A 57,671-nucleotide genomic window follows, 5' to 3' on the forward strand; every position below is an offset into this window, starting at 1 on the left:
CATAATAAAAGGCAAAAACTTTACGCTGCCATGCCCCCCGCTCTTTCATGTGGGCATTTAACTCGGGAAGGATGGCCTGTATTTGTCTCCGATAATCCCCGGTAGGCAGAGAGAACTGATCCATCAAATAGCAGATCCTTAAATAGGACGTTGAGTCCTGATTGAATTCAGTGAGAGGGATATACTTTAGGTTATGATATTCGGGCCGAGCTGTGACGGCCACCAGGTCTTTGACACGATGGAGAATGTTGGTTCGATCTTCAGGATTTGAAGTATATTCATAGAGGGTCAGATAGGCATCCAGGATCTCAGCTAATTTCTTTTTGCCTTTAATACCCTGTTGTCGAAGTTTTATAGGATCTACTTCCAGGGCATCGAGCCATTTACGCGCCTGGGCTCTGGCGTTTTCGTATGTTCTGCGTAAAGTGGGATTTATCCATGAAGGGGAAGAGGCAACATCAACGGTTTTCGTAGCAAGGGTATCTAATCCCTCCGCACCGGCAGGATTAGCCTGTAAATAACCGATGAAAATAACCACCAGAATCCAACGATAAAAACTAAAGCGGTAGAAAACCATCATTTCCGGTCATTTTAATGGATCTGCTCTTCGGAAGATGAGGTAGAAGTTGGGGTAGAAGGTTTTGAAAGGGGCTTTGGTTCGGATTCCTCTGTCTCCAAAGTATGAAGGGCTTTTTTAAAATTATGAATCGCCCGACCTAAGGAGCCCCCTAACTCAGGTAGTTTACCCGGACCGAAAATAATAAGGGCTATGAGCAAAATAACCATCAATTCCGGAGTTCCAATACCAAACATACTATCTCCTTTCTTGATTTTTGAGTAATTTACCAGGCGGTAAGCCGGATAAAGAAGAAATAAATTCTCTTTTATTTTAAGTACAAATTATGTGCCAGGAAACCGTTTGCTGCTTTTCTATTCTGAAAAGAAGGTTACACTGGTATTCTTATGATATCTTATTAAGCCTTCTTGAAATCTTTTTGTCATTAAACCATGACAGATTAACATAAGAATAAGACAGTTGCTATTTTTTATCCCGCAGGTTAAATCCCAGGGAAACATCTTCTTTTTAGAAAAGATCATGTTTCCATGACAATCTAAAACCGGCCTTCTATCTGGAGAATAATTCAAAAAGTTCCGGTTCTTTTGGATCAGCTTTTTAAGCATAGGTTCTTTTATTTTAGAAATTGGCATTATCTTTGTACTTGAATAAAGATATATTCAACAAGGCATGGTTCAGGTCTCCTGGAGTTAATTTTGGATTCATAATAATAAGAACCATGCCTGAAACCCTCCTTTTATCTTATCTACTCTTACAGTTATAGATTCATCAGGATCCCCAAAGGGGGAAGCTTTCATGGGCAAGTTTTTTTCTAACCTAACCTCCTTCCCACGTCAGGAAGGGGGAACTCAGGGACCTGGGCGGTCCTCAAATTTTCCCGGTCAGAAAGGGAGTTAAGGAACCGGGTGAATAAAAAAGATACCCCTGAAGGGTTGAAGATCAAGACCCGGTATAAGATTTCCCCTTGCGTTTGGAAATTCATCAAGATAACATGATAAACAAAGGCAGAAAACCGGAAGCCTGGTATAGGGTCGGCTCTTGGGCTTATAATTTTATTGCTGGTCATAAGACTATCATAAGACTAAAATAAAAAAGGATTTATTTTTACCGATGTTTACCCGTATCTTCGAAAGGTTAAAATCTCGAATTCAGTTAAAGTTAATAGTAGGTACATCGATTCTCCTTATTCTGGTAATGGGAATATCCAGTTATGGAATCTTGATCGTTCAGCAAAGGATTTTAAAGAAGGAATTGGAAGAAGAAGGTAAAAGGTTTGCGATAACCCTGGGAGAACATATTGTAAATGCTTTAGATCCTCCAGATATAAACTATTTAAGGCAGGTGCTTCGACCTATTCTTTATGAAGATAACGTGCGTCGGGTTTCTGTTTACAATGCGGAAGGGATGATTCTTTCTGATGGGACTGAAGAGACCTCCTCTCAAAACCCGAAGCTTCCCAATTTACCTGCGGGTAAAACCTTATCGGTTCCTCAGCAAGTCGCGTTCCGATATACAAGGGATGTACTTGAGATTACCAACCCGTTATTTTCGAAGAATCGATATGTGGGGAGTATTCAAATTGAAATGTCCCTTAAAGAGGTGAGAACCCTTACCCGGCGTCTAACCCAGGCTTTAATCATTATCTCCACAATTACCTTAGGAGTTACCTTAATCCTTACAGCCTGGTGGTCTGCGAAGATTTCACGGCCCCTTATTCAGTTGGTAGACAAAGCGGCAAGATTTTCCCAGGGACATTTAGAAGAGCGTATAGAAGTGGAGGGAACCGATGAAATCAGTTTATTGGCCTCTACTTTTAATGTTATGGCAGAAAACCTGAGTAAAATCCTGGAGGAAAAGGAAATCGCTTTACAAAATGCACGGGCTTTTAACCAGGAATTAAAAAAGGCTCAGACACGATTGATTAAAGCCGAGCGACTCAGTGCCATAGGTTTACTTACTTCGGGAATTTCCCATGAAATTAATAATCCCCTTGGAATTATTCTGACCACTGTGGGATGTATTCTGGAAGAGTTAAGTCCGGAAAGCCCCTTTTATGAAGATTTAAAAATCGTAGAAGGAGAAGCCCTACGATGTAAGAAAATTTTGCGGGATTTATTAAATTTTGCTTCTAAAAGAAAAACGGTTCGAGAGCAGGTGGATTTGAACAAGGTCATCGATGAGATTATTACCCTGGCAAGTTATGAAAAAAGGGTTAAATCCATCCAGATCCAGAAAAATTTTCATCCCGACCTTCCTCCCATATTTATTGATATTGCCCAGATCAAACAAGTTTGTCTCAATCTTATTCTGAACGCAGCCGACGCCATGCAGGGAGAAGGGCACTTAGTCATCTCGACCGGACTTGTGGAAGAGAATGGAAAAAAACACGTATTGATTCAATTTCAGGACTCGGGATGTGGAATTCCTGAGGAAGATCTTTTGAGAATCTTCGAACCTTTCTTTACCACGAAGGATGTAGGAGAAGGTTCCGGATTAGGGCTTTCGGTAAGTTATCAACTGGTAGAAAATCATGGGGGTCGAATTGAGGTGACCAGCGAAGTCGGTAAAGGCACCACTTTTTATGTCTATTTACCTTTAGAGAATTCTTTTACAGAGAATTCCCCTACCTGATGAGAGGAGGATAAGGAAATTGAGAAGCCTATTCTCCCCAAAATGCGACCCCAGGAGGGCAAAGCTTTAGCGAACCGACCGCCGAGTCATGGTAGGTTCTTTCCCTGGATCATAGTAACCGAGGGGGCCCTCTGGGATAAGGAGGGGATCGAGATCTCTCTCCATCCTCCCGCATCGAAGAAGATAAACCGTCTTTCCAGCTTGATGAATATCCGCTCTGCCGGAAGCAGAACCGAAAGTGGGAGTAAAATTTTTCCTTTCCAGCAAGTACCCTCAAAAAGAGCAGATGTAACGACAGTCCCAGAGATAACATCACGCACATCAACCTTTGCAGACTTCACAGGAAGTTTTACAGATAAACAGGTAGTACCTTTACCCGGGGGATCCCCCAGGAAGTAAAGAAGGGATCTCCCTGACAGGCTTGGAAGTATCCGGATAACCATATCTAATTGCAAAGTTGAGTCCGAAGGAATAACCTGGCGTATAGGATGTCGGTCGTAGAGCGAGATCGGTTCTGGAACAGGCAGAAACTTTTCTGAATCCTTGACAAACGCAAGTAATTTGCCACGGCTCAACTTAAGCTGGCTTTGATGACAGAGAATTGCTTCGCGTTTATGGAGTTGCTGTTCCTGGCTCAGCGGAAGATAAATAAAATCCGTAGGAGTCCACCTCCGTTGTGGGGGATGCACCAGGTAACTGAGTTGGGTAAGGGGGGATTGATGCCGGCCTAGATAGGCCAGGGCAAGGCGAACCAGGACTGCAAGTGCGTTGTGATCGGGATGGATATCGAGGATGGATGGAATAATCAGAAGGGTCGGGTTCCAGTTAGCAATTTCTGAAGCAATTTTTATCAGAATCTCTTGACTTCCGGTAAGTAAGAGTTTTGTGAGTCCCTGATCGGGATATCCCAGGAAGACCGTGCAGGTAGATGGAATACCCAGGCACTTCAAAGCTGCCAGTGCCTCATCACGGCGTTTCGCTCCCCATCGGACCTGGTCAGTAATTCCAATCCGCCAGCGGTGCTCGATAACGCGCTGAGGCCAGGGGTTATTATCTCCGTTGGTGGCAAAGATCACACGGACGGGTGCACCAACGGCTGTTGCTTGTTGGAGGAGTCCACCGGTGGCCAACGTTTCATCATCCGGGTGGGGTGCAAAAATCATAACCCGACACTTATCGGTAAGGTTTAAGGACATTATCATAATAATAAAAACCCCGTTCTACAATCTATATCCATCCAACTGCCATATCTGGAGATTGGGTAGAACCCTATACGCATCCAGCTAAGAAGGGGAAAAGCCTTAGTTTTGGTCTGGACGCCTCCTGGCCCCCCTCAGGGGGGGATTTAGCAGGTTGCCTGCTAAATCCCCCCTTGGAGAGGGTTAGACATACATGCTAGAGTAAGAAGGTTAGCCCCAGCGGGGGTGACCCGTTTAACTTGAAAAAAAATTCTGAATTTCTGAATCTCCCGACGCAAGTCGGGGGCTACCAACCGTTCGCCCCTGACGGGGCTTTTCAGCTTATTCTGGCCCGCATAGGGGTTAGGAGGGGGTGTCGATCCCAGGTTTAATCCTTCACTTAATGCAGATGGGGTAGAATCCCTGATAGCCGGCAGCCAGAAAGCAGGCATTCGGATAAACTACTCCATCCAACAGGCCTGTTACAGGGTTAGAAATTCCTTAATAGACTGGGTGATATAGAGAATTTCATCTTCCGTTAGCTCCGGAAACATCGGCAGCGAGATAATCTCTTGAACCACACTTTCTGTTTTTGGTAAAGCAGGAGGTCGACCGGAAAAGGTCTTCATGACCGGTTGGAGGTGACAGGGGATAGGGTAGTGGATACCGGTATGAATTCCCTTTTCTTGTAAGAATTGAATCAGTCGATCTCTTTGATTGGAATGTCCTGGAGAGGGAATTCGAATGACATACAGATGATAAACCGCATAGGCCCAATCCTGTTCGGAGGGGAGAAGAAGGGCTTTCCGTGGGCTCAGGGTTGAATCTGAGTTTGTTGAAGAATTAACTTCTTCCATCCCTTCCAGTACCTCCTTCAAACACTTTGAATAAAAGTCTGCCAGGACTCTTCGTCTTTGGTTAAACCCCTCCAGTTTTTGAAGTTGTAATCTGCCGACCGCAGCCTGTATCTCATTAAATCGGAGGTTATGGCCCAGAATTTCATGCCGATACTTTCCCACAAGCCCATGGTTCCGGAGCAATCGGATCTTCTCTGCAAGCTCCGGGTCGGAGGTAGTTACCATACCCCCATCTCCGTAAACTGTCATATTTTTAGATGGATAGAATGAAAAACATCCTGCTTTTCCCCAGGATCCAACCTTTTTTCCTTTATAGGTAGCACCGTGTGCCTGGCAGCAGTCTTCCAGGACAAACAGATGATATTTTTCGGCCACCCTTTGAATAGGATCCAGATGGGCCGGGTGTCCATACAGGTGAACCGGGATGATTCCTACCGTACGGGGCGTTATTTTCTCCTCGAGGAGGGAGGGATTTAGAGTATAAGTTTCGTCAATATCGACAAAGATAGGGGTTGCACCCAGAAGAAGGATAGGCTCTACAGTAGGAAAAGCAGTATGAGAGGGGACAATTACTTCATCCCCTGCTTTAACCCCTAAGGCTTGTAAAGTCAGAAGAATTGCAGCCGTACCCGAAGAGGTCACAATAGCCTCGGAAGTCCCTATAAATTCGGCAAATTCCTTTTCGAATAACTGGCATTGTTCCCCTAAGATATACCAGCCCTGTTCGGCGATCTCCAGGATTTTCTGCTTGATTTCCGCATCGATATAAGCTTTAGATAAGGGAATTGTTCGCATGTTACTCTTCTTAACTCTTTCCAGGCGAACATATTAAATTATCTATCTTATCGAAAAAAGATAACCTCATAAATCCTTGACTGCAAGCAGCACCTTTAGTAACTGTTCTGCCCTTACCCCCAACCCTCTCCCCCAAGGCTCCGGGAGAGGGGGAATGGACCCGGAGATCCACCTGTTTCCCCTCTTCCACACCGGAGGAGAGGGGCTGGGGGTGGGAGCCAGAACCCAGAAAAATCACCTCCCTCCAAAACCCGATACCGGAACATCTCCACTCTGTCCCCACACTAACACCAGTAACACCCTCCTATAACCCCCAACCGAACTCAAGATCCACCACTCCCCACTCCCCGGCCGGTATATCCCAAGATCTACCTTTCCATCTCCATCATAATCCCCGGGTACTGGGATATCCCCTTCTATCCCCCATACCCGCTCCACCACCCTTCCTCCTGCCCCCCTTATCTGCCATCTCCCACTGCTAGAACTCCATACTGCTAGATCCACTCTCCCATCTCCATCATAATCCCCTACCACAGGGATATCTCCTACTCCTCCAAACCCCTGAACCTGCATAGGTCCCTGGCTGGAAGTCAATATCCACCACTCCCCACTCCCAGGTCGAAACACTCCAAGATCCATCCTGCCATCTCCATCATAATCTCCTGGCACCGGAATATCCCCCCCCTGCCCCCACTTCAACATCATCTCCCCTCCTCCTGATAGACTTATCCACCACTCCCCACTAACCCCCCTCCAGAGTCCATAATCCGCCCTTTGATCTCCATTGTAATCTCCTGGCACCGGTAAGTCCCCTGCCTGTCCCCAGCTATGCACATACTCCATTCCTCCCAACAAACTTAACATTACATGCCACTGCCCCGTAGCGGGTCGATAAAAGGCTAAATCACTGATTCCATCTCCATCATAATCCCCAGGGGTGGGAATATCCCCTTGAACTCCAAACGCTATGACGTTGGAAGCTCCTAAAATGTACCATTGACCCGTATCCGCTCTCCACACTGCTAGATCGGTTCGACCATCTCCATCATAGTCGGCCGAATCTCCTCGGGGGGCTATCAGTCTGGGAGAGAAGATCCCCACATAGGGGGTGTCGGTGGTGACGATGATGGTGTGGGTGAGGGCTCCCCCATCACTCCAACCAATCCCCACATACTCAAATCCTAAGGCATCCCTTTGGGGGGAGGGGAGACTCAGGGTGTGGGAGGAACCCAAAGGCCAGGTAAAGCTCTGGGAGGTGATGTAGGGTTGTCCATCTACGATGAAGGTAAGGCCAGGAAGGTTGGTCTGGAGGGTGATAGTTAGAAGCGTGGGAGGGGTAGCCGGGGTGGTAAAGGTCTGGTCAACTCCCAGGGAAGTACCTCCACTGTTTTGAGCTACCAGTCGGAAGTGATAGGTGGTGTTGGGAAGAAGGTTACTCAAGGATTCACTGAGGGAAACCAAAGTGGTGCCATTTCCCAGGGATTGGGGAGGGGTTTGGTTGTCATAGGCCGAGGTGGTTCCCCATTCAAACCAGGCGGTGGTAAGTGAGCCGTTGGGATTGACCGATCCGTTCAAGACAACGGTGGTCTGGGTAATCGATGAAGCTGACCCGGTCAGGGCTATAGAAGCTGCTTGCTCTATGACAAATACTCCCCCTCCATCAGTTCCGGCATAGAGGATATTGGGATTGACCGGGTCTAGGGCCAGGGCATTGACTAAGGTGTTGGTCAGGCCGGTGTTGATGGCGGTCCAGCTTGTTCCTCCATCGGTGCTTTTAAATACCCCATCTCCAGAAGTTCCTGCATAGACGATGTTGGGATTGGTCGGGTTTATGGTCAGGGAAAGGATATAAGAATTGGTCAGGCCGGTGTTGATGGGAGTCCAGCTACTCCCACCATTGGTGCTTTTAAATACCCCACCTCCATTAGTTCCTGCATAGAGGATATTGGGATTGACAGGGTCTATGACCAGAGCATAGATAAAGGAGTTGGTCAGGCCGGTGTTGATGGGAGTCCAACTCCCCCCTTCATTGGTACTCTTAAATACTCCTCCCCCATCAGTTCCTGTATAGAGGGTGGTGGGAGTGAGGGGATCTATAGCCAAGGTAAGGATTCTGAGATCGGTCAGGCCGGTGTTGATGGCGGTCCAGCTTGTTCCTCCATCGGTGCTTTTAAGTACCCCACTCTTATATATTCCTGCATAAAGGGTATCAGGAGTTTCAGGGTTTATCGCCAGGGCATAAACGGATTTGGTGTTCGAGGTGATCCCGCTGTTACTGGCCATCCAGTTGCCCCCTCCATCTGTACTTTTAAATACACCATCTACAAGTATTCCTGCATAGAGGGTATCAGGAGTTCCGGGGTTTATCGCCAGGGTATTAACTCTTTGACCGGTTAAGTTGGTGCTGCTGTCGGTCCAGTTACTCCCCCCATTTGTGCTTTTAAATACTTTTCCTCCACTGGTCCCTGCATAGAGGGTGGTAGAAGTGATAGGGTTTATAGCCAGAGCAGGGATAGAAGTATTGGTCAGGCCGGTGTTGATGGCGGTCCAGCTTGTTCCTCCATCGGTGCTTTTATAGACTCCTTTCCCATTAGTCCCGGCATAAAGAGTGGTGGAAGTTCCAGAGTCTATCACCAGGGTAAAGACACTGATGTTGCTTAAGCTGGTAGAATTCCAACCACTCCCTCCATTAGTGCTCTTATAGACTCCCTTATCAGTCCCTGCATAGAGGATATTGGGATTGACCGGGTCTATAGCTAAGGCAAAGACTTTGTTACCTATTAGACTGCTACTACTCCAGTTAGTTCCTCCATTTGTACTCTTTACCACTCCACCTCCATTAGTCCCTGCATAGAGGGTGGTGGAACTGTTCGGGTTTATGACCAGGGAACGGATAGAGGCATTAGGTATACCGTTGTTGCTGGCAAACCAATCACTCCCCCCGTTAGTACTCTTAAATACCCCACTTCCAGCAGTACCTACATAGAGGGTGGTGGAACTGTTCGGGTCTATGACCAGGACATGGATAAAGGAATTGGACAAGTTGGTACTACTGGAAGTCCAATTAGTCCCTCCAGTGGTGCTCTTATAGACCCCATCTCCATAGGTTCCTGCATAAAGGGTGTTGGAGTCGTTTGGGTCTATAGCCAGGGAATTGACTATGGCAGTGGTCAGGCTGGTGACACTCCAACTTCCCCCACCATCTGTGCTCTTATAGACTCCCGTATCAGTCCCTGCATAGAGAGTATTGGGATCGGCCGGGTCTATAACCAAGGCATTGACCGTGATGTTATTTAGGCCGTTGTTGCTGACAGTCCAGTTAATCCCTCCGTCGGTGCTCTTATAGACCCCACCTCCAAATGTTCCTGCATAGACGATGTTGGGATTGTCCGGGTCTATGGCTAAAGAAAAAATGATCCCACCCTCAGGCCCAATACTGGTCCAATTGTTCACCCCGGCCAGGGCGACCCCTGTCATTCCCATGAACCCTAAGATTCCTATCACAACCCCTGCCCAAATCCTCAAACTCCTCCCACAGACAAAAAAGGTTTCTCCTAGTGTCAATTTTTGTCCCTGTCTCTTCATCTCCGTCTCCTTGGTTTCTCTCAGGCCTGCAAGCGTCCTAACTCCCTCGATACCCCAGACCTGATTTACAAAAAATAGAGCAACCACAGGGGGCTGCCCATTCTTTATGAACCTAAGGCATGAACCCCTTGCAAAAAAGAGGGATCGTAGAGGCGCACGGTCGTATACCCCTATGGAGTCTTTGAATCAGCGTATTGTAGTAACCCAACCCCATTTCCCATCTGTTGGTTTAATGCCTGGTGAGGACGTAAGGTTGTACGTTCCTACCTGAGATGGGTGATAGGCGTATGTCGGTGCCTGGACTTCCTGACCCTGGGTTTGGTTTTGGGATAATCTTTTTTTGAACAAGGTTTTGCGGTTTAAGGGAGTAAGCAAGAGATATGCCAGGTGGGGGTAATACCCCATCTTATAGAAATGTTACCTCATGGACAGCCCTGGTAGTTGACCTGGCGGCTCCTGTGGTCCTATTTAAGGTTTCATCCAAGTCGTCCTCTCTACACCTTAGGCAGTATCTCTATGGTGAAGGAATATAAATTCTCCTACCATCCCATTCTCTTCTATGATTATTCTTGACAATTCCGTTATTTTTTGTAGCCTTATCAAAATAGTAATCCTATACTGCAACAGGTAGGTTATAAAAAGTTAGAATAATTAACCCTTCAGAAGGAAAAAAGATGAAACCAAGTGCCCTGCGAATCAAAGTTTACGTATTGGGAATTTTACTTTTGATAGGTATGATCATGATTTTTGACGCCGACATCCAAAAGACCCTGCAGGATCATCGCTCTACCACAACAGATGGACTGTCCAAAATGGTGAAACCCTTGGGAGATGGAAGAATTGTGGTACCTGTGTTCATCGGTGTGTCGATAGCAGGGGGAGTTTTGCAGGTTCCTTCTCTGGTAAATTTGGGATTAACGACCTTAGGAGCCTTATCCTTGGATGGTATTCTTACAGGAACCCTTCAAGCCGCTCTTGGAAGACAGCGTCCTTTTAAGGGAAAAGGACCCAATAGTTATGATCCCTTTAGTGAAGGAGGCTCATTTCCCTCCGGTCATACTTCGGTCGTTTTTAATGTAGCTACGATTCTTTCTACCCAGTATAAAAGTTACGGCATTATTCCTGTCCTTTCATATTCTTTGGCCGGTCTGGTAGGTTTTTCCAGAATTAACGATAACAAGCATTTTGCCTCAGATGTTTTGGCAGGGGCCCTCGTCGGTATCGTCACAGCCCAATTAGCCCTGCGAATAAGAAAAAATATCAAACAAATCCTGGGTAAAATAAAAGCTTTCTATCGGGCATTTTCGCCTGAGTAGTTCTCTCTGCCGGAGCACACCGGAGCACATTTAAAGCTTTCTAGCTTTCTTCTGGAGGTTTTAAGTTACGAAAATTGTGATAAAGGGTCAGATCATAAATGATTTTGAGACTACCGGCCAGGAAAAAAGGCAAATTCAACCATGAAGCACCGAGTAAAGCTCCTGTGATCACCGGTCCAATTGAGCTGGCGGCAGTTCTGGCTATACTGGTTACTCCTGCAGCAGCCGATCGTTCGTCGGGATCCACTACTGCCATGGTATAGGACTGACGCGTAGGTACGTCCATCTGTGAGATACTAAAGCGTAATAGCAAAACAATGATAGCCGAAGTCAAATCGGGCATCAGGGGTACCAGAATCAGTAGAATATTGGAGGGGATATGGGTAAATACCATGGTATTAATCAATCCAAAACGAGAGGCTATGCGGGCAGCTACCAAGGCGGATAGTCCGGCAAAGATATTGGCACCAAAAAAAATACTTCCCAGGATAGCCGGTTCAACGCCGAAACGGATATGAAACCAATAGGCAATGAGGCTCTGTACGACCAAACTACCTGCAAAGGAATCCAGCATAAAGAGAAGAGATAATTTTAGGACTACCTTGCGGGACCGATGTAAACCGAAGTGATAGGCTGTTGCTTTCTCCCCCGAACCTTGAAGTTGCGTTTGTTCTACCTCAACACCCGGCGATAATTTGGCGAATAATAACCCCAGGGCTATGCCCAGCAAGGCATAACCCATCACAACGGCTCGATAACTGTTGAGGGGGGTAGTACCCCGGTGTTGTAGAATCTCTACTAACAGGCCTGCATTGAAGGAACCCAGGGCCGTTGCGAAGGAACCGATCAAATTATACCAGGCGAAGATCTGGGTGCGATACTTGTTGGGTACTGTTTGTGGAAGGGCTGCCTGTTCAATGGATAAAAAAGGCCCCACTTCACTCCCGCTGGGACTGATTGTTCCGATGATGGCTGCCAGGGTTAACAGAATCATATTCCTGGTTAATGCGAAGACCAAACCCGCAAAGATCATTAAACCTGCGCCCAGAATGAGCATGCGTCTTCGTCCAATACGATCTGCCACCGCCGCCATCCAGAGAGAAATGATGGCATCCCCGACCAGGGTAAGGGTCAAGAGTAAACCAATTTGTTGGTCGGTTAAACCCAGTTGGGTCAGATAAAGGGCCAATATGACAGATAGGAACCCATAAGCAAATAATCGTACGGTGCGGGTACCAAACAGCAAACGGCCATCGGTCGTAAGTGCCTTTAAACTTTGGAATTCGATGAGGTTCTGAAACATACGAAAATTCCCTTTTAAATCCGGTACTGTTAAGATAACATAAGGAGTATAGCTTATCCATATACGATGGTTTTTCTTCCCTTATTTAAAATAAACTTTAAATTCGGTAAATGAATCCCCCCGGGGGGATAATTTCCAGAGCTAGAGTTAAGGCTCGTAGAGAGTATCTCTTTGAGGTATGCATTTAATTCGCCGTGTGCTTAAAAAATTCCGGGAAAGTTTAGGAATCCGGATCAGATTTTTCTTCCTACTGGTAGGGTTATTTCCCCTTATGCTGGTTTTGGTAACCTTTTTGTCTATCGCAGAGAAAGCCTTAAAAGAGGCAACTTACAGCAATTTGCAAGCCCTGGCAGAAAACAAAGCCAAGGAAATTACTCCCCTCATTTCTCGTGCCCAGGCAGGTATCCGGGTTTTATCCAATAGCCTGGTCCTTGCGTCTCTTACGGCGAGTCAGCCGGAGAAAATTGAGGAAATGTACCGTATACAAAGATCTTATAAGCTCTATAAACAGATTGCCCTGGCTAATACAGAGGGACTGGTGGTTGCATCCACAGGATCCAACCGCATAGAAAGTTGGTCCAATCAAGACTGGTTTCGTGAAGTCAGGAGTCGAAAAATTCCGGCCTCAGGCCTTTATTTTTTTAATCCTTCTCAAGCAACCCTTGTTTTTGCAGCTCCGGTTTTGGATTCAGGAGGGGGAGTGTTATATGTTGTGGCAGGTTATGTAGGACTGGAACAGATATGGGAAATAACAGATAAGTTCAAGGTCGGAAAATTCGGTTATATGACCTTAGTCGACCCTATGGGGAGAGTGCTGGCCCATCCCAATAAAGAGATGATTTTGAAACTTTTTAATTCTCAGAAACTTGTAGCAAAAATATTGCAAGGCGATATTTCATCCGGTTCTTATACCCTTTCGGATGGGACCGAAATCATAGCGGCTCATACGCTTTTACCCGCTGAAGCAGATTATTTCCCACCCAAGTGGTATATGATAGCTGTTGAGCCTGAAAGCGAAGCTTTAGCTCCGGTAGAAGCGGTGCAGCGCTGGATCTGGATCACACTAGGGGTAGGATGTGCACTGGCTGTAATTTTGGGTGAGAAAGCGGCTCAAAGTATCCTGGAACCCCTTAAAATCCTGATCGCAGGTGCCCAAAAAATGGCCAGGGGAAACGTAAGAAGCCGGATAAAAATAAAATCTCAAGATGAATTGGGAGTCTTAGGACAAACTCTTAATCAAATAGCTGAAACTCTAGAAGAGCAGATTCAGGTTCTGCGACGACCTACCGATACCAGAACTTTAGAATTAGAGATAAAAGCGGTGGATCGAGCTCAGAAATTGGCAACGGTCAGCAATATTTCTCAGCTTATCAGCTCCACCCTAAATATGGAAGAAGTTCTCCAACTGGCCGTAGCTATCGTAGGCCGTTCCCTCAACGCCAGCCAGTGTTCCCTGTTATTGATCGAAAAGGATGGTCTACACCTTCGCTCCAAATATCAATATCATTCAAACTCTTCCCAAACCGAACTCATTGACGTTCGCATTTCTCTGGATCGCTATCCAGAACTTAAAAAAGCAATCAGAACTCAAAGACCTGTGGTAGTTAATGACGTGCAGATGGATCCACTTATGTACGAATTACGTGATACCTTAACCCGCTTAGGTATACGATCTATTCTCGTTTTACCCCTGATGATCGAGGGAAAACTCCTGGGATTACTGGTTCTGCGTTGGCGGGAGAAAGCCACACTCCTTAAATTAGAAGAAATTCGACTGGGAGAAATCATAGCCAGCCAGATCTCTATAACCCTCAAAAATGCCGAGTTGTTTGCCGAAGAGCGTAGACTGGAACAGATGAAAAATGAATTTGCAAGGATTGGAATTCGTAATATCTTAGAAATTTATAAAATGGAGGAGGGGACTTTAAAATTACAAGAAAAAACAATCCCTTTGGGTTGGCTTATAGAAACTGCTGTTAAACAATTTGAGATACTGGCCAGGCAAGAGTCCATCGATTTGATCATGGAAAGTCCAGAAAATTCTGTTTCGATTCAGGTAGATGATCAGCTTTTCCTACAGGTTCTGATCAATATTCTTCACAATGGGATCAAGTATACTCCCCGGGGTGGAAAGATTACGTTAGGAGTTGAAAAACAAGAAGAAGGTGAGGTCTGTATTAAAATTCAGGATACAGGGATAGGAATACCCAAGGAGTATTTGAGCAGAATTTTTGATAAATTTGTCCAGGTAGAAAGTCAGAAGAAGGAAGGGGACGTCTCGATAGGTCTTGGGCTTTATTTTTGTAAATTAACTATGGAAGCTCATGGAGGCCGGATATGGGCAGAAAGTCAAGAAGGAAAGGGGAGTATCTTTTACCTGACAATCCCTCCGGATCGTGTCATGGAAGGATAAGTTTTTGAGCTGTTTCACCCAACGGATAGGAAGGACACAAAGAAAAGGTTCTCAGGGGTGTTACCTCAATCTAACTTTGAGGTCCTGGTGTTCTGCGTATCTTTGGGTATGTTTCCGGCTATGTCTTTCATCTTACATGAAAGGGGAATGGCCCTTGTGTTAGTCCTTATGGTGAGTGCCATTTTATTTACAGCCCTTCTGACCGGCTATGCGATGATGGAAAGTGCATTTAAAACAGCCGCTATAGAACTAAGCCGGGATCAGGTAACCAGTGTAACCCTGGCCGGGGTGGAAGATGCTCTGACCTGGTTTAGGTCTACGGCTTATGGGAAGCCTCCGGTCAAAACCGTTTTTGATCCCCTTAATGCCGGTCAGATGAGGGGAACCACCCAGGTTCTCTTTCCCGAGACCCAGGATTCTTCCATAGGCATCGTACGGGATTTTCCTATAGGTTTAAATAACCGTTTATTCGGACACTATGAGGTTAAGAACACGCTGGTTCGAGACATTACGAGCCAGCGACTCCCAGGGTCTGGCGCAAGTGGTTTAATCTGGCATATCCAGGTAGATGGGGCCATTTATAAACGAGAGGATGCCTCAGTTCCTTATAACCAAAGCCCGAATCAAGTTTTGCGAACTTTAACCATGGGGGCAGAGATTCGCCGTATGGCATTAAGCCCCCCCCAGGCTACCCTAACGACTTATCTGGCAAGCAACGTCTGGATCCACAGCCAGGGTGAGGTCCGTAATGATAGCGGGACGGCGATTCTCTATCGGGATAATACCGGAAATATTACCAACGATGGACTGTTAGTCGGAGGTCAGGGGGTTATCCTTTCGGATCCCCTGTTTGACAGTGCGGTGAGTCCCCTCACGGTGTTTGGAATGACCCTGGCTGAGTTTAAAGCTTTTGTCCAGAATAATTCCAGCGGAATTTACATCAATAACAGTGCCGATTTTAATTCAAAACTGGTACCTTATCCCAGTAACTCTGCCGCACCACCTATCGTCTATATAGAAGGAAGTTCAGGATTTTCTACGGCAACGATTAATCTTTACGATACCACTACCAATTTACCTATCAATGCTTATGGTGTGTTGGTTGCCGATGGGATAGATTTAACTATTTTAGGAGGCCCGTTGGGATGTGGGACCAATAATTGTGGTCAGTTCACAGGTTTTATTTATGCAAGTGGGGCCCTGTCGGTGGATAACGGGGCGGTTATTTCTGGGGCCATAGTATCTACCCTGAAAAGTCAGGGAATTGGGGGATCTAAAGCCATTCAAATCGGGAGTAACAACGTAGGAGCCATCACACGACTGGTTTACAATGGACCTTATATTTTTTCAGTCCTTAACCAGGCCATGGGCAATTACTCTATATCCTTGGCACCTTATATCCTGAGATAAAGGGGTATGGGGGTGTGGGAGTATGGGGGTGTGGAAGTGTGGGAGTATGGGAGTATGGGGGTGTGGAAGTGTGGGAGTGTGGGAGGCGGACTATATCCAATTTGAATTAAGGGTATGAATCGATTAAAAGAAGCGTCAGGTTTAAGTTTAATAGAACTTGTGGTAGCTACTGCCATCATGGGCATTCTGGTGGTCGGAGCTATTACCTATCATACCGCTGCCTATCGATCTACCACGCTTAATCAAGACCGTGCTTTTTGTACCCAGAAAGCGATTCAACTGGTCAATGAACTCAGAGAGAAAACTGCAGGCACAGATATCAGCTTATCCCTGTTACCTTTCGACCAGGTGATAGAGGATCTGTCTGGAATAGTTCTAGGACAAACTTTTTCTCCAACCCTGAGTCTTCAAGTCAGTCAAGATTTAACCCTATTTCCTGATTCCCCGGCGGCTCCCATCAGTGGTAATATTAAAATAGGAAACCACTGGAAATTTCAAAGGCAGATCGATGTAAGGAGATTTTCCTATACCCAACCTGCCAACACCGAGGAACCCTTGCTGGTAACCGTCCGATGCTTTTATACCGATGTCTCCGATCCCAATAAGGGGGGGCTTCCCCTGGCCGAGATAACCACCGTTATGCGAGGTCTGGTCCAGACTACTCCTACCAATCAGGTTTTCGACCTCTATGTTCTTGCCATCGAAAATATCCCAGGCTGGTGGGTGACCCAGTCTGCTCTTCGCCCTATTATTACCGATTCCATAAGCAAACTGCAGGCGACGAATCCGGGTCTTGGCTATCGCGTTCATTGGATTACTCGAAACGCCTTCGGTCGGGACAAAAGTTATACCCCTTTTATTAATACCAACCCGGATATTACAACAGGGGTATATGATGCCGTTGATTCGGTTTATTATTATCCCGGTCTCTTGCAAACCACGAATAGTAGCTCCTTCTGGTTATTTGATCCGACCTTTTTAAACAAGGGTAAAATTAATCCCGGACTGACAACGAATGGTATAGGCATGCCCATGACCGGGGCCAGTCCGCCGGGGGCCAGTATAACCATTCCTGCAAATACCAATCAAAACTTCCCCGGTAATCCCGTGAATAACACAACTACCCGGCAAATTCTCAAAAGCGCCGGAATGCTCTATGATCCCACAGATCCAGAACCCGATGATCCCACCATGGCCGTTCGTTATGCATTGGCTGATTACTATAACCATGCCGTGCGTTATCCCGATGAATTGACCGAATACTGTATGCGCAAATTCGGAAGTTTACCCAGTCGAAATACGATCACTAAGCTGTGGGAGTGTATTCCCGGTCATCCCCCCCCTAATCTCCCGGCTAACTTTGTTCAACAGTATGCAGAGCCTTCTCTGGAACCCAGTCTCCGTATTTTATTGGAACAACTTTACCAAAACCCTGCTGCCTATCAAAACTCTTTGATTCTTAATGCCCACGGCCAGGTACTTCCCATACCTCCCATGAGGAACTATTCGGACCCTGCCAAATACCCACCGGATTTCCCAGGTGTTCGGGTTGTTACACATCCAGAACAGCTGGAGTATCAAAATGGAAGTAACATTAAGTTACGGGTTTACTCTTTCTTATCTTATATAAATCCTACCTGGACCACATCGAATTGCTATAATAACCTGAACCCTACGTATGGACCAACGGCCATTCTGAGTAGGGACTGTAATCCTTTGAATATAAGTCCAGATCCCTCTAATCTGGATAATGAAGTCCCCCTTGTAATTCGAATTACCGGAAAAGACCTTACCGGTTATTCCCTGAGTAATATATCCGTACAGCGGATTATGGGGGATCCAACGACAGGGTATTCTATGGACTTAGCTCCTACCTCAAAGCCCGCCAGCCCTGATCATAACAAAATGTGGTATAGTCCCTCCTACTTCCTGAATCCTTTAGGAGGAAATGATATCATTCTTCTGCTCTACAATACCCCTTTGCGTCAGGGACTGGCCCCTGATAATACAGGTCTTCCCGATGCAAGACGCCAGGATCTCTATGGGGTGGAATATGTTCCGGCGCCTGTTGGAAACGATTTTAGTAGCAACCTTACCTCGATCAGCAATACAGATTTTAAAAACACGGCCCGTTGGATCATCACTTTAGACAATACTTCGGGGAGATTAAATGACACGCAACTGACCATTGAAACCCGAATCGGGTTATATCGAAACGCCGGGGAGCAAGATCCAGAGTATATCAAACGCCTTCTGGGCCCGGGTTATGATCCAGCCAATCCCTATGTATATATGCCGGATACCCCTCAAACCATTGATAACATCTACCTCTGGGGAAGTATTTATAAGTTTGTTACAGCCCGTGGAATTCCCAGTAATGTTTCCAGGACTTATACATGGATTTCAGATCTTACCTGTAATTCAGCCGGGGCCGATCCCTATCCCTGTATAAATCCTGCCGGTGATGGCTCCCCCTCCCAGCCTTATCGGGCCGGTCCATCGGGAATGCAGGGTCGAGATTTTCCGACTACCCCGCTTCCCAATACCGGGAATCCTTATCGAGCTCCTTTTACCGAGAGGTTTCAGTTCATGGGAGACCCCCTTCACAATCCCTATTTGGATGTCAAGTTGGATCAGCGTTACAACTGGTACTTTCGGAGTATAAGCAACAGTAATGGCCTCAGTGGTTTTATCAATACAGCCAGCGGATGGGATGGCCGAATACCTGTTGATTACCCCAGATTCTCTCAAGTTTATCGAATGGGAGTCCTCAAGAGTCGTTCTATCTATAGCAACATCACGGGAAGACCTTCTTACTATCTAAATCCCGGCGGGGTGATGGGGGCAGATGATGACTGGCCTTCGGCATATCCTCTTATAGAAAAAAATTGGATTCGCATCCCGAAAACCGGATTTGTGGATCGACCCGGAGATGGAAATGATACCTCCAATAATCCAAGCTATATTAATTTAAATGAAATGGTAGGTGGGCAGGGAGGTCGCACCCGAACGGTCCGGCAATTTGATGCAAATCCCCCGACCGGCGCAGCCTGGTATGCTAAAACCTGGTTAGGAGAACTTTATCCAGATCTTCTTTCCGATGGATCTAATTATTATACCCTTAATGATATAGGCTGGAGAGATCGGGGAAATCTCCCTACCAGTAATAGTCCTGTTATTTTCAAAATGGACACAGAAAAGCAAACTTATCTGGGCTATAATGCTTCCCTGGCTACCCAGGATAACGGCCCTCCCAGTTTCTTCAACAACGATACCAGGTACAATCATATTTCCTCAGGGAGTTCCTTTTATCAAACCTGTCAAGGTTTGAACCTGGCCAGTGCTTTTAATTTTAGTTTAAATAACAGGATATTCACAGATCGTCCTTTCAAACCCGATCAGAACCTAGGAAATCCTCCAGAATCGGGTATAACGCCTTATAATACCAGTTTGATGCAAACAAAAATTTCCTTATTCAGTCCCTTTTATTACCAGGATGGGAGTACCGACTGCAATACCATCAACTTCCCCAATCAGTTGGGAAGTGCCTTACTTCAGGTTCAGTTAAACCCCGATACCAGTGTTCAACCCGATGCCGATGATCAGTTTGGATACTTCCTCATGAACGGTTTGGCCCCCAGCGGGGATCCAGACCCAAACCTGGCCGCCAATCCCAATGATTTCTTAGCCAAATTCAATGTCATTGCGCTCACATATGGGTTCATGCTGGCCGGTCAGCCTATACATCCCCTTACCAAAACCTTTCTCCCCCTAAGCCCTCAGAATATCCCCTATGGGAGTATCCCTCAACTTCCCAGGGTTGAAGTTATACGCCCGGATCCAACCGATGTCCAGGCCTTATCAAATCCCAGCACTTTAACCATCGCCTGGAGAATTACCTGGCGACGCTGGGATGGTCAACCCTATACCCCGGACTACGATCCGTCCAGTTTTTATCAAACCACTCCGCTTTATTATATCCCCATGTACTCGGCTGATGGGGTAGAGTGGCGCTATATTATCGGAGATAACGATGTGGTTCCTATTCCCGCCGATAAATGGCCAGACCGCACGGCTTTACCCAAACAAGACGGCGGAACCTACGATCCTATTGTAGACCCTCTTAACAAGATGCATTACCTCTGTCGAGGAGCAGGAACCCCGGATTGTCCGGGAACGATCACCAGCCCCTTAACCCTTGAACAGTATGTCTGGAATGTAACCGCCCTCAATCCTCCTTTAAATCTGGGTGCCTCGAATAACCCTCCCGGACAGGTTTATACCCTCCGGGTTGTGGTTTATCGGAAAAACATCTATAATCACTTTGCCTATCATGACCTACAAATCAGGATCACCCCTTGATAAAAACCGGAACATACTGAGATCCGTATCCGGGATAACGCTGGTTGAAATCCTGGTGGTTGTTGCCCTTATGGGGATTCTTAGCCTCATTCTGTATGATCTTAACATCAGTATCTTGACCTCTAACCTTTTCATTGAAGTCAAAAATGACTTATCCAGCCAGGGTCAGCAGGCCCTTAACCAGATAAAAAATCGATTGATCTCCTCGCGACTCCTGCTGACCGATAAATATAATAAAAGTACCAATACCTGGACCGGGATAGGAAGCTATTATATTAGCCTGCTACAACTCTCCACCCCCTATCCACCCCTCCCTACTATTACCCCCCTCAATCTCAATCCGAGTGGGGATTATTGTAATGTTATTCCCCGAATCGAAAGCCGGACGATTAGTAATCAAACCCGATTGATCACCTCGTTAATACCTTTCGATCCTAACCAACCAGACACCGGGTTAAGTGCAACTAGTATAGGAAATTCCATTTTGTTTGCAGAAACCCTATCCCCTCGTAGAATTCGGCATGTTGCTGTGAACAACACCGTTGAAAATTTTCTCGTAGATACCTACCGCCTCAATTTTTATTACCTTTATCAGAAAAATGGAATTGAGATAGCCAGCAGAAATTACTCTATTGGCTTAATCCAGTGGGAAAGTGAGCCGTTTGCCGATTATGCTCAACTCCGTCAGATCATCGCCTATCTCATCCAACAAGGTGCAGGAACCGCCAATACCCTAACCGATATGTTAGATCAATTAAAAAATCCTTCTATCTCTCCTTTCCAGGAAGAGAAAGGAAAACCCCCTTTAAGCTATGCCTGGGATGTAACCAATGCCACCCTCCTTGATACAACCAACCCTTCCACCATCGCCGCTTCTATCCGCGAAAACTTTTACCATCTGATCTATAACACCACCTTTACACCCACCAATAATACTTCCAAGGCCTTGACATCGGTTGGATCAGACTTTATCATTCCCCAACGGCAGGTTGTGAACCTTCTACCCGGCTTAGAAACAGGAGCTACCCAGGGACGGACTCCTTACTCGATTGCTTTCAATAATAACTCCAGTGGAGGTCTCTCAAACCCTATACCCAAAAATATCCCTCATCTGGTTCCAATCCGTTTCAATCCCTATGATACGACCAGTAGCTTTCCTCACCCCAAATTTATGGGCGGCTTCGAGGTCGGTATTATTCCCAACACGACGGTGGGATATCAGGTCAATTTAAGGTTGGTTCTGATGGCCGATTCTACCATTCTCCGTCGTATGTCTTCTCAAGAAACCATCGTTTTAGTTGCAACAAGAAACTAATCTCCCTTCCCCCAGGAATTTGACCTCACCTACAAGCGATCATGACCTTTCCGGTTTACTGCAAACGTGGAAATCAAAGGCGATACTCGTGAAAAATCGGTACAGATACGGGTTTGACAATATTGTTGACAAGAGCATTCGGTTGTTATTATAATCCCTTTCCTATGAAAGAAAGCTCCAGAACCCAGGTCAAGATTTTCTTTTTACTGATAGGCCTGTTGCCTCTCTTGTCGGCTTCTCTTTTGTTTTTGTCTATTACAAAAAACACCCTCAAAGAGACCACCCACCGTTCTTTACAAATCCTTGCAGAAAGCGTCGCAAAGGATATCTCACAAATTCTGTTGTGGGGCTCCACCGATATCCAGCATCTTGCCTATAGCCCTCTCCCCGGAAACGCAAGCCTCTCGCCGCCAACAGAAATACCTGGTAAGCAGGGGCTCTATAAATTCTATGATCAACTCCTCTTGATTAATCCGGAAGGAAAGGTCATCCCCCCTACCCTGTCTTCTGATTTAGAAAATTATGCCGATCAGAGTTGGTTTCGTAAAGTTAAAGAAGAAAAAGTCTTTACCGTAGTCCTCCATTTTCTTGAGCCTCCACAGGCAGTGCTTATCTTTGCCGCTCCTGTGTTGGATTCAGAAAATAATATTCGCTATATTTTAGAGGGTCAGATCGGCTTACAACGCATCTGGGAAATCACAGATAAGGCCCGAATCGGGCACTCCGGTTATACCATGTTGATCGATAAAACAGGAAGGATATTGGCCCATCCGGATAAAAAGATAATCTTAAAGTTCCTGGATTCTCCGGAATTTCTTAAAAAAGTACTGCAAAATGACTTTAAGATTACCTCTTATACCCTGCAAGGAGCTGAAGTTTTAGCCGCTTCTTCTTTATTAACTTCTGAGGCACGGGATATTTTTCCCGACTGGTATGTGGTGGCCGTTCAATCGGAAAGCGAAGCTTTTGCTGTCATAAAGGCCGTTGAAAGTTGGACCTGGATTATGCTGGGTACCGGGTTATTTTTCGTGGTCATGCAGGCCCTGGAAAGTTATGCCAAAAATCTCAAACGACCGGTCCAGGATCGAATTCTAGAACTGGAAGCCGAACGAGAAAAGGCAAAAAATCAAGCCCAAAAACTGGCTACCCTCAATGATATTGCCCAGATGATTAGCTCGACCCTGGACCTGGAGGAAGTCCTCCGACTGGCCGTGACTACCGCAGGAGAAATCTTAGAAGCCGATCAAGGTGTATTGATGCTTATCGAAAAAGGGGGTGGATACATCCGCTCTAAATATGAATATCATCAAAGTAAATCTCAAACCGAACTGATCAATATTCAGATCTCTTTGGAACTTTACCCTGAACTTAAAAAAGCTCTTCAGACCCAAAAGCCTGTCATAGTTACCGATGTTCGGAAGGATCCTCTCATGCATGAAGTCAGCCATCTCTTGGCTAAATCGGAAGTTCGGTCTGTGATGGTTTTCCCTTTGATTCTTGAAGAAAAGATACTCGGACTCCTGGTCCTCCGCTGGCATGAAAGGATTCGTGTTTTTAAAAGAGAGGACATTTATCTTGGAGAAACTATTGCCAATCAAATTGCCATTGCCCTGAACAATGCCCAGTTATTTATCGAGGGACGAAAGCAAGAACAGATGAAAAGTGAGGTTATCAGCATGGCAGTCCATGACCTCAAAACGCCTCTGGCTGCTATTATAGGTTTTTCAGAACTTCTGATGCGTATCCTTTCCAAGGAAAATCGAATCCAGGAAGAAAGGTACCTTCGTAACATTCTTTATTATGCCAATTTCCTGCTGGGAATGATCCAGGATACCCTGGGAGTCCACAAAATGGAGGAAGGAACCCTTAAGTTGCAAGAGAAAATAGTACCGCTTCTTCTGTTGATTCGATCGGTCGTTGGTCAATTCGAGGTACTGGCAGAACAGGAAGGGATTACGCTGGTGACCCAGATTCCCGATCATCTCCCCTCTATATGGGTAGATGATCAAATTTTTATCCGGGTTATGGCAAATGTCCTCCATAACGGGATTAAACATACCCCTCGAGGCGGAAAAATCGTTCTTCAAGCTGAGAAGCAAGAAAACGGAGAAATTTACATAAAGATTCAGGATACCGGAATGGGAATACCGGCTACCTACCTGGATAAGATTTTCGATAAGTATGTCCAGGTGGAGAGTCGAAAAACCGGATCAGAAATCTCCGTAGGACTTGGACTTTACTTTTGTAAGCTGGCCATGGAAGCCCATGGCGGTCGCATATGGGCAGAAAGCCAAGAAGGAAAAGGGAGTACCTTTTATCTGACGATTCCATCCAACCGGGTCATTTCTTAACCCCAAAAGAGGGAGGGAAGAACGAGGGAGGAGAAGAATAGGCGAGCAGAGGGAATACCTGCTCTCCTACTTTTCCTGAATCGCTTTTAACCCATGTATTCCGTTTTGATTGTCGATGATGATGCAGCCCTACGGCTGATTTTATCTGATTTTCTCTCTCAAGAAGATTACAAGATCTTGCTGGCGAAGGACGGTAGGGAAGCCCTGGATCTCATGAAAAAGCAACAGGTGGATATTCTGCTGCTGGATATCAATATGCCCGGGATGACGGGTATGGAAGTTCTGGAGAAAGTTAAAGAACTGGGAGAAAATCCTTTGGTTATTATGTTATCAGCCCTTCAAGAAGTTAAGTTAGCCGTAAAGGCGGTGAAACTGGGTGCTTATGACTATCTATCTAAGCCTGTCAATTTGGAGGAACTTAAGCTTGTTATAGAAAAAGGTCTTCAACATAGACAGTTGGAAAGAAAAGCAGAACATCTAGAACAGAAGATCCAGGAATCCTGGAGCACAGAAGGACTCCTTGGAACCAGCCCTGCCATGAAAAGGGTTTTCCAGTTTATAGACAAGGTTGCAAGAACCGATACCACAGTTCTTATTCAAGGAGAGAGCGGGACCGGTAAGGAGCTGGTTGCGTACGCCATTCATCAACGCAGCTTGAGAAAAGACAAGCCTTTTATAACCATTGATTGCGGTGCTATTCCAGAAGAGTTGGTGGAAAGCGAATTATTTGGACATGAAAAGGGGGCCTTTACAGGGGCCCTTCAAAAGAAGGAAGGAAAATTCGAACTGGCCAAGGGTGGAACCCTGTTTTTGGATGAAATAGGAAACCTACCCCTTCCAGGACAGGCTAAGCTCCTCCGGGCATTGGAACAAAAACAAATAACCCGAGTGGGTGGTATCTCAATGATACCCGTGGATGTGCGGATTATAGCGGCTACCAATGTTGTACTGAGCCAGGCAACCCGGGAGGGAAAATTTCGGGAAGATTTATTTTATCGACTGAATGTTTTTATTTTAGAACTTCCTCCCCTACGAGAGAGAAAAGAGGATATTCCTTTGCTGGTAGAGAATTTTCTCCATCGCTTTGCCCAACAGCAAAGAAAGAATATTCGAGAAATTTCCCCGGAGGCCATGGGGTTACTTCTAAATTACCACTGGCCCGGCAACGTCCGGGAACTGCGCAATGTACTGGAGCGGGCCATTATCCTGGCAGAAGATTCCATAAGACCTGAACACCTGCCCAACTTTCCCGGATCAATCCCTTCCCCTTCCCTGTCTTCCCTCTCAACTCTGCCTTTTTCCGAGGCCAAGGATAAAGTTCTCTCAGATCTGGAAAAGGAATACATTCTGCAGGCCTTAGTGAAAAGTGGTGGAAATAAAGCCAAGGCTGCCCGTGCCCTCAATATCAATTACAGAACGCTTTACGAAAAAATGAAGAAGTATGGTATCAACGTTTAAATTTCGTGGCCTTTCCGGAAAGAAGATCCTCTTTGTTACTATGGCCTTAAGGCCATACTTTTAGGATGAAAAATTCATATTTTCCTTCTCCTATCTACTTCCCTTAATCCCATGAAATCCATATAAGCATCAAAAACTCAAATACTTATAAAACATCTCCTTCCCTTTACCTTCCCTGGTATTGGTTTTGAATTTCAAGGACCTGACAGAGATGGGTGGGAATACCGTTCCAGGTTAGACCGTTGGCTGGTCTGATCCCTTCCTGACAGGAAAGGAAGAGCCGTTTCCTTCACTCCCTCGCTCTTTCAAGGGTATTTTTGGGATACCCCTTCTAACTTCCCTTCCCTGTGAGGGAAGGGGAGGGTCGGGATATAGGCAATCCCCAAGTTCCCCCTTCCTGACGCGGGAAGAGGGTTAGGTTAGTAAAAAGATATCCTTGAAAGACCCCCTCGCTCCCCCTCTCCTGAAGCTTCAGGAGAGGGGAAAGGGGAGTGAGGTGGCGAGACACCCGTGCTCCCAGCTAATAGAAAGTTAAGTTAGAAAGGCAAATCAACCGGATTCGGTATTCATTTAGATAAATTAACAACCCCTTTCAATTTTGTGAGGAATCGTTATGGTCATTAACAATGAGCTTCAACATTTTCAAAATGAGAAAGGAATAGCCCTTGTGGTCGTCATAGCGGTCAGTGCTATTCTGCTTATGGCCCTGGGTGCTGGTTATGCTATCATGACCAGTGCTTTAAGTACGGCTGATTCAGAAGTTAGCCGGGATCAAGTTATGAATGTGGCCCTGGCGGGAATCGAGGAAGCACTGGCCTGGTTTAGATCTATGGCCAATGGAAAACAGGCTGTCAAGGCCACATTCGATCCCATGCAATCAGGTACCCGGGGTACGGTACCGGTTACGGTTCCTGAAACTCAGGATACTAGTTGTGTAGGTGGTTCCTCAAGTTATAACACAAATTGCGTGGGAATTATGAGAGACTTCAAAATCGGCTTAATGAATAACCTGTATGGACACTATGAACTCAGGAGAACCGGTAACGCCGTTCAAGATATTACCAATCTTCGAATTCCAGGTAACACCAATGCAGCTAATCCCCCTGCGGGCGTTGTGTGGCGGCTCGAGGTAAATGCCTACACTTATCAACGCAATTCAACCGGTCCCCTTAATCCCAATAACCCGGGGCAAAATAAAATCGTGGAGCAGGTGGTTATGGATGCCGAGATTCGGCGGATGGTATTGACCCCCCCTCCGGCAACGGTCAGTACCTTCCGAGGAAGCAATATTCAGGTTCTCCAGATGGGTCAGATATGCAATACCTCTTCTAATACGGCGGCTTATATCTCCCAGAATCCTGGAAACTCAACTACTCCCGCCACCATGAACTGTCCTATTCCGGGTTCCAATCAAATACTGACCGCCTCATCCACACAATTCAACCAGACGGTAGATCCCTACAGTTTGTTTGGTATGAGTTTATCTGATCTCAAAACCTTCGTTCAGAATAGTCCTAATGGAATCTATATTAACGGAAGTGCCAACCTAAACAAAATCACCCCTTTCCCTGTTAATTCTACCAATCCCCCTCTGGTTTATATAGAGAATGTAACCAATGCTGACATCTGTCTTTATAACAGCACTACCAATCAACGCATCGATGCTTTTGGAGTAATCATAGTCGATGGGGGGAATGTTAATATTTGTGGGGCTGACGGTAAACCTTGCAGTAGTGGAGGAGGGGGGAGTAGTCCGGTTTGTGGTACCGGTTGTGTAACGGATCAATGCGGCAGTTTTACCGGCTTTATCTATATGAAGGGGACGCTTAATATAGACGGGGGAGCTGTGATTAACGGGGCCGTTGTTGCAGCCCCAGATAGCTTTGGTTCTGTGGCCGCCGTGATTGGAGATTCCAGTGGAACGGTAATTACCAAACTTAATTTCAACGGCAATTTTATCACCGGGGTTCTTAACCAAACCATGAGTAACTACGCCATATCGAGAGCGCCCCATATTAAACGGTAAAGGAGGCTTTTATATGTTTCGTTTAAATAAAAAATTAATTGGATTATCCCGAGAATCCGGTCTCAGCTTGATAGAATTGGTGGTAGCTGTGGCCATTCTGGGCGTCCTGGTAATCGGAGCCATCACTTATCACACCGCAGCTTATAAATCTACTACCTTGAATCAAGACCGTGCCTTTTGTATTCAGAAATCTATTCAACTCATCAATGAACTTAGGGAGAGAACGGCAGGGACCGATACCGCGGCTTCATTAGCCCCTTATGATCAGGTTATCGAAGATGCCAACGGGAATATCCTCAACAGCTTTTATTCTCCTGTTCTTAGTCTTCAACTCGAACAAAATCTGGCCGTAGCTCCCAATGCCCCGGCCGATCCTTTAAGTGGTAATATAAATACAGGAAATGGTTGGAAATTCCAAAGACAGATCGATGTGAGAAGGTTTGATTATACCCAACCTATCTCTTCAGAAGAACCGATGATGGTGACCGTCAGATGCTTTTATACCGATGCTTCCAATCCCTCTCAGGGAGGACTTCCTTTAGCCGAGACGACCAGTGTTATGCGAAAACTGGGTAATAGTCTTCCGACCAGTCAGACCTTCGATCTGTATGTTCTTGCTGTGGATACAGTTCCCGGCTGGTGGGTCAGTTTAGGAAATCTCCGGCCGATCATTAACACAGCCGTTAACCAGCTACAGGCCAGTAACCCGGGTCTCAATTACCGAATGCATTATATTACCCGAGCTGCTTTCGGTCGGGATAAAAGTTATGCCCCCTTCCTGAATACTCCGGCCAGTTACGACCCGACGGTTAACTATCCGGCAGTTCTTACCAACCCTTATTCTCCCATCGAACCAGCCTATTATTATCCAGGCCTTCTCCAGACCACTACGGGGAGTCCTGAGTTTGAGTATTACAGAGCTGCTTTTTTGAACCAGGGTAAAATTAATCCAGGTCGGGTCATCAATATCAGTGGTGTGGGTAATGTGGGCATCCCCAACAGTAACGTGACCGGGTATACAGGTGGGAACGTCCCCCTGGCCAATGTGGCAGGTATTGTAAGAGCCGGATTACTTTATGATCCCCAGGATCCACCTAATACCTTGGGAGCCAATCTGGATGACGACCATTATTTAGTCGTGCGTTATGCGCTGGCCGACTATTTTAACCATGCCGTGCGTTATCCCGAGGAATTAACCGAGTACTGCATGCGCAAATACGGCAACTTACCTCAACGAAATCCGAATAAAAATAATATTTGGGATTGTCTTCCTGCCGACACCAGCTCTGCAGCTCCTTTTACCCTCCCTACCGGAATGACCTACACAGACTTTGTTCAACGTTATACCGAACCTACCATGGAACCCAGCCTCAGAATCCTGCTGGAGCAGCTTTATCAGGATCCGGCCTCCTATCAGAATATCTTGATCCTCAACGCCCATGGGGAGATGCTTCCGATACCTCCCATGCGGAATTATTCAGATCCGGCTAAAAACCCAAACCCCGGTGGTACCAATACCAACCCCACGGTGAGTGGTTTCCCCGGCGTTCGCGTGGTTACCCATCCGGAACAATTAGAGTATCAAAATGGAAACAATGTCGTACTGCGGGTTTATTCCTATGTTACTCCTGAAACGATGGCCAGTACCCTGGTGGGTTGTAACAACGCCATCCCTCAGTATGGACCAACGGCTATTTTAGATAAGGATTGTGACCCCACCACAGCCAACACAGCCAACAAAGATGATGAAGTCCCCATTGTCGTAAGGATTTCGGGAGTCAATTTCAGTGGTTACAATATTACTTCGGGTACGGGGGTTACCGGTACCGGTAATATCGAGGTTCGCAGGATTCGAGGAAATCCAGGAGCAGGCTATTCCGGCTGGGGTAACGCTCCCACTTCAGAGGCAGCCGAAGGAGCCGGGAGTATGTGGTATGAGGCTTTCCATTGCTGTCCGCTTAACAGTGGTTCCGATCTCATCGTTCTGCTCTATAATAGTCCTCTGCGTCATGATCTGGCTACATCCCCCGGGGCATCCCCTCCTTATACAGCATCCGTCGGGGCTACCGACACAGGGCTTCCATCGGCAAGACGTCTGTATGGAATGGAATATATTCCTGCCTTTACAGGAAATCCGGCTAATCTGAGTGCCAATCCTAATTACGATCTCTCGTCGGTTAGTTCCTCAAATTACAAAAATACCGCCCGATGGACTATTACCTTGCTGAATACGGGAGGCGTTCTGGATAATCAGCAGTTAACCATTGAAACCCGCATTGCACCCCGCCGGGTTACCGGTGAGGCCGACAGTACCTATATCACACGAACCCTCTATTTAGGCTATGACCCGGCCAATCCCTATTCCTATATTCCCGATCTTCCTGCAGGGGCTGTAGTAGGAAGCGCAGGACTTTATATGTCGGGTGGGACGTATGACTTTGTAACGGCCAACAATGTTCCCAGTGATATTTCAAGGACTTACACCTGGCTTGCTAACATCAACTGCACGTCCGGAACCACGGGGTGTAACATACCTACAAGTACCGGTAGAGCCGGCCAAACGGGTATGGAGGGTCTAGATTTCCCGGTTAACGGTTTTCGAGCTCCCTTCACCGAAAGGTTTCAGTTTATGGGAGACCCACGTCATAGCCCCTATTGGGATGTTAAAGCCGACCATCGCTACAACTGGTATTTTGTGGATGATGCCAATATGCCCGGGGCTCCTTACAATACGGCGCCCTACAATACCGCTGCGGGACGCAATAGTCCTCTTAACAGTAATGGCTTTGCTGGTTTTACATCCAATGCCGATGATGGGTGGTCCAACGGTTCTGGAGGGACCAGCAATCCCGGCAGACTCCCCTTTGATTATCCCAGATTCGCCGAGGTCTATCGTATGGGAATTCTCAAGAGTCGATCTATCTTCAACAGCATTACCGGTTGGGGTTTCTACTATACGGATCCTGGAAGTGCCATAGGTGGCGATACCCCCTGGCTGGTTTCCTATAACATGGTATGGACAGACGCTATACGTGTACCTCTGAATCCTTTCAGAAATCGAAATAATGTTGCTCCGGCCGCAGCGAAGGAGGGAAATAATGACTATAACACAGGAAGTAACTTCATTGATCTGGATGAAATAGCCGGTAGTCACGGTAATTGGGCGGCCAATGGTCCCTACGGTCGTACCCGGGTATTGACCCAATGGGCTGGAGTAGGCAACTGGTATGCCAAACCCTGGTTGGGAGAAATCTATCCGGATATTACCAATAATACCAATTATTATGCTGCAGCTAACATAGGGTGGAAAACCCGAGGAAATCTCCCGACCAGCATCTTCAATCAAGATACGGAAGAAGTGGCCTACTTGGGATATAATGCCACCCGAAGTAACGAAAGTAATGGAGCACCCAGTTTCTTCAACGGAGTTACTCTGTATAATCATACTAACATTTTAACCACGACCAATCAGACTGCTATAGGGGTTGCCATGACCAGTGCTATCAAGTCTACGATAAACTTCTCGATCAATGCCCAGCGACCCTTTCAAATTCATGATACCTCTTCGACCCCTCCTGAGAACGGTGTAGCCCCTTATAATACCAGTAACTTGCGGACCACCGTATCCCTTTTTGCCCCGTTTTATTGTACCGGGGGAACTCCTCCTAACCCCCCCACACCCGGGGTACCCTCTACCTGCGGCGGCAGTAATCCCCCTTCAAATACCCGAATGGGGAGTGCCTTGCTCCAGGTCCGGCAAGATCCTGATTTTAACCCGGCCGGAGCCAGTACCGGTTCCTCCTTAGATGCCAATACCAATGTCCCGAACAGTAACGACCTCTTCGGATACTTTGTGATGAATGGGCTTCAGCCGGCCGGAGTTTCTAATCCCGAAACCCTCTTAACCACAGTTAATCTGAGTACCTTAACCTACGGGTTTATGCTGACCGGTCAGTCCACCCATCCGGTTACCGGGGCTGCCCTTCCTCTCAACCCGGCGACCGGAACCCCCTGGAATAGTATTCGCCAGCTCCCTCGGGTTGAAGTAGTCGGCCCGGATCCAGGTAATCAGGCCGCTTTGACCAGTCCTTCCTCATTGACCATCCAGTGGAATATCACCTGGCGGCGATGGGATGGTTTACCCTATACTCCGGGCTATCAAACCAACTTCGCTGAAAAGACTCCCCTTTACTATGTCTTGATGTATTCCGATGGGGGTCCCTGGCGTTATGTCATTGGAGATAATGACCTGGTTCCAACTCCTCCCGATGATTGGACAAGTCGTGCAGCTCTGCCTGTACAGGATGGAGGTAAGTATACCACCGCTATGGGCCCCAATAAAATCCACTTCATTTGTGAAGGAGCCAATACACCGGATTGCCCAGGAAACTTTGCGACCATGAATACAACAGCACTCCAGAGACAATATACCTGGAATATCTCCGGGCTTAATCTCAATCTGGGTGGATCCAATAACCCCCCCGGGCAAACCTATACCATTCGGGTCGTGGTTCATCGTAAGAATATTTATAACCACTTTGCTTACCATGATCTGCAATTTGTGCTTCGACCTTAATCGGGGTAATGGGGAATGGGTGTCAGGTAATAGTTTAAGTCCTTATCCCCTCACCCCTAACCCCTCTCCCAGAGCTTCGTGAGAGGGGAATGAAGGGGTTTCTAACATCCTGCCTTCTCCGACTCTCCACGAAGTCAAGGGGTGGAGAGAGGATCAGGTAAGACAAAGAAGTTTCTAATCAATCGAGACGATTGACCTACCTTTCCTCCCCCCTCTCCCACAGTGTGGAAGAGGGGCTGGGGGTGAGGGCAAGCAATACTATTTTATTATGATCCAAATTCAGAGAAGTTTAAAAATCTTGAAGTCGGAATCCGGTCTCTCACTGGTTGAGATGATGATCGTGGTGGCTATTATGGGTATCCTGAGCATTATCCTCTACGATCTTAACCTGAGCATTCTAACCTCCAACCTTTTTATTGAGGTTAAAAATGACCTGTCGTTACAAGGTCAGCAGGCCCTTAATCCAATTAAAAACCGGTTGATTTCCTCACGCCTTTTACTCGTCGATAGCTACGTGAAACCTGCCACTCCTGGTTCTGGGACCTGGACCGGACTAGGAAGTTATTATATCCAGTACCTGCAACCTTCTTCCCAATATCCTCCCCTTCCAACCATTATTCTCCCCAGTGGGACTTACTGTCCACCAGGATGTCCCAGTAATAGCGATTATCAGAATGTCATTGTCCGGAGCGAGAGCCGAATGGTAACAGGTCAAACCCTCCCTCAGGCAATCACTCAACTGGTGCCCTTGAACGGTCAGGCAGCTTTCGGTCTCAGCGCAACCAGTATAGGAAATTCCATTCTGTTTATAGAAACAATGCCTGCCCGACAGGTTCGCCATACTTTTGGAGGGGTTTCTACGGATTATTTAATAGACGCTTATCGCCTCAACTACTACTACCTCAGTCAGAATAACAGCAATTCCGTAGCCGGAAAGAACTATTATATAGACCTCATTCAGTGGGAGAGCCAGGAATTCGCAGATTATGGTCAGTTTCTTCAAATCGCAACTTATATCAAACAGCAAAATACCTCAGATACTCCGGTTGATATCATCAATCAGCTCAAAAACCCAACCACTTCTCCTTTCCCGGCCGAAAGGGGAAGACCTCCGCTTAGGTATGCCTGGGATGTAGGTAAAGCAGGGACGATTAATATTTCCAATATAGCCGGTTCTATCCTGGGAAACTTTTACTGCCTGGATGCCACGGCCCCTTCCTGTACAGGGGGTTATATTACCACCTTTGACCCGACCAATAACAATACCAGCGATGATTTTCCCTTGACATTGGTGAGTTCAACCTTTAGGATTCCTTCAAATCAGGTTAAGAGCCTTTTGCCGGGATTATACGCAGGAGCCTCACAGGGGCGGAGCTATTATACCATTGCCTTTAATAATGATGCCAACAGTAATCTTAACTCAGCCGGATTAATCCCTCAAAATATTCCTCAGTTAGTCCCTCTGCGTTTCAACCCCTATGATACCAGCGGTTACGCTACGGAAGTGGGGGCTTCTACTTCCAAATTTATGGGTGGATTTGAAATCGGCGTTGTTTCTCAAACCGTCGGCTATCAGGTTAACCTGAGATTGGTTCTCATGGGGGATACAGGAGGTATTCTTCGACGGATGATTTCCAATGAAACGGTGGTTCTGGCCGCACCCAGAGGCTAATTATCCGGGTATGGGGTTACCCATAAATCGTTCCGGCTCTGGATCTTTTCCCGGGGAACCCGAAAGGGTCCGGTGGGTTTTAGCCGGGTGTGTAGGGGATAATGTCCCAGGATTGAGCAAAAATACCCCTTCTTTTCAGTTTAACTTTGATCTAGGTGTATTAACAGATCCCAGATACCGGGAATAAAATAACCTGGATTATTTCCGGGTAAAAAGGTATCTTACCCATTTGGTTGAAGATATTTCTATTGAAAAATCAGGAAAATCAGGTTGTAAAGAGGATCAACCGATGATCCCCCCTACGTATAAGCTAAGGATTAAACAGGGGGTGGAGATACCCCCTAGACGCCAAAATAAGAAGGTTAGCTCCGGCGGGACGACCTGTTTAACAGCAGGTTAAACGTCTCGTTTGATAATGATGTGGTTAGGGAGTTTGAAAAAATTCTGAATTTCTGAATCCCCCGACTTGCGTTGGGGGCTACCCACGGTTCGCCTCTGACGGGGCTTTTCAGCTTAAGCTGGCGCCCCCATTTGGGAGAGGGGCTAGGTGAGGGGGATGGGGGTGTTCAGGCTGAAAATAAGGTTTTTCTCCTTCTTAGCTTGATGCGTGGGCGGTTGCCCCTACCAAAGGGGATACGACCTGTTCCATCCGGTAACAGGCAGAAAGAAAGATACGATGGACTTTTAAAATATAGGGTACCTTCTTTCCTGTCCGGTACCCAGAAGGAGGCGATCTATGAGACTCGAAACATTGGCCGTGCATGCCGGGCGTAAGCCAGATCCCACGACCGGAGCGGTAGTTCCTCCCCTTCATTTATCGACTACCTTTCTCCGGGAAGAGGATGGGAGCTTTCCCCACGGATATATTTATATCCGAAGTGGTAATCCCAATCGTCAGGCTCTGGAAGAGTGTCTGAAGACCCTGGAAGGAGGGACTTCGGCAATTACCTTCTCCTCAGGAATGGCGGCCATTATGACTACTTTTCAGGCCCTCTCTCCGGGTGATCAGGTTCTGGTGGCCGATGATGCTTATTACGGGGTAGGACAACTCCTCAGGACTCATTTTATTCCATGGGGTTTAAAGGTAACCTTTGTGGATATGACGGATCCTGCCAGGGTACAGGCAGCTTTATCCCATGAGACCAAACTGGTTTGGATAGAAACCCCATCAAATCCTTTGTTGAAAATCACAGATATCCAACATATCTCAGACCTGGCCCATCAAGTGGGAGCTAAGGTTGTAGTGGATGGAACCTGGACGACCCCGGTGCTTCAGCGACCTCTAGAACTCGGAGCGGATTTGGTTATGCACTCTTCAACCAAATACTTTGGGGGGCATTCTGATCTGATGGGGGGTGTTCTTATCGCCCGAGAAGATACCTCCTTTGTCCAGCAGATCCGAACCCTTCAGGTAAATGGAGGGGCCGTACCTTCTCCCTTCGATTGCTGGTTGATCCTTCGGGGCATTCAGACCCTCCCTTATCGCATGCGGATCCATTCAGAAAATGCAGAGAAAATAGCTTACTTTCTATATACCCATCCGGCCGTGGAGCAGGTCCATTATCCCGGGTTACCCAGCCATCCCGGTCATGGGATTGCAGCCAGGCAGATGAAGCAATTCGGAGGGATGATGTCTATTCAGGTCAAAGGTGGGGCTGAAGCAGCCATGGCGGTTGCCGCAAAAGTTAAAGTATTCACCCGGGCCACCAGCCTGGGAGGTACAGAAAGCCTGATCGAACATAGGGCTTCCATTGAGGGGCCTCAGACCCGAACCCCTCAAAATTTACTTCGCCTTTCTATCGGTCTGGAACACGTTGAGGATTTGATCGAAGACCTGAATCAGGCACTCTCTTAATAGCAGAGAGGAGGGAAAGAAAGTTTGTTTCTTTCTTCAAGTATCCATATCCATTTTTTACGAAAATCGCCCGACAATTTTCATGCTTTGTGGTGATCCCATAGGTCATAAGTGGAGGAAGAAATATCCCCCTCACCCCTTAAGCGCCAGGATAAAAGTGGGATACCTGAGGGAGTGCCTTAACCTGATCCCTAGGCCCTCATTCTCCGTCTCCCAACTTGGGAGAGGGGTTAAAGGCCTAGGCGCCGGGATAAGAAAGTTAGCCCCAGCGGGGCAACCTGTTTAACAGGTCGCTCCTCCGGAGCTTGAAAAATTTTGAATGACTGAATCCCCCGACTTGCGTCGAGGGCTACCTACGGTTCGCCCCTGAGGGGCTTTTCAGCTTATCCTGGCGTCTGGGAAGGTTAGAAGTCAGGGAGCTGGAGGGTGTTCAAACAGAAAAAAGTGACTCCTACTAAATGGTTACAGTTACTTTCTTCAGAATTCAGTTGACCGAATACTGTCTTTTAATATATAATAATCACCTCATAAATTATAGACCACCTCAAGAGAATGGGTAAAGGATTTGTTCTTAAGGAGGAACTGGATAGGGTTTCCCGTAAAAGGTAGCGGGATATTAATTCCTGGAGGGATCCTATGAAACGGAAGCAACCCTTTTTTTCCATCATCATCCCGACCTATAACCGTCCGGAGCAACTTACGATTTGTTTGCAATCCCTGGTCTGTTTAGACTATCCACGTAGCCGTTTCGAAGTCATTGTGGTGGATGATGGAAGTTCCACTCCCTTAGAGAACATTGTCGGCCCTTTTTGTGATAAATTCCAGGTCATCTTACTCAAACAGCGTCATGCAGGACCGGCGGCAGCCCGTAATACTGGAGCTGCACAGGCAAAGGGTGAGTTCTTTGCCTTTACCGATGATGATTGTATTCCTGCTCCCAATTGGCTTCAAGCTCTGGCGGCCCGGTTTGCAACCTTCCCGGGTCATGCCATTGGGGGGCGAACGTTGAATGCTCTTCCCCATAATCTCTATTCAACGGCCAGCCAGGTCATCATCGAGGCCGTTTATGCTTACTACAATGTCCATCCCAGTCCCATGCGCTTCTTTGCCACCAACAATCTGGCCTTACCGGCGGACCGCTTCCATGCCATAGGAGGTTTTGACGCAACCTTCCTTACCTCAGAGGATCGGGAACTTTGTAATCGCTGGATGTACCATGGTTACCCTTTGACCTATGCTTCAGAAGCCCTGGTTTATCATGCCCATATGCTGACGTTCAGTACCTTCTGGTGGCAACATTTTAATTATGGTCGTGGGGCCTTCCACTTCCATCGGGCCCGGGCCCGACTCCATCAGGAGCCAATGAAGCTGGAACCCAAATCCTTTTATTTAAATATGCTCCGCTATCCGTTTTTGCACAGGCAAGGCCGGGTGGCCTGGTTACTTACCGCTCTGGTCGTGATGTCACAGGGGGCAAGTGCCGCCGGGTTTTTCTGGGAGAAGGCCCTCCAGGCTATAAAGAAGAAAGAGGAAAAAAGTTCATAAAGCTTCTTATCTTTTCATGGGAAAGTAAGATTGTAGATCCCGTGGAATACCCCGAAGACCGGCCAGGACAAAAAAGTAAAGGATGCCTCCTACTCCGAGATACAGGGAGAGGGCCTGACCGGATCCAAGGGCTATAAGCCCCAACCCCATCACTCCGGCAGCCAGCAGGGGCCGTATAACCGGCTTGAGATCTATCCGGACTCCCATCCGGTAAACCACCCAGAATTCCATAAGTAGAAGGAGTATTTCGGCTAAGAGCGTGGTAAAAGCCGCTCCCATCAGGCCGTAACGGGGAATAAGAACCCAGTTGAGTCCCATGTTAATACCGGCAGCAACGGCGACCATCCCCATATGCATTTTCATACGATTACCTACCAGCAGGATATTTTGGGCCACATCAGAAAAAAAGATAAGTCCAAAGCTTAAAATTAAAAGCCGAAAAGCCCCGGCTCCCTCTTCATATCCAGGCCCAAAGAGGGTGGTCAGCAAAGGAGCCGCCACAAGGATTCCCCCTATAGTTAGGGGAATGCTTATTACAGAGGAAAGTTCTATGGAATGTCCTGCAGCCTCGGTAATCTGCTGAGTACCCTGGATTGAGGCCCGGGTTAAAGCAGGAATATAGGAGATTCGGATTACAGCGGCTACGTTCATGAGCAAAAAGCAAAAGCGAGAGGATGCTGTATAAAGACCGACTTCCTTCTCTGTTAGAAGAAATCCCATGAGTACCACATCGAAGGTAAAAATAAGCATTCTCAACAGATGCGCAAGAACCGAAAAACCTGAATTTTGAAGCATATACCAGCCTTCCCGAAAGTCCCATCTGAATCTTCTAAAATGAATAAGAGGTACCGTCAGTAAAAATGCAGTACCCAATTCACCCAGGAACTGACTTATGGGAGCCCATAAGATATCTTGGGGACCTTTCACAGTGTGTAAGAGGGCCGCCACATATAGAATCTGTCCTGACACCAGAGCCAAACCGACTCGATGATTCCGTTCCAGTCCCTTGTATACCCAAGAAGTATCCAGGGCTAAAGAGAAAAAGGAGAGGCCCGTAAGAACTACAACCTGTTTAACCAGGATCGGTTTGTTTAGAAGCCAGGCGATTAAACTGAGAAGTGACAGAGCTACAAAGGCCAAAACCAGCCTGACCAGCGTTACACTCAGAGCGATGTCAGGAGCCTCTTGGGGTCGGCGGGCCACTTCACGGGATCCGATATCCTGGAAACCAGCATGGATAGGAAGAGACAGGTAACCGTAGAGAGCATTGGCAAAACCAATAATACCAAATCCGGCGGGTCCCAACTCTCGCGTAAGATAGGCAGTTCCCACGTAAGCTACCAGGCGGGCCATAACCTCCCCGCTTCCTAAAGACAAAATATTGATAACTACCTTCTTAGATCCCATGGATGTAAGGGGCTGCTTCCATATTTCTGAGCCCGATGATTCAGGATCAGCCTTTTCGGCCATCCAACTTCTAACTGCAAGGATTAAAACCTATCCTCTGCCAGGTTGAGACCTTGCCTAAATGGTAGGAGTAACCGCTGGTGGCTGCCCTGTTTAAGGGCCGGGGGATCGCCCTGCTTTCTTCTACGAAACTTCTATTTAGATTTAGTATCAGGTAAAGGATAGGATGAGAATAAAACAAATTTCAGGTGTGTCAAGGGATTTCCTGACCGGTCCTAAAGACTTGTAAGGGAAGGTATCGGATCAAGAGGAGGGGTAAATGGAGAGAATTCTATTGACTTTTTGACCTGACCCGTATTAGTTGATAAAGGTGATGAAGATTAAGAAAAGTGGGAACCCAGGCTCTATAAATTTAAAAAAGTGGTTTCAGATTCATACCTGGAGTGCTTTAGCCTCCCTGATTATTTTGTGGATACTGGCCGTGACCGGGATCTTCATTTACCCTTCCGATCAGTTCGGATTACGTCAGGTCTCTATTCAATCGAAATGGTTACCTGCTCTCTATGAAGTAAATGCCTGGGGATCTCTTATGCGCTCTCTGGCGGTAACCCCGGAAGGATGGTTTTATGCCACCCATCGTAAAGGAATTTTCTTCAGCCAGGATAATGGGCAGAGTTGGGAAGATATCACCAGCAAGATCCCGGGGAGTTTAGACCTTCCCCAAGGGTTGTTTCCCCCTGTATTGGCTATTTATCCCTATGATCCCAAAATCATTATTGCCAGTAAGGGAAAAGGGCTGGCCCGTTCTAATAACAGTGGAAAAACATGGGAGCCCTTTGGAAATTCCGATGGAGAAGATCTTTCTCAAAGTGGAATTCAGGATATTACCTATGATCCACCGGCCGAGGCCGTCCTGGTAGTGGATGAAAATGGGCTGGTTTATCGCCGCTCCCTTATTCCGGACAAAGACGAAGGCTGGGAAATGATTTCTTTAAATCCACCTTATGGAGAACAACGAGGTGTGGGGATATTAAACTGGAAAGAGGTAGCCCTCCATCTCCATAACGGTCAACTCTTCAGTCGTCAACACTGGTGGCCGGTTAATCATGGATTTGGTCTGGTTTTAATTCTTCTCTCCTCAACCGGATTGGTTTTATGGCTCCGAAGAAAGCAGAATCAAGGTGGGTCGGGAGAAAACTTCAAGCGCCTGATTAAGTCTAAATTTTTTCGGATCCTCCACCATCTGGGAGGTCTGGTGAGCTGGCCTTTGTTTTTACTCTTTCCCCTCACCGGGATTCTTCTTATTCATTATGTGGATTTTCCGGCTCTGATCAATGATGGCCTCCCCACGCGCTGGCTCCCTCCCCAATTCGATCAAAATCAATGGAAGGGTCCTGTAACGTTGAACTTACGGGCTTTGGCCCTTAGCTTCAATAATCCACCCCGGTTATGGGTCGGTCATACGGACGGTCTTTTCATGAGTGAGGATGGGGGTCGACACTGGAGTCCTATGGGAGATTCTCTCCAGGCCCCGGTATTAAAGGGGATCGACCGTCTGCTCATTGCTCCTCGCTGGTTGGAGTACATTTATACAGGGAATTCCCGAGGATTGATGGTCAGTCGGGATTATGGTCATCATTGGGAACGTCTATTGGATCAGCCGGTTGATGCCCTTTACGCTGACCGGGAAACCCTTTACGTAGTTTCCGGAGAGAACCTTTTTACCCAAAAGTTCCGAACTTTGGCTGCACTGGCTTCTTTCACCTGGACCAGAACCCCCTTAAACCCACCCTATGGATTGAATCGATCCCTTCGACAAACCAATCTCTATCAACTCCTTCACGATCTTCACAGTGGTCAACTTTTGGGAACCTGGTTCAGGTATGTGCTGGATATGGTAGCCGGGTTGATGATTTTGCAAAACATTACAGGCCTTGTTTTATGGGGTCTTCCACGCTGGAAACGGTGGCAACGAACCCGATCAAAGGTTAATAAAAAACACCCTTATGCGTATCAAAACCACACTTAAAGTTCTCAAGATAGTCTTTGTAACTTGCTCACTCTTGGCCTTCTTTCTGGTCATGGGTCAGGCCGCTGAAAATTTCCCCTCCCCTGAAGCCTTGAAACCTTTTGAAGAAGCCAGGCAGCGCGGAGATCTTCAGGGACTTCTTTCTGTTTTTCGTCAGACAGGCCAGGCCAATAATAAAGAAGCTGCTCTCACCCTTTTAAATGCAGGCTTATCCAGTAAGATTTTGGAAGGGCTTAGTGAAGAACAAATCCAGCAGGTACTTAAAACCTCCCAGGAGGTTCTGACCCAGATGACGGATCCTGAAGCCTGGAAGGTTATTTTCAGAGCAACCCCAGAGCATTCGGACTGGCGGGTTCGGGCTATGTTGCTGGATGTGGTTAAAACCCAGGTAGAGTCTGAGAAAAATGCGAAGCGAGCCAAAAGAGCTATTATTGGATGTCTTACCGATAACGTAGATGCCGTAGCTTTAAAAGCCATCGACCTGACCGGGGACCTGAAGATTAAAGAGGCCGTTCCCAAGTTGATGCGAATTGTCCTTGCCAAATGGGGTCAGAACGTGGGACTCGGTGCAGCAAAAGGGGCCGCAGCCCTTGAAAAAATCACCGGAACTTCAGCCCCAGAAGGTTGGTATCAATGGCTTAATAAGAATTCCCAATGATTAAAAACTATTTATCTTCCCCGATCTACGATTCAACCCGGCCGTCGTTTCAATGCCTGGTTTTCAATTTTCTCTGCCCTTTTCTCTTTCTGGTTATTGTTACCTTCTCAGGAAAAGACTATCCTGCAGCCTGGGCTGAGACAGGCTGGTATGGGGAGAGTTTGCCGAAGGGCCTGTCTAAAGGAACAGTCTATGGAGAATATCTCCACCAAAAAGATAACGCTATCATGGTCTATGTACCTGCCGGTTCCTTTTTACGGGGAACTTCACAGGCTCAGGTTAAAATCCTGCAACAACAATTTGGGAATCACTACGCAGTCGAAACCCCTCAACGTTGGATCTATCTGAGTTCTTATTATATAGATAAGTTTGAGGTTACCAACCAACAATATGCCCGATTCTTGAAAGCTTTGGAAAACGAAGGGCATCGGTCCTGCCATCCCGATGAACCTGCCCAAAAGAACCATACCCCCACTTATTGGCAGGATGCTCGCCTGAAGGGAGCTGACTATCCTGTCACAGGTGTAGATTGGTATGATGCTTACGCATATTGTCACTGGGCCGGCAAACATCTTCCTACTGAAGCGCAATGGGAAAAAGCTGCCAGGGGGACCGATGGTCGGGAATTCCCTTGGGGAGATAAATGGGAGGCTTCCTATTCTAACAATGCCGAATCCACCTTTGGACAAACCTTCCTCAGCAAAAAACAGTGGATGGATCTACTCAGTCGGCTCCATCTCGATGAACTGAAAGTTCTTACAAAACCGGTCGGGAGTTTTCCTCAGGGGGTCAGTCCTTACGGAGCCCATGATATGGCCGGAAATGTATGGGAATGGTGCCAGGATTCTTATCAGAAAGATTATTATCGGGAATCTCCTTCTCGAGATCCATCCGGACCTTCTCCTTCAGAGTATAAGGTCTTGCGAGGGGGGTGCTGGGACAGTGATCGGACAAGGGTAAGAACAGCCTATAGAAATTACGATATTTTAACCGATCGCCATCTGGAGATCGGATTCCGCTGCGCCCAATAGGAGGTTGGGAGAGTTGAAGACAAATCCAGGAAAAATTACCCGGTTCAGATACCTTTCTGATATGACTTTTGGTGAAGATGTAGGCCTGATACTGGGAGGAAGTATAGGCTTCCTGATAGGGAGTTTCTTCGGCGGGCTATTTAATGCCGTGATTGTCGGAGTTGTAGGGGGTGGGATGGGGAGCATTATCGGTAAAAACCTGGATGAAGAACATACTTCCATCGTTATGGGATTTATAGGTTTAGTAGCAGGAGGGTTTATCGGGGCCCTGATGGGCAAAGATATTACCGGAATAATAGGCATTTGCCTGGGTGGTTTCACAGGTTGGTTTCTGGGTGGTCTTCTGAGTTTAATTTTCAGGGCAAATCCATAATTTATCTTTCAGATGCAGGTTATTAAAATTCCCGTCTAGCGGGCTTTTTTAGGATTTCCTCCATAAAACCCCTATAAAATTTAATAATTTCGTGAAATTTCCCTTGACAAGGGAGTCCTATAAAGGCTAAAAAAAAAGCGTAGGGAATTAAAAGGCGAAACAACCCTCAACCAACCTAAATAGGAGGAGTATACCATGAATAAAGCAAACTTAATCGATATAGTAGCACAGGAAGCCTCCCTGACTAAAGGGCAGGCTGGAAAAGCTATCGATGCCGTGTTGAACAGTATTGAAAAAGCCCTGGAAAAAGGGGAGAAGGTAACTCTGGTCGGATTTGGAACCTTTTCCGTTGCCCAACGCAAAGCCAGAACGGGAAGAAATCCCAGCACCGGTGCGCCCTTGAATATTCCGGCTAAACAAGTTCCTAAATTTGTCCCAGGGGCAAAGCTTCGAGAAGCCGCTGCGGGAACTTCGGGAATGAAGGAAGGAAAGGAAGGAAAAGAAGAGAAAGCTAAAGAAAGACCCAGAAAGAAGTAAAAGAAAATAAGGACAAAACCCCAGGGGGCGATGGACGGATCGCCCCCTACTGTTTAGGGCCTGTTATCTTTTGCTGATTACTCCAGCCCCAAAAGCCTGGCCGGATTTTTTCGGACCATCAGATCGATTTCCTCCCTTGTAATACCTTCCTTCAACAACCCTTCTATAAAGGCCCGTAACCCATCGGGATGAATAGGATTCATGGCCTGGCCTAAATCAGAAGATAGGATGTAATATTGAGCCCCAACGGTTTTGATTGCCCTGGCTATGTCAGATAAAGGAACATGGCTCCAATTTCGCATCCAGGCCTGATGGGCTTGAGGACCCATGAGGGTTCCAATAAAAGCATGCTCCATGTAGCCGCCCATCCGGGCTACTTCCTTCATGTCTTCCAGGGAAAGTCGAACCGGATCTTGCATGGCATGGGTAACCAGAATTTTCTTAACCCCCATCTCCCTGGCCACCGGAATGAGGGTTAAAATTTCTTTGGCCGAACTATGCCCCATTTCCAGTATCAGATTGTTTTCAGCAATAATTTTAAAGACTTCCAGAAGTTCAGGAACCGGTTTTCCGTTCTCGTCCAATAGATTAACCCCCTTTCGGTTTTCCTTAAAGAACTGAATATGGTTGACAGCATCCAGGGTCGGAAGCCACACTACCTTACCCCGCTGACCGGTAAAATTAACCATTCGCCGAACGGCTTCCGGGTTTATCCCACCTACGGCCTTATTCAAAACTATCCCGCCGAAAACCTCTATACCCGGAACAATTTTTTGAGCGATATAGGCCCGATCTGCCGTCATGGTCAGATGATTCTTTAGTACAATGGCCCGCATTTTGTACTCCCTTGCCTTTGCTGCGATTTCAATATCGTCAATACTTCTGGCCGATTCATCAGGAGCAGAGTGTACATGGAAATCGATGGCTCCCTCCAAAGGATTGCCCTGAAGACTCGGTGGAAAAACCCCTTGAGCAGAACTTAACCGGCTAACCAGGCTTAATAGAAGTATGCCCCCTATGCATCCAAAAAATAAACGTTTTGTCATGGCATTGTATCTGAAAGTGTTTCCCACAATGATGCAAAGGATTTCATAGTCTAAAATCCAGGGGTTCCTTTTCGTTACCTTAGAATAAAATTTGCATCTTTGTGAGAAAAATCAGGTTTGATTCAAATTGGTAGACGTTAATTTGAAAAATTCTCCCTTGCAAAATGGGAAAACTCCTATCAACAGTTAACGCAACTTTATCCTTCAGTCAAATAAAATCCTTGACTACTTAAGAGGATGGTATAAACTCGTCCTTCAGGAGGTAAATTATCTATGCCAGTGCCAAGGAAACTCGGGGAAATCTTAGTCGAAGAGGGACTTATCACCGCAGATCATTTAAATCAGGCCCTTGAAAGACAAAAAGAAACCGGGCGGCAACTCGGTGCCATTTTAATAGAAATGGGCTTTTTAAAGAAAGAAGAATTATTAACCTGTTTAAAGGAAAGGTTTGGGATCTCCTCTGCAAATCTTGATTCGGTATCCTTTATTGAACCGAACCTTCTTAAATTAATTCCCCGGGATACCGCTGAAAAATATGTAGCGATCCCTTTGGAACTCAAGAATCGAAAGTTAGTGGTAGCCATGGCAGATCCTTTAAATATGGCAGATATAGATGACATTCAATTCAGAACCGGTTACAGTACTATACCGGTTTTTGCTTTTGAGTCCGATCTAAGAAAGGCGATAAATAAATTTTACAGTCAAAGTGAAAAGCAGACCCCAGAAGTCGGTAAATTGTCAGGAGGAACCGTATCGGACTTAGAAAGCAAGGAGATCTATGGAGAAACCGATGAAATTGAAGGAACTTCTTCTACTGAAGAAGAAATAGAAGTGATCTCTTTGATGGAGCTGGATTCTCCTATCAATAAATTTTTACATGGTATCTTTAGCACGGCGGTTCAAAATCATGTTGATGAAATTCACATGGAGTTTTACCCGGATGGAGGTCGTGTACGGTACCGAATGGATAATGTCTTGTATGAAGTGCTGGGATCCAGCCGGCCTGCGAAAAGTGCTTTGTTAAATCGATTAAAGCGATTGCTGGGATTAGAAGCCCTGGTGAAGTCCGATTTCCAGAAAAAATATGTCAAGCTTAAACTCGGAGATCATTTTCCTCTACTAGATCTTTCTGTGTTTTCTTGCCCTTTGGACGGGGGAGAGAAGATTTTGTTCAAATTAAAGAATAGATCCTCTCCTCTAAATTTAGACCGATTGGGTCTGGAAGCCTCTACGGTCAAGAATTTACAAGAAATCCTTAGAAAACCTACGGGATGTACGCTGGTTACCGGACCGATTCGAAGTGGAAAAATGACTACCCTCTATACCTTACTCTGCCTGGCAACACCTCCAGAACTTAACAAGATGACCTTAGAAGATGCCACAGCCTATTCTCTAAAAGGGGTTAACCAGATTATGGTATCCCCGGAAGAGGGATTTACTTACCTTACAGGCCTTCAATTTATCAAGGCTCATCTGCCGGATTTGATCATGATCGATACCTTAAGGGATCCGGAGTTGGCAGATAAAGCCTTTGATCTGGCGGCAGAAACCCGTTTGATGAGTTCTTTGGGAGCTCTGGATACCACCCAGGCCATCATGAGACTTCTTACCTACCTGCCGGCTGCTAAGCTGGCTAATAACCTTAATTGTGTGATTGCTCAAAGGTTGGTTCGTAAGATTTGTGGAAATTGTAAGGAGCCTATCATTTTGTCTGAGTCGAATATGGAGAGGCTCGGCTTTACCCCCCAGGATACCTGCTATACCGGAAAAGGATGTGCCAGTTGCGGTTATACCGGATATCAAGGAGTTACCGGAATTTTTGAAGTCTTATGGTGCTCGGATAACATCCGAAGGCTGATAATCAACGAATGCAGCGCAGAGGAGTTGAAAACGGCAGCCATACAAGAGGGAATGTCTACCTTACGAAAGAGTGGCTTGGAAAAAGTTAAACAGGGTATCACCACGCTGAACGAAGTGATACGATCCACACTTCGCTCCGCCGTGTAAAGGGATTTATGAACGAAAAAACCATCAAGATTTTATTGGAAGAAGCTGCCCTTACTCCGGAACAACTGGCTCAGGTACGAGAAGAGCAGAGAAGATCTGGAACGAGTCTTCAGATTACTCTGGATAAAATCGGGCTCGGAGAGGAAAAGATCGTAAAAATTTTAAGTGAGAAATTCCGTATTCCCATGGTGGATTGGTCCAACGTACAAATAAATCCCGAAGTTTTAAGTATCGTACCGGAAGAAAAAGCAAGGAAATATTTGGTATTTCCCCTGTCTGTGGAGCGCATGGAACGACGACAAGGCCGGATCACCCTGGCCATGGTGGATCCCCTGGATCTCGCCACACTTACCGAAATCAGCTTCATGACTGGCTGTAATATCAAACCCCTGATCGCCTCAGAATCTTCTATTCTGAATGCCATCAAGAAATACTATGGGATGGTAAGTGAAAAGATCGAAAGTCCGGAAGAAAAGGAATCCGGCGGACCTATGGGGATAGGTTTGAAGCCCTCCGTCCTGGGAGAAGAAAAAGCCTCTCCCATTAAAGGGATTGAAGAATTACGTACCCTGGCCAAAGATCTTGCAGGATCTATAGAATCCCTGGAGGAGAAAGAAGAAGTCATTCCGGCAGGACCAGAAAACCAGGCGGATAAGTGGCTTGTTCAGATTTTAACCCAGGCCTTTAAAAAGGGGGTCAGCGAAGTCCATCTGGATCCCCACGAACGGGGCTTGACGGCTCGCTATCGTATAGACGGTATTTTATATAACTTCGGAGAATCTCCCCCAGGACTGAAAAAAGCCGTTATTTCCGCTTTGAAACAACGGGGTCAAATCACGGTACCTACCGATAAAGTACCTTATCAAGGGGATCTTATCCTTAAACTGGACTCAAAGGAAAAAGTGGAATTTCTCGTTTCTATGTGCCCCACTTTTTATGGAGAAAAAATTACCTTAAAAACAAAAAAGAAGGCCACAGATTTGCTGGATGTGACCAGATTGGGGTTTGAAGAAAATACTTTAAAAATGTTTCTTAAACTCCTGGATGTTCCCGATGGTCTCATTTTAATTACCAGCCCCCTGAATGGAGGGAAAACCACGACTTTCTATGCCATCCTTCAATATCTCAATCGTCCCCATCTAAATATCGTAACGCTTGAAGATATGATCGAGTACTCTATCATGGGAATCAACCAGAGTTACCTGGAAAATCCAGAAAAGATCCGAGAAAAAGCTTTCCAATTGATGGATTATCATCCAGATGTGTTTGGGATAGGGGAAATTCTCAATAAAGAAGCGGCTCGAATCGCCTTAGATCTTTCCTCTCAAACCCTGGTCCTTGCCACCTTAACGGCCTCCGATACCGCCAGTGCCCTCCTCCAGTTCTTTTCCCTGGTAGAACCTCGTACCAACTGGGAGCGAAGTTTGGTCCTGGATTCCATTAATTGCATTGTTTCTCAGCGGCTTGTTCGACAAATCTGTCCCACCTGTAAAGAGGAACTAAAACCCCAAGGAAATACCTCTGGATTTAACAAACTCACCCTGGGCTTATCGACTTCTTCGGAAATACCTAACCCAGGAATCCCCCCAGGTCCCTCTGAAAAAGAAAGTAGTATACCTTCCTTTTATAAAGGAAAAGGATGTGCAAACTGCTATCAAACAGGTTACAAAGGCCTGACCGGTCTTTTTGAAATTATGAGAATCACCCGAGAAATTAAAGATATGGTTCTCTCAGAACCTTTAACCGGTAACCTGAGAAAAATTCTACGGGACCTGAAAATGACTACCCTGGAAAAAAGTGGGATGCAAAAGATAAAAAATGGAATAACCTCCTTTGAAGAGATTAAACGGGTACTGGCCTGGTAAAGGGTGAAAATACTCTGACCGGCCACAAAGACCTGAGAGGTAATAAAAGTTGAGAAAATTTTTACTCTGGTAAACCTGTGGTTCTTGAGGTTAGTATAAAGTATTAAACCCAAATATTCCATTTTCTTTTGTTGATGTTTGCTTTATGAACGACCCCTCTAATAAGTTCTCTAATCTCATTCATCCTCTTTCATTGGGATCGCCTTCTGCTAAAGCGAAGGAAGAGATCGAAGACCTTAAAAGCTATCTAGAAGTCTCGAGGGATTTTCAAAATGACAAGGAAGTTGATCTGATAAAGGAAATTCTCCTTCTCCTGGAAAAGGCCATTAAAGTCTGTCAGATTTATCATTCCGGTCATCCCACCTATCAGAAGTTTATCGAACTGCTTGGAAAACGCTTCGAAGTCTGTCAGACCCACATTGACCCCATCGTCCTTCGTATAGAGCAATTTGAGATTATTTTCGAAGATGAGGTGGTTTATAAAAATTCCGATAAAAACGTGAGTGTGGCCTTCAAGCTCTTCAAAGATGGCATCACCTTCCTGTCCTTTTACAAAGGACTTACCCAACAGGAAATCGTAGAGTTTGTCGGCGCTTTAGCCTTAGCTTCCAGGGATGAAAATAAAAGTGAGGATCTTCTGACCCTCTTCTGGGAGAAGGATTTCGAACATATTGCCTATCAAGTTATAGATCATTTTATTGAAACGGAATTGGCCGATAATGAGGAATATAAGGCTTTCATTGAAAAACTTAATTCAGAGTCAGGAGTTGACTTGAAGACCATCCCTCCAGAAGACCTGAGATCCGATGAGCCGACCGAAATAGCTCTGGAGTTCGGTTTTTCCCCGGAGATATTCCTTCAACCCCTCCCGGATTCCTCGGATTGGAAGAAAGAAGAACTGATTCCTCTTACTCAATCGGATTTAGAAGAGATAAAGAAAATTAAAGAGCAGATAAATACCGAAACCCCCCTCAATCTGGTTTATAAGATGACGGCCATTCTTTTTGAGGTTCTCCACTTGAGGAAAGGCCTATCCGAGTATAAAGAAATTCTAAATGTTTTAGAAAAAATCGTCGAACCGCTGGTCGCTCACGGTAATTTTTTCTCAGCCAGTGAAATCCTTCAAAAACTAAGAAGAGAAATCATCCCCTTGGCAACCCAGCTCTCTCCGGAGCATTTAAAACTCGTCCAGGATGTTATAGATCGTATAGGGAACCTGCAAGGGATAAACCGGGTTGAGATGGGGTTGAAGTCCCTTCACCCGGATCGATTAGGATGGGTCCTGGATTTTCTAACCCTTCTCAGCCCCCAGGCGATTCCTTATCTGGCCGGTTTATTAAAGAAAGTTCGCGACTCCCGGGTTCAAAAAGTTCTTTACGAGGCTATCCTGGCCTTAGGACGGGAGAATATTTCCATGCTGTTGACCGCTCTGGAGACCGGAGCCCTTCCCATGACTTCAGAAATCGTCTCCCTGATTTTAGAGCAACAAAAAACAACAGAAGAACATAGAGAAGAATGGGTACGCCTGACCCATCTTGCCCTTCATAAAGATCCTAAAGTTCGAGAAAGCCTGGCAGATGTTTTAGGTAAATTGCCTCACCCCATGTCGGGTTCTTTATTGCTAAAGCTTCTTCAAGACCCTGATCCGGGAGTTCGAAGCCGGGCTTTAACCAGCCTATCCCATTTCCATGATGACAAAATAGCCGCAGGACTCTTAAAAATCATCATTCGGAAGGATTTCAATACGAAACCTTTTGCGGAAAAAAAAGAATTTTTCAAGGCCTTAGGAAATCAGAAATCGATTAGAACGATTCCTATCTTACGCAAAATTCTTCAAAGGGAAGAGAGGTGGTTCAACCTGGGGAAATATGATGAAGTAAGGCTAGGCGCCACTCTGGCCCTGGGTATATTAGGGGCGCAAGAAGGACCCCTGGCCCTGGCAGCCCGGGAAGCCTTGAAGGAAGGAACACAATCTCGAAGGAAAATAGTGAGAGAAGCCTGTGAAAAAATTTTGAAAAAAATCGGCTCTTAGTAATTAACAAAGACTTATTATCGATTGTTAATTAGGAGGGGCTGATGGTTCATCGTGAATAAACCTACAACCTCGACTTTTCTGCCCGGAGAACTGGAAAAGCTTACGGAAAGGCAAATCGGTAAATTCGGAATAACTTTTATCCTCCAGCTTTATGGCTCGCTGAAAACCATCCACCTTCACGAATTTCATCATCCTGCCGTAGGAAAATCTCTGGAAAAACTCTACAGCACCTTAACTGACTTACAAAGCAAGATTGGGGATCTTGTCCTCCAACTGGTTGACGAGTACCTCTTTCTCAATGAGATTCGACTCCCCATCCATGCGGAAAGTTTTATGGCTTACGATGTTATAGCAAGCCGGATGAAAAGCTATCGAATAGGTGGAATGGTCTTTCTTAGAGGCGTAGATCTGGAAGAATTAAAGAAATTTATGTATCTTTTCCTCCAGATAGATTCGCAATCCCAAGAACCTTTTAAACAACTTACCGCATCCCTGCGTAACCATGCCATCACCGGTATCCGGCTTCTTCGACCGGAGGAGATCGCTAAAAACGTAAAATCCACTGCTGTAGATATTCGGGAGAAAGCTAAAATGGCCTACTTTCGAACTATTTTCGTTGCAAAGCAAACCGCTCAGGATGTTCTGGAAAAAGAGACCCTGAATGTAAGACGCGTGAAACGTGCCGTTCAGCCCATTGTAGATCTTGTGCTACAGGATGAGTTTGCTTTACTGGGGTTGATGACGATTCAGAACTATGATGCCTATACTTCTAATCATTCGGTTAATGTTTCCGTTTATTCCATTATCTTAGGACAGAGGTTGGGGCTTTCCAAAAAACAATTGGGAGATTTAGGGGTTACGGCCCTCTTTCATGACATCGGGAAAACCGAAATACCCCGTAAAGTTCTCAATAAACCTTCTAAACTAACCGACGAGGAGTGGCGTGTATTACAGGAACACCCGATTACGGCGGCTATTGCCCTGGTAAAATTGAAGGAAGTCAGTGAGTTAATCGTGAAGGCTATGATTGTAGGTTTTGAACATCATTTAAACTATGATCTCTCGGGATATCCCAAACTTACCCGACAAAGGAAACAACATCCCTTTAGCCGAATTGTAAGTATTGCTGATTGCTTTGATGCTATGACCAGTGCCCGCGTTTATAGTAAGCCTATTTCTCCGGATAATGCCCTGGCGCTCATGCTAAAAAAAAGCGGGAAAACCCATGATCCGGTCCTTTTAAAACTCTTTATCAATACCATAGGGGTTTATCCGGTAGGAACTTTGGTTCAACTTAATACCGGAGAACTCGGAATCGTTCTTCGCACCAATCCCAGGGAAATTCTACGCCCGCAAATCAAGCTGATCCTGGATAGTCAGGGCCGTAAGTTGGATGGCGAAGTGATTAATCTGGCTGCTCAGGGAGAAACCTTCAAAAGAGACATCGTCAAGGTCCTAAACCCTACCGAGTACGGAATCAATGTATCAGATTTGATGTAGCTTTGTTCCTCTTTGTGCTCTGCAGGCCGGGCTATGTGCCAAAACGAAACGAATTTTAAGGACCCCTTGAGGCCGGTAGAGGCCTGGTGGATTCATAGGTAACATGAAAATTTACCGTTATGCTAAAAAAAGCGAGAATAAAAATTTCCTTGGAACCTTTTGCCTTTTATCTTTTCTTTTACTGGCTTTTTTCATCGTGGGGTTGATTTCCGCAACTCCCTCCCCAGGCCAGAAATCCCAGGAGACTGATACCGAATCGGAACTCTTAACAAATGTGGAGGAAGTGTTCAAGGAAGTCAGTCAGATCCGAGGCCTGGAAATCAAGTATCCTATTCGGAAGGGGTTTAAATCCCAGGTAGAATTACGGGCATTTGTGCTAAAAAAGTTAGAAGAGGAGTACACCGATCAGGAAATAGCGGCTGAAACTAAAGCCATGGTTAAATGGGGGTTCTTCCCTAAGGATATACAACTTAAAGAATTACTGGTAAATCTACTGGCCGAGCAGGTAGCTGGCCTGTACGATCCCAAGGAGAAAATATTTTATATTTCCAACTGGATTCCCGGATTCCTTCAGAAACCCATCATGGCCCACGAATTGACCCATGCCCTCCAGGATCAGTATTTCGATTTGGATCAATTTTTGCGACGTGTTAAGGATAATGATGACGAGGTTCTGGCTCGAACGGCTCTTATTGAAGGGGAAGCCCTGGCCGTCATGATTGAATATCTCCTGAAGCCTCAAGGACTGGATTTCTCAACTTTAACGGATTTGATTCCCCGACTGAAAAACCAGATTTCCATTCTCGGAGGAGATTTAGGAGAGGGAAGTCAAATTCCTGAAATCATTAAAGAAACCCTTTTATTTCCCTATTTACAGGGAATTTCATTTGTTCAGACCTTCCGAAAATCCCACCCCTGGAAAGATTTCTCGGAAATTTATGCGGATCCCCCGGCTTCTTCAGAACAGATTCTCCATCCTGAGAAATACTTCGATGCTCGGGATCGCCCGATTCCCATTACCTTGGAGAGCATCTCAGATCTGTTACCGAAGGACTGGAAGGAAATTTACACCAACGTATTAGGGGAGTTAGGAATTTCTATTTTGATAAAAAAGTTTGCAGGGGAAGAAATGGCCAAACTGGCTGCGGGAGGTTGGGGGGGAGACCGATACAAACTTTTAGAAGATCCAAATACAGGAAACCTGCTGCTAATTCATTTCTCCACCTGGGATTCGCCAAAAGATGCCATGGAGTTTTTTCTGGCTTATCGGCAGGTGGTGGAAAATAAATATACTTCGGCACAACTCCTTCAATCCGAGAAGCGGAGGTATTATCTGTGGTCTACAGGGGAAGGGGAGGTGTATCTGGAAATAAAAGGAACGGATGTCCTGGTCATTGAGGGAGCCTCTGAAGACCTGCTGCCAGCCATCCAGAAAAGGTTGTGGGACAGCCGGAAAGGTTAATTTCCTTTCCGATCCTTCCTCTTTTACTCCCATATCCTTTCTCCCTTGAAACATTTTCTTAAACTTGAATTAATTTTCGTTAATTTTTAATTTTAATTCCTTGACAAACATTTTTACTTATGGTATAAAATTTGCTATTATCAAACATCGAGCTAGAGATTTCTTTTATCCCCTTTACTCCTAGATGAAAAAGGTGACGCATATGTCTAAAATATTAGGACTAGACGTTGGTGATACCAAGATAGGGATAGCTATCAGCGATAGGCTGGGTTTCATAGCTTATGGATTTGCTATCTTAAAAAGGAGAAATATCTATGGGGACATCCAGTATATACAGAGACTTATAAGAGAGCAGCATGTAGATGAATTGGTGGTCGGACTTCCTATTAAAATGGATGGACATAAAAGTAGACAAACGGAAAAAACCCTTATCTTTACTAAACTTTTAAGGAAACAACTCAATATTCCGGTACATACCTGGGATGAAAGATTAACCACTGTCGAGGCGATTAAAACCTTAAAATCCGGTAAGATTAGAAGAAAACAAAGGGCTCATTTAATAGACAAGGTGGCTGCAACCATTATACTTCAAAGTTATCTGGATAGAAAAAATTATCGAAATCATCCGGTAGATGTTTCTCTTTAAAAAATTACCCTGAGTGGATAGGAGAGGTTGTATCTGCCAATAGGTTTCGATGCCCTCTTGGCGGATATAACCGGTCCTACCGGAGTTCTTTTTCTTAAGTCTCTAAGGGAAAGAAAAAGTCTTGAAGAAAGGGACAAAATCAACCCGCCTGAAATCCAAAAGATCTCATCCAAAATGAGAGGTTATTAAATCTCCTTCAGGAGACAAAATCTATCTACCCCAGCAAGAATAAAAAAAGATAAATCTCTTCTTTCGATTCCCTTCCCTTATTAAATCTAACCTTTTTAATAAAATTCCTTGACAAGTCATAATTTAGTCATAAAGTCATAGTGATAAAGATGAGAACATTTGGAATGCGTCAAATGTGGAGAATTATAAAAACAACTGTCTTTTATCTTGGGAATAGGGTAAGCCATTTTACAATTGCTAAAAACTCTAATTATAGCTGATCAAATCACAGGAGAGAGGTTGTTATGAAAGTCTCGCTTTATGTTCCACCGGGTGGATACTTTGCAGAGAGGTGGTCTCAAGGCCATATGATGCCGGCTCTTGGAATTCTCTATATGGCAGCAGTTCTGGAGAAAAATGGAATCGATGTCGAAGTGGTACCCAGTCATGTTTTAAAGCTTTCCTGGAGAGATATTTATCGCCGAATTGAAACGGATAAACCGGATGTGGTAGGTATTACGACGACCACAGAAAACAGATTTTTAGGCTTTAAGCTGGCCAAAGTGGCCAAGAGGGCTTATCCAGAAACCTTTGTAGTGATGGGAGGTCCCCATTTTAATGGGACGGCCCATGATACCCTTCTCCATCTTCCCTTTGTCGACGGTGTGGTGTCCGGTGAAGGAGAGATGACGCTTCTGGAGTTGGTTAAAGCCCTGGAACAGAAAGGTGACCTGAAGGATATTCAGGGACTTTCCTTCCGAAAGGACGGCCATATCCTTCACAACCCCAAGCGGGTTCTCGTCCCCGACCTTAATGAATTACCCTTACCGGCCCGACATCTGGAACCTTGGAAGGCTTATAACTTTACCATGGACATCCCGGGTAAGGGCCCCGTACCTGCCGGGAATATGATGACCAGTCGGGGCTGTCCGTTTACCTGTACCTTCTGCGCAACCCCTACCAATTGGGGCCGGAAAGTGCGCGGGTTGACCCCTGAAAACGTGGTGAAGGAAGTCGAACATCTCATGGAACATTATGAAGCCCAGGCCATCTGGTTCTACGACGATACCTTTAATTACAATCCCAAACGCCTGGAGAAAATTTGTGATTTGATGATTGAGCGAAAATTAAATGTAAAGTGGTATTGCGAGATCCGGGTTGATGTCATGAGCAAACGACTCCTGGCAAAAATGGCAGAAGCCGGACTTTACTACGTAGGATTCGGCATTGAATCGGCTTCGGAGCGGGTTTCCAGGGATATTGTAACTAAACAGGCCACTTTACAAGAGGCCTACGACGTGATCCGATGGTCCTTAGAGTTTGGAATAATTCCCAACCCATTCTTTATCTTTAGCCATCCTACCGAAACCTGGGAAGAAGCCCAGGAAACCATCCGGGTCATCGAAGAGACCCGAGCCATGGGATGCGATGTCAGTGCTTCTATTACCCATATTTATCCCGGTACGCCCCTGGAGCAAAGAGCGAAGGCAGAAGGAAAGCTTCCCAAAGATTTCTCCTGGACCAAGAAAAATGACCGGCGGGTCATCCTTCTGACCGCAGCCCAGGGACACGCGCCTTTGTATATCGATAAGTTAACCTGGAGTCAAATCTGCGAACTCATCTTTCGATTCTCCAATGTCCACAGAAAAATATCCCTGTATCGGAAGATTCCCATCGTATTGAAAAGTATACGCTCTTGGGGAGATGTGTATCGTTACTCGGTAATGGCCTTTGTCTTCGCCAGGCTAAAACTTCGAAGGTTGTTCGATCGAAACAAGCAACAATCCCCGCCTCCTCTTAAAATGGAGAGCGCTATGCCGAGCTCACAGGGCTGACCCTGATCGGTTCGTTGTCTGTTGCCCATCGTCCATGGCAAATGAAACAGACAACAGACAACGAACCCCAAACCCCACGTGGATAAGCCTCAAACCAAATTTCAATCCTCTCTCACGGATATCCGAAAATCCGCAATCCAGAAATACCGGAATACCGTGGTCGGGAAAGAAGATGTTTTTTCTCTGATCCGATATGAATTGATCACCTCCCTCCTCGGTGGCTTGCCGGGAGCCGTGGGTTTTCTCCTCCGCCAGATTTTTTATCGCTCTCTGTTTGCCCAGGTAGGTCACGGGGTGGTGTTTGGTCGCTATCTAACCTTGCGACATCCCCACAAAATAAAAATCGGTCATAATGTTATCATCGATGACTACTGCCTGCTAGATGCCAAGGGGTGCAAAGAGGGGGATTTTATTCTGGGAAACAACGTATTGATCAGCCGAAATTGCATTTTAAGCTGTAAGGAAGGCTTTCTGAGGGTTGGAGATAACACCAATTTTGGAGCTAACTGTAGCCTCTACTCTGTGAGTCGTATCGATATTGGATCGGATGTATTATTCGCGGCGAATTGTTATATAGGAGGTTCCATGTATTATTTCCATCGAACTGATATGCCACCCATTCAGCAAGGTTCTTACTCAAAAGGTGGCGTAGTTATTGGCGATGGGTGCTGGCTGGGAGCCGATGTCAAAGTCCTAGATGGCGTTAAAATAGGACCCGGTACCATTGTGGGTGCCGGAGCAGTGGTTCTGGAGGACGTAGAATCTTTTTCCATTGTAGCCGGTGTCCCTGCAAAACTTATCCGAAAACGAATCTAAGAATAGTCCGGTAAGCAGGGAACCCAAGGACTCTTTCCTGACCGATAAATCCGGTCATTAAACCTGTCGGAAAATTTAACTTTTTCCGTTCTTCCAATATAAGATATTTTGTAAGAAATTAGTCTAAAGAGGGTCTCTTCTAACCCATGGATCGATTCGTTAAAGCTGTTGAAGAATTTAACACCGGGCATTACTTCGAGTGCCATGATACGTTGGAAGAAATATGGATGGAAGCCATCCAGGATCGGTTTTTCTACCAGGGACTTATCCATCTGGCCGTGGGTTTTTATCATCTGCTCAATGAAAATTATGCCGGGGCCGAAAGTCAACTGTCCAAAGGACTCCTCAAGCTGGAGGGTTTTAGACCGGTCTATCAGGGTATTGAGCTCTCTCAGCTCTTGAATAAGGTCCAAATCTGCCTGTCCCAGGTTCAAGCTCTCAAAGCAAAAACCCTGGACCGGTTTGATCTCTCCTTGATTCCTAAGATCGAGTGGGTTTGAAATCTGAAGGTCAGGTATGGGTCAATCCAATTGGATAATGGGAATCGATGTGGGGGGAACTTTCACCGATTTAATGGTTTGGAACCCAGAGTCAAGAAAAATAGTCATGGTGAAAGTTCCGACTACTCCGGAAAATCAGGGGATTGGGCTGATAAAGGCCCTGGAGAAGAGCCAGGTTCCTTTAACCGAAATAAGCCGAATTGTTCACGGCACGACCGTCGCCACCAATACACTTATTCAGCGAAATGGTTCTGCCTGTGGCCTGATTACCACAAAAGGATTTCGAGATATTTTAGAACTCCGGCGTGGAGAACGTCCGCACCAGTATGGACTCAAAGGGGATTTTGAGCCTTTAATCCCACGGGAATGGAGATTAGAGGTCGAAGAGCGAACCACGGCTGAAGGGGAGATCCTTAAAGAGGTTGAAGAGGAGCAGATTCTTAAAGCGGGAAAATTTCTTCAGGAAGCGGGGGTTGAGGCGGTGGTCATCAGCTTTCTCCATTCTTACCTTAATCCTGCCAATGAAGAAAA

Annotated in this window: 35 protein-coding genes and 1 pseudogene (2 of these 36 cut by a window edge); 28 read left to right on the top strand and 8 right to left on the bottom strand. The window is 46.1% G+C overall.

The genetic code is table 11. From position 1 onward, the window contains the following. Positions 1-580 carry the 5' portion of a hypothetical protein gene (locus tag VNM22_21935; protein ID HWP49832.1) on the bottom strand. Its footprint begins 497 nt before the window's first position, so 580 of the gene's 1,077 nt are visible here — the first part of the coding sequence; the start codon lies at positions 578-580; its stop codon lies beyond the left edge, outside the window. A gap of 11 nt (positions 581-591) precedes the next feature. Further along, positions 592-813, bottom strand: a complete 222-nt coding sequence (locus VNM22_21940; protein ID HWP49833.1) for a twin-arginine translocase TatA/TatE family subunit — start codon at positions 811-813, stop codon at positions 592-594. 874 nt (positions 814-1,687) lie between these two features. On the opposite strand from VNM22_21940, the gene VNM22_21945 reads away from it, so the two are divergent. Then, positions 1,688-3,208 (top strand): ATP-binding protein, encoded by a 1,521-nt coding sequence (locus tag VNM22_21945; GenBank protein HWP49834.1) that lies wholly within the window; start codon positions 1,688-1,690, stop codon positions 3,206-3,208. 86 nt (positions 3,209-3,294) lie between these two features. Here the strand turns inward: VNM22_21945 and VNM22_21950 are convergent, their stop codons facing one another. The 3 genes from VNM22_21950 to VNM22_21960 form a co-directional block, all read right to left on the bottom strand. Then, entirely contained in the window at positions 3,295-4,410 is a 1,116-nt protein-coding gene (locus VNM22_21950; protein HWP49835.1) for a PIG-L family deacetylase, read from the bottom strand. Between the two features lie 458 nt (positions 4,411-4,868). Further along, positions 4,869-6,038, bottom strand: coding sequence for a DegT/DnrJ/EryC1/StrS family aminotransferase (locus VNM22_21955; GenBank protein ID HWP49836.1), 1,170 nt, complete (start codon positions 6,036-6,038; stop codon positions 4,869-4,871). A gap of 234 nt (positions 6,039-6,272) precedes the next feature. Further along, a complete protein-coding gene (locus VNM22_21960) occupies positions 6,273-9,623 on the bottom strand; it encodes an FG-GAP-like repeat-containing protein (GenBank protein HWP49837.1) in 3,351 nt (1,116 codons plus the stop codon). 674 nt (positions 9,624-10,297) lie between these two features. Here VNM22_21960 and VNM22_21965 point away from each other — a divergent pair. Beyond that, positions 10,298-10,939: a phosphatase PAP2 family protein gene (locus VNM22_21965; GenBank protein ID HWP49838.1), complete on the top strand. Its 642-nt coding sequence runs from the start codon at positions 10,298-10,300 to the stop codon at positions 10,937-10,939. Positions 10,940-10,979: 40 nt separating this feature from the next. On the opposite strand, the gene VNM22_21970 is transcribed toward VNM22_21965, so the two are convergent. After that, on the bottom strand, positions 10,980-12,242 hold the full coding sequence (locus tag VNM22_21970) for an MFS transporter (protein HWP49839.1): 1,263 nt from the start codon (positions 12,240-12,242) through the stop codon (positions 10,980-10,982). A gap of 178 nt (positions 12,243-12,420) precedes the next feature. Between VNM22_21970 and VNM22_21975 the strand changes: the two genes are divergently transcribed. The 11 genes from VNM22_21975 to VNM22_22025 all read left to right on the top strand — a co-directional run bounded on the left by VNM22_21975 (position 12,421) and on the right by VNM22_22025 (position 37,225). After that, the gene (locus VNM22_21975) at positions 12,421-14,655 is read left to right on the top strand and encodes an ATP-binding protein (protein ID HWP49840.1); all 2,235 of its coding nucleotides are present in this window, start codon (positions 12,421-12,423) and stop codon (positions 14,653-14,655) included. 120 nt (positions 14,656-14,775) lie between these two features. After that, positions 14,776-16,065 (top strand): hypothetical protein, encoded by a 1,290-nt coding sequence (locus tag VNM22_21980; protein ID HWP49841.1) that lies wholly within the window; start codon positions 14,776-14,778, stop codon positions 16,063-16,065. 114 nt (positions 16,066-16,179) lie between these two features. Next, positions 16,180-20,427 (top strand): hypothetical protein, encoded by a 4,248-nt coding sequence (locus VNM22_21985; GenBank protein HWP49842.1) that lies wholly within the window; start codon positions 16,180-16,182, stop codon positions 20,425-20,427. Further along, complete coding sequence (locus tag VNM22_21990; GenBank protein HWP49843.1) at positions 20,399-21,742, top strand: prepilin-type N-terminal cleavage/methylation domain-containing protein; 1,344 nt, start codon at positions 20,399-20,401, stop codon at positions 21,740-21,742. Before VNM22_21985 ends, VNM22_21990 begins: the two co-directional genes overlap by 29 nt. Positions 21,743-21,906: 164 nt before the next feature. Next, positions 21,907-24,093 (top strand): ATP-binding protein, encoded by a 2,187-nt coding sequence (locus tag VNM22_21995; GenBank protein ID HWP49844.1) that lies wholly within the window; start codon positions 21,907-21,909, stop codon positions 24,091-24,093. Between the two features lie 93 nt (positions 24,094-24,186). Next, on the top strand, positions 24,187-25,551 hold the full coding sequence (locus tag VNM22_22000; GenBank protein HWP49845.1) for a sigma-54 dependent transcriptional regulator: 1,365 nt from the start codon (positions 24,187-24,189) through the stop codon (positions 25,549-25,551). A gap of 613 nt (positions 25,552-26,164) precedes the next feature. Then, positions 26,165-27,577 carry a hypothetical protein gene (locus VNM22_22005; protein HWP49846.1) on the top strand — a complete coding sequence of 471 codons (1,413 nt, stop codon included), beginning with the start codon at positions 26,165-26,167 and terminating at the stop codon, positions 27,575-27,577. 13 nt (positions 27,578-27,590) lie between these two features. Beyond that, positions 27,591-32,153 (top strand): prepilin-type N-terminal cleavage/methylation domain-containing protein, encoded by a 4,563-nt coding sequence (locus VNM22_22010; protein ID HWP49847.1) that lies wholly within the window; start codon positions 27,591-27,593, stop codon positions 32,151-32,153. Between the two features lie 268 nt (positions 32,154-32,421). Further along, a complete protein-coding gene (locus VNM22_22015; protein HWP49848.1) occupies positions 32,422-33,825 on the top strand; it encodes a prepilin-type N-terminal cleavage/methylation domain-containing protein in 1,404 nt (467 codons plus the stop codon). 736 nt (positions 33,826-34,561) lie between these two features. Next, entirely contained in the window at positions 34,562-35,680 is a 1,119-nt protein-coding gene (locus tag VNM22_22020) for an aminotransferase class V-fold PLP-dependent enzyme (GenBank protein ID HWP49849.1), read from the top strand. 636 nt (positions 35,681-36,316) lie between these two features. Then, entirely contained in the window at positions 36,317-37,225 is a 909-nt protein-coding gene (locus tag VNM22_22025) for a glycosyltransferase (protein HWP49850.1), read from the top strand. A gap of 6 nt (positions 37,226-37,231) precedes the next feature. Here VNM22_22025 and VNM22_22030 read toward each other — a convergent pair whose 3' ends face one another. After that, entirely contained in the window at positions 37,232-38,695 is a 1,464-nt protein-coding gene (locus tag VNM22_22030) for an oligosaccharide flippase family protein (protein ID HWP49851.1), read from the bottom strand. 310 nt (positions 38,696-39,005) lie between these two features. Between VNM22_22030 and VNM22_22035 the strand changes: the two genes are divergently transcribed. From VNM22_22035 to VNM22_22055, 5 genes and pseudogenes are all read left to right on the top strand, one after another. Further along, positions 39,006-40,661, top strand: coding sequence for a PepSY domain-containing protein (locus VNM22_22035; GenBank protein ID HWP49852.1), 1,656 nt, complete (start codon positions 39,006-39,008; stop codon positions 40,659-40,661). Then, entirely contained in the window at positions 40,639-41,319 is a 681-nt protein-coding gene (locus tag VNM22_22040; GenBank protein ID HWP49853.1) for a hypothetical protein, read from the top strand. Before VNM22_22035 ends, VNM22_22040 begins: the two co-directional genes overlap by 23 nt. After that, a complete protein-coding gene (locus tag VNM22_22045) occupies positions 41,316-42,350 on the top strand; it encodes a formylglycine-generating enzyme family protein (GenBank protein ID HWP49854.1) in 1,035 nt (344 codons plus the stop codon). The genes VNM22_22040 and VNM22_22045 overlap by 4 nt, the downstream gene beginning before the upstream one ends. A 13-nt stretch (positions 42,351-42,363) precedes the next feature. Then, positions 42,364-42,723 carry a hypothetical protein gene (locus VNM22_22050; GenBank protein ID HWP49855.1) on the top strand — a complete coding sequence of 120 codons (360 nt, stop codon included), beginning with the start codon at positions 42,364-42,366 and terminating at the stop codon, positions 42,721-42,723. 195 nt (positions 42,724-42,918) lie between these two features. Continuing rightward, positions 42,919-43,182, top strand: a pseudogene (locus tag VNM22_22055) (HU family DNA-binding protein). A 155-nt stretch (positions 43,183-43,337) separates the two neighbouring features. On the opposite strand, the gene VNM22_22060 reads toward VNM22_22055, so the two are convergent. Next, positions 43,338-44,306 carry a DUF6282 family protein gene (locus tag VNM22_22060; protein ID HWP49856.1) on the bottom strand — a complete coding sequence of 323 codons (969 nt, stop codon included), beginning with the start codon at positions 44,304-44,306 and terminating at the stop codon, positions 43,338-43,340. A 273-nt stretch (positions 44,307-44,579) separates the two neighbouring features. Between VNM22_22060 and VNM22_22065 the strand changes: the two genes are divergently transcribed. From VNM22_22065 to VNM22_22110, 10 genes are all read left to right on the top strand, one after another. Then, complete coding sequence (locus VNM22_22065; GenBank protein ID HWP49857.1) at positions 44,580-46,313, top strand: ATPase, T2SS/T4P/T4SS family; 1,734 nt, start codon at positions 44,580-44,582, stop codon at positions 46,311-46,313. An 8-nt stretch (positions 46,314-46,321) separates the two neighbouring features. Beyond that, entirely contained in the window at positions 46,322-48,178 is a 1,857-nt protein-coding gene (locus VNM22_22070) for an ATPase, T2SS/T4P/T4SS family (protein ID HWP49858.1), read from the top strand. Between the two features lie 145 nt (positions 48,179-48,323). Beyond that, entirely contained in the window at positions 48,324-50,210 is a 1,887-nt protein-coding gene (locus VNM22_22075) for a HEAT repeat domain-containing protein (GenBank protein ID HWP49859.1), read from the top strand. 54 nt (positions 50,211-50,264) lie between these two features. After that, complete coding sequence (locus VNM22_22080; protein ID HWP49860.1) at positions 50,265-51,713, top strand: HD-GYP domain-containing protein; 1,449 nt, start codon at positions 50,265-50,267, stop codon at positions 51,711-51,713. A 103-nt stretch (positions 51,714-51,816) separates the two neighbouring features. Next, positions 51,817-53,175 carry a hypothetical protein gene (locus VNM22_22085; protein ID HWP49861.1) on the top strand — a complete coding sequence of 453 codons (1,359 nt, stop codon included), beginning with the start codon at positions 51,817-51,819 and terminating at the stop codon, positions 53,173-53,175. A 202-nt stretch (positions 53,176-53,377) separates the two neighbouring features. Continuing rightward, positions 53,378-53,821: a Holliday junction resolvase RuvX gene (gene ruvX / locus VNM22_22090; protein ID HWP49862.1), complete on the top strand. Its 444-nt coding sequence runs from the start codon at positions 53,378-53,380 to the stop codon at positions 53,819-53,821. A gap of 473 nt (positions 53,822-54,294) precedes the next feature. Then, positions 54,295-55,824, top strand: a complete 1,530-nt coding sequence (locus VNM22_22095; protein HWP49863.1) for a radical SAM protein — start codon at positions 54,295-54,297, stop codon at positions 55,822-55,824. Positions 55,825-55,902: 78 nt separating this feature from the next. Then, a complete protein-coding gene (locus tag VNM22_22100) occupies positions 55,903-56,640 on the top strand; it encodes a DapH/DapD/GlmU-related protein (protein HWP49864.1) in 738 nt (245 codons plus the stop codon). Positions 56,641-56,786: 146 nt separating this feature from the next. Next, positions 56,787-57,140: a DUF309 domain-containing protein gene (locus VNM22_22105; GenBank protein ID HWP49865.1), complete on the top strand. Its 354-nt coding sequence runs from the start codon at positions 56,787-56,789 to the stop codon at positions 57,138-57,140. A 16-nt stretch (positions 57,141-57,156) separates the two neighbouring features. Continuing rightward, positions 57,157-57,671, top strand: the 5' end (the start) of a protein-coding gene (locus tag VNM22_22110) for a hydantoinase/oxoprolinase family protein (GenBank protein HWP49866.1). 1,657 nt of this gene lie beyond the right edge of the window; 515 of the gene's 2,172 nt are visible here — the first part of the coding sequence; its start codon is at positions 57,157-57,159; its stop codon lies off the right edge, out of view.

The sequence above is a fragment of the Candidatus Limnocylindrales bacterium genome (assembly GCA_035559535.1).
In the GTDB taxonomy this organism is placed as follows: domain Bacteria; phylum Moduliflexota; class Moduliflexia; order Moduliflexales; family JAUQPW01; genus JAUQPW01.

Excerpts from the sequence above, each read along its gene's own strand:
- VNM22_21940 (HWP49833.1), bottom strand. The coding sequence starts at position 813 with ATGTTTGGTATTGGAACTCCGGAATTGATGGTTATTTTGCTCATAGCC.
- VNM22_21945 (HWP49834.1), top strand. The coding sequence starts at position 1,688 with ATGTTTACCCGTATCTTCGAAAGGTTAAAATCTCGAATTCAGTTAAAG.
- VNM22_21950 (HWP49835.1), bottom strand. The coding sequence starts at position 4,410 with ATGATAATGTCCTTAAACCTTACCGATAAGTGTCGGGTTATGATTTTT.
- VNM22_21955 (HWP49836.1), bottom strand. The coding sequence starts at position 6,038 with ATGCGAACAATTCCCTTATCTAAAGCTTATATCGATGCGGAAATCAAG.
- VNM22_21960 (HWP49837.1), bottom strand. The coding sequence starts at position 9,623 with ATGAAGAGACAGGGACAAAAATTGACACTAGGAGAAACCTTTTTTGTC.
- VNM22_21965 (HWP49838.1), top strand. The coding sequence starts at position 10,298 with ATGAAACCAAGTGCCCTGCGAATCAAAGTTTACGTATTGGGAATTTTA.
- VNM22_21970 (HWP49839.1), bottom strand. The coding sequence starts at position 12,242 with ATGTTTCAGAACCTCATCGAATTCCAAAGTTTAAAGGCACTTACGACC.
- VNM22_21975 (HWP49840.1), top strand. The coding sequence starts at position 12,421 with ATGCATTTAATTCGCCGTGTGCTTAAAAAATTCCGGGAAAGTTTAGGA.
- VNM22_21980 (HWP49841.1), top strand. The coding sequence starts at position 14,776 with ATGTCTTTCATCTTACATGAAAGGGGAATGGCCCTTGTGTTAGTCCTT.
- VNM22_21985 (HWP49842.1), top strand. The coding sequence starts at position 16,180 with ATGAATCGATTAAAAGAAGCGTCAGGTTTAAGTTTAATAGAACTTGTG.
- VNM22_21990 (HWP49843.1), top strand. The coding sequence starts at position 20,399 with ATGACCTACAAATCAGGATCACCCCTTGATAAAAACCGGAACATACTG.
- VNM22_21995 (HWP49844.1), top strand. The coding sequence starts at position 21,907 with ATGAAAGAAAGCTCCAGAACCCAGGTCAAGATTTTCTTTTTACTGATA.
- VNM22_22000 (HWP49845.1), top strand. The coding sequence starts at position 24,187 with ATGTATTCCGTTTTGATTGTCGATGATGATGCAGCCCTACGGCTGATT.
- VNM22_22005 (HWP49846.1), top strand. The coding sequence starts at position 26,165 with ATGGTCATTAACAATGAGCTTCAACATTTTCAAAATGAGAAAGGAATA.
- VNM22_22010 (HWP49847.1), top strand. The coding sequence starts at position 27,591 with ATGTTTCGTTTAAATAAAAAATTAATTGGATTATCCCGAGAATCCGGT.
- VNM22_22015 (HWP49848.1), top strand. The coding sequence starts at position 32,422 with ATGATCCAAATTCAGAGAAGTTTAAAAATCTTGAAGTCGGAATCCGGT.
- VNM22_22020 (HWP49849.1), top strand. The coding sequence starts at position 34,562 with ATGAGACTCGAAACATTGGCCGTGCATGCCGGGCGTAAGCCAGATCCC.
- VNM22_22025 (HWP49850.1), top strand. The coding sequence starts at position 36,317 with ATGAAACGGAAGCAACCCTTTTTTTCCATCATCATCCCGACCTATAAC.
- VNM22_22030 (HWP49851.1), bottom strand. The coding sequence starts at position 38,695 with ATGGCCGAAAAGGCTGATCCTGAATCATCGGGCTCAGAAATATGGAAG.
- VNM22_22035 (HWP49852.1), top strand. The coding sequence starts at position 39,006 with ATGAAGATTAAGAAAAGTGGGAACCCAGGCTCTATAAATTTAAAAAAG.
- VNM22_22040 (HWP49853.1), top strand. The coding sequence starts at position 40,639 with ATGCGTATCAAAACCACACTTAAAGTTCTCAAGATAGTCTTTGTAACT.
- VNM22_22045 (HWP49854.1), top strand. The coding sequence starts at position 41,316 with ATGATTAAAAACTATTTATCTTCCCCGATCTACGATTCAACCCGGCCG.
- VNM22_22060 (HWP49856.1), bottom strand. The coding sequence starts at position 44,306 with ATGACAAAACGTTTATTTTTTGGATGCATAGGGGGCATACTTCTATTA.
- VNM22_22065 (HWP49857.1), top strand. The coding sequence starts at position 44,580 with ATGCCAGTGCCAAGGAAACTCGGGGAAATCTTAGTCGAAGAGGGACTT.
- VNM22_22070 (HWP49858.1), top strand. The coding sequence starts at position 46,322 with ATGAACGAAAAAACCATCAAGATTTTATTGGAAGAAGCTGCCCTTACT.
- VNM22_22075 (HWP49859.1), top strand. The coding sequence starts at position 48,324 with ATGAACGACCCCTCTAATAAGTTCTCTAATCTCATTCATCCTCTTTCA.
- VNM22_22085 (HWP49861.1), top strand. The coding sequence starts at position 51,817 with ATGAAAATTTACCGTTATGCTAAAAAAAGCGAGAATAAAAATTTCCTT.
- ruvX (HWP49862.1), top strand. The coding sequence starts at position 53,378 with ATGTCTAAAATATTAGGACTAGACGTTGGTGATACCAAGATAGGGATA.
- VNM22_22095 (HWP49863.1), top strand. The coding sequence starts at position 54,295 with ATGAAAGTCTCGCTTTATGTTCCACCGGGTGGATACTTTGCAGAGAGG.
- VNM22_22105 (HWP49865.1), top strand. The coding sequence starts at position 56,787 with ATGGATCGATTCGTTAAAGCTGTTGAAGAATTTAACACCGGGCATTAC.